General features: G+C 67.7%; 50 protein-coding genes and 1 pseudogene (2 of these 51 cut by a window edge). 24 read left to right on the top strand and 27 right to left on the bottom strand.

What is annotated here, in order from left to right; genetic code table 11:
• The 3 genes and pseudogenes from AC5RVG_RS10880 to AC5RVG_RS10870 form a co-directional block, all read right to left on the bottom strand.
• Positions 1–339, bottom strand: partial view of a DUF2867 domain-containing protein gene (locus AC5RVG_RS10880; RefSeq protein WP_494013855.1) — the 5' portion only. It extends 129 nt beyond the left edge of the window; only the first 339 of its 468 coding nucleotides appear in the window; it begins with the start codon at positions 337–339; the stop codon falls past the left edge of the window.
• A 300-nt stretch (positions 340–639) separates the two neighbouring features.
• A pseudogene (locus AC5RVG_RS10875) lies at positions 640–1,105 on the bottom strand (ASCH domain-containing protein).
• 481 nt (positions 1,106–1,586) lie between these two features.
• On the bottom strand, positions 1,587–2,819 hold the full coding sequence (locus AC5RVG_RS10870; RefSeq protein WP_494013854.1) for a saccharopine dehydrogenase family protein: 1,233 nt from the start codon (positions 2,817–2,819) through the stop codon (positions 1,587–1,589).
• A 215-nt stretch (positions 2,820–3,034) separates the two neighbouring features.
• On the opposite strand from AC5RVG_RS10870, the gene AC5RVG_RS10865 reads away from it, so the two are divergent.
• Positions 3,035–3,685: a hypothetical protein gene (locus tag AC5RVG_RS10865; protein WP_493999549.1), complete on the top strand. Its 651-nt coding sequence runs from the start codon at positions 3,035–3,037 to the stop codon at positions 3,683–3,685.
• 213 nt (positions 3,686–3,898) lie between these two features.
• Here AC5RVG_RS10865 and AC5RVG_RS10860 read toward each other — a convergent pair whose 3' ends face one another.
• Together AC5RVG_RS10860 and AC5RVG_RS10855 are read right to left on the bottom strand one after the other, a co-directional pair.
• Entirely contained in the window at positions 3,899–4,180 is a 282-nt protein-coding gene (locus AC5RVG_RS10860; RefSeq protein ID WP_494013853.1) for a hypothetical protein, read from the bottom strand.
• 157 nt (positions 4,181–4,337) lie between these two features.
• The gene (locus AC5RVG_RS10855) at positions 4,338–5,090 is read right to left on the bottom strand and encodes an MBL fold metallo-hydrolase (RefSeq protein ID WP_494013852.1); all 753 of its coding nucleotides are present in this window, start codon (positions 5,088–5,090) and stop codon (positions 4,338–4,340) included.
• Positions 5,091–5,305: 215 nt separating this feature from the next.
• Here AC5RVG_RS10855 and AC5RVG_RS10850 point away from each other — a divergent pair, with 215 nt between their 5' ends.
• Positions 5,306–5,836: a TetR/AcrR family transcriptional regulator gene (locus AC5RVG_RS10850; protein WP_494013851.1), complete on the top strand. Its 531-nt coding sequence runs from the start codon at positions 5,306–5,308 to the stop codon at positions 5,834–5,836.
• 198 nt (positions 5,837–6,034) lie between these two features.
• Positions 6,035–6,211, top strand: coding sequence for a VOC family protein (locus AC5RVG_RS10845; RefSeq protein ID WP_494013850.1), 177 nt, complete (start codon positions 6,035–6,037; stop codon positions 6,209–6,211).
• A gap of 206 nt (positions 6,212–6,417) precedes the next feature.
• Here the strand turns inward: AC5RVG_RS10845 and AC5RVG_RS10840 are convergent, their stop codons facing one another.
• Complete coding sequence (locus AC5RVG_RS10840) at positions 6,418–7,104, bottom strand: response regulator (RefSeq protein ID WP_493999544.1); 687 nt, start codon at positions 7,102–7,104, stop codon at positions 6,418–6,420.
• Between the two features lie 371 nt (positions 7,105–7,475).
• On the bottom strand, positions 7,476–9,974 hold the full coding sequence (locus AC5RVG_RS10835; RefSeq protein ID WP_494013849.1) for an ATP-binding protein: 2,499 nt from the start codon (positions 9,972–9,974) through the stop codon (positions 7,476–7,478).
• Between the two features lie 349 nt (positions 9,975–10,323).
• On the opposite strand from AC5RVG_RS10835, the gene AC5RVG_RS10830 reads away from it, so the two are divergent.
• The 6 genes from AC5RVG_RS10830 (at position 10,324) to AC5RVG_RS10805 (ending at position 16,246) form a co-directional block, all read left to right on the top strand.
• Positions 10,324–12,138: an APC family permease gene (locus AC5RVG_RS10830; protein WP_494013848.1), complete on the top strand. Its 1,815-nt coding sequence runs from the start codon at positions 10,324–10,326 to the stop codon at positions 12,136–12,138.
• Positions 12,139–12,247: 109 nt separating this feature from the next.
• Complete coding sequence (locus AC5RVG_RS10825) at positions 12,248–13,582, top strand: TrkH family potassium uptake protein (protein ID WP_494014123.1); 1,335 nt, start codon at positions 12,248–12,250, stop codon at positions 13,580–13,582.
• Positions 13,575–14,270 (top strand): potassium channel family protein, encoded by a 696-nt coding sequence (locus AC5RVG_RS10820; protein ID WP_493999541.1) that lies wholly within the window; start codon positions 13,575–13,577, stop codon positions 14,268–14,270. The genes AC5RVG_RS10825 and AC5RVG_RS10820 overlap by 8 nt, the downstream gene beginning before the upstream one ends.
• A complete protein-coding gene (locus AC5RVG_RS10815; protein WP_494014122.1) occupies positions 14,245–14,454 on the top strand; it encodes a helix-turn-helix domain-containing protein in 210 nt (69 codons plus the stop codon). Before AC5RVG_RS10820 ends, AC5RVG_RS10815 begins: the two co-directional genes overlap by 26 nt.
• A complete protein-coding gene (locus AC5RVG_RS10810) occupies positions 14,423–14,593 on the top strand; it encodes a hypothetical protein (RefSeq protein ID WP_493999540.1) in 171 nt (56 codons plus the stop codon). Before AC5RVG_RS10815 ends, AC5RVG_RS10810 begins: the two co-directional genes overlap by 32 nt.
• Positions 14,594–15,394: 801 nt before the next feature.
• Positions 15,395–16,246, top strand: coding sequence for an HAD family hydrolase (locus AC5RVG_RS10805; protein ID WP_494013847.1), 852 nt, complete (start codon positions 15,395–15,397; stop codon positions 16,244–16,246).
• Here AC5RVG_RS10805 and AC5RVG_RS10800 read toward each other — a convergent pair.
• Positions 16,243–16,524 carry a hypothetical protein gene (locus AC5RVG_RS10800; protein WP_493999538.1) on the bottom strand — a complete coding sequence of 94 codons (282 nt, stop codon included), beginning with the start codon at positions 16,522–16,524 and terminating at the stop codon, positions 16,243–16,245. The genes AC5RVG_RS10805 and AC5RVG_RS10800 overlap by 4 nt on opposite strands.
• Positions 16,525–17,011: 487 nt before the next feature.
• Entirely contained in the window at positions 17,012–17,803 is a 792-nt protein-coding gene (locus tag AC5RVG_RS10795; RefSeq protein ID WP_494013846.1) for a ZIP family metal transporter, read from the bottom strand.
• Between the two features lie 377 nt (positions 17,804–18,180).
• Between AC5RVG_RS10795 and AC5RVG_RS10790 the strand changes: the two genes are divergently transcribed.
• Positions 18,181–18,624, top strand: a complete 444-nt coding sequence (locus AC5RVG_RS10790; RefSeq protein ID WP_494013845.1) for a QcrA and Rieske domain-containing protein — start codon at positions 18,181–18,183, stop codon at positions 18,622–18,624.
• Positions 18,625–18,697: 73 nt separating this feature from the next.
• Positions 18,698–19,138, top strand: a complete 441-nt coding sequence (locus AC5RVG_RS10785) for a Rieske (2Fe-2S) protein (RefSeq protein WP_494013844.1) — start codon at positions 18,698–18,700, stop codon at positions 19,136–19,138.
• Positions 19,139–19,172: 34 nt separating this feature from the next.
• On the opposite strand, the gene AC5RVG_RS10780 is transcribed toward AC5RVG_RS10785, so the two are convergent.
• A complete protein-coding gene (locus AC5RVG_RS10780; RefSeq protein ID WP_494013843.1) occupies positions 19,173–19,856 on the bottom strand; it encodes a hypothetical protein in 684 nt (227 codons plus the stop codon).
• Between the two features lie 29 nt (positions 19,857–19,885).
• Complete coding sequence (locus AC5RVG_RS10775) at positions 19,886–20,860, bottom strand: aldo/keto reductase (RefSeq protein ID WP_493999531.1); 975 nt, start codon at positions 20,858–20,860, stop codon at positions 19,886–19,888.
• A 159-nt stretch (positions 20,861–21,019) separates the two neighbouring features.
• Between AC5RVG_RS10775 and argG the strand changes: the two genes are divergently transcribed.
• Both argG and mug read left to right on the top strand, forming a co-directional pair.
• A complete protein-coding gene (gene argG / locus AC5RVG_RS10770; protein WP_493999530.1) occupies positions 21,020–22,447 on the top strand; it encodes an argininosuccinate synthase in 1,428 nt (475 codons plus the stop codon).
• Positions 22,448–22,595: 148 nt separating this feature from the next.
• On the top strand, positions 22,596–23,174 hold the full coding sequence (gene mug / locus AC5RVG_RS10765; RefSeq protein WP_493999529.1) for a G/U mismatch-specific DNA glycosylase: 579 nt from the start codon (positions 22,596–22,598) through the stop codon (positions 23,172–23,174).
• 24 nt (positions 23,175–23,198) lie between these two features.
• On the opposite strand, the gene AC5RVG_RS10760 is transcribed toward mug, so the two are convergent.
• The 6 genes from AC5RVG_RS10760 to AC5RVG_RS10735 all read right to left on the bottom strand — a co-directional run bounded on the left by AC5RVG_RS10760 (position 23,199) and on the right by AC5RVG_RS10735 (position 32,914).
• Positions 23,199–23,756 (bottom strand): hypothetical protein, encoded by a 558-nt coding sequence (locus AC5RVG_RS10760; RefSeq protein WP_493999528.1) that lies wholly within the window; start codon positions 23,754–23,756, stop codon positions 23,199–23,201.
• Entirely contained in the window at positions 23,753–24,304 is a 552-nt protein-coding gene (locus tag AC5RVG_RS10755; RefSeq protein WP_493999527.1) for a DUF402 domain-containing protein, read from the bottom strand. Before AC5RVG_RS10755 ends, AC5RVG_RS10760 begins: the two co-directional genes overlap by 4 nt.
• Positions 24,301–26,277 (bottom strand): 1-deoxy-D-xylulose-5-phosphate synthase, encoded by a 1,977-nt coding sequence (gene dxs, locus AC5RVG_RS10750; RefSeq protein ID WP_493999526.1) that lies wholly within the window; start codon positions 26,275–26,277, stop codon positions 24,301–24,303. The genes AC5RVG_RS10755 and dxs overlap by 4 nt, the downstream gene beginning before the upstream one ends.
• Before the next feature lie 219 nt (positions 26,278–26,496).
• The gene (locus AC5RVG_RS10745) at positions 26,497–29,373 is read right to left on the bottom strand and encodes an aconitate hydratase (RefSeq protein WP_493999525.1); all 2,877 of its coding nucleotides are present in this window, start codon (positions 29,371–29,373) and stop codon (positions 26,497–26,499) included.
• Positions 29,374–29,627: 254 nt separating this feature from the next.
• On the bottom strand, positions 29,628–30,944 hold the full coding sequence (locus AC5RVG_RS10740) for a class I SAM-dependent RNA methyltransferase (protein ID WP_493999524.1): 1,317 nt from the start codon (positions 30,942–30,944) through the stop codon (positions 29,628–29,630).
• On the bottom strand, positions 30,941–32,914 hold the full coding sequence (locus AC5RVG_RS10735; protein ID WP_493999523.1) for an APC family permease: 1,974 nt from the start codon (positions 32,912–32,914) through the stop codon (positions 30,941–30,943). Before AC5RVG_RS10735 ends, AC5RVG_RS10740 begins: the two co-directional genes overlap by 4 nt.
• A gap of 217 nt (positions 32,915–33,131) precedes the next feature.
• Here AC5RVG_RS10735 and AC5RVG_RS10730 point away from each other — a divergent pair, with 217 nt between their 5' ends.
• From AC5RVG_RS10730 to AC5RVG_RS10700, 7 genes are all read left to right on the top strand, one after another.
• Complete coding sequence (locus tag AC5RVG_RS10730) at positions 33,132–34,142, top strand: NAD(P)-dependent alcohol dehydrogenase (RefSeq protein ID WP_493999522.1); 1,011 nt, start codon at positions 33,132–33,134, stop codon at positions 34,140–34,142.
• A 59-nt stretch (positions 34,143–34,201) separates the two neighbouring features.
• On the top strand, positions 34,202–35,320 hold the full coding sequence (locus AC5RVG_RS10725; RefSeq protein ID WP_493999521.1) for an ABC transporter substrate-binding protein: 1,119 nt from the start codon (positions 34,202–34,204) through the stop codon (positions 35,318–35,320).
• Positions 35,321–35,434: 114 nt separating this feature from the next.
• Positions 35,435–36,331 carry an ATP-binding cassette domain-containing protein gene (locus AC5RVG_RS10720; RefSeq protein WP_494001244.1) on the top strand — a complete coding sequence of 299 codons (897 nt, stop codon included), beginning with the start codon at positions 35,435–35,437 and terminating at the stop codon, positions 36,329–36,331.
• Positions 36,328–37,584: a sugar ABC transporter permease gene (locus AC5RVG_RS10715; RefSeq protein ID WP_493999520.1), complete on the top strand. Its 1,257-nt coding sequence runs from the start codon at positions 36,328–36,330 to the stop codon at positions 37,582–37,584. The genes AC5RVG_RS10720 and AC5RVG_RS10715 overlap by 4 nt, the downstream gene beginning before the upstream one ends.
• A gap of 20 nt (positions 37,585–37,604) precedes the next feature.
• Positions 37,605–39,089, top strand: coding sequence for an FGGY-family carbohydrate kinase (locus AC5RVG_RS10710; protein WP_493999519.1), 1,485 nt, complete (start codon positions 37,605–37,607; stop codon positions 39,087–39,089).
• 130 nt (positions 39,090–39,219) lie between these two features.
• Entirely contained in the window at positions 39,220–39,894 is a 675-nt protein-coding gene (locus AC5RVG_RS10705) for a potassium channel family protein (RefSeq protein WP_493977903.1), read from the top strand.
• Positions 39,891–40,574, top strand: coding sequence for a potassium channel family protein (locus AC5RVG_RS10700; RefSeq protein ID WP_493999518.1), 684 nt, complete (start codon positions 39,891–39,893; stop codon positions 40,572–40,574). Before AC5RVG_RS10705 ends, AC5RVG_RS10700 begins: the two co-directional genes overlap by 4 nt.
• Before the next feature lie 77 nt (positions 40,575–40,651).
• On the opposite strand, the gene AC5RVG_RS10695 is transcribed toward AC5RVG_RS10700, so the two are convergent.
• From AC5RVG_RS10695 to dut, 4 genes are all read right to left on the bottom strand, one after another.
• Positions 40,652–41,434: a DUF3159 domain-containing protein gene (locus AC5RVG_RS10695; protein WP_494013842.1), complete on the bottom strand. Its 783-nt coding sequence runs from the start codon at positions 41,432–41,434 to the stop codon at positions 40,652–40,654.
• Between the two features lie 3 nt (positions 41,435–41,437).
• Positions 41,438–41,785 (bottom strand): hypothetical protein, encoded by a 348-nt coding sequence (locus tag AC5RVG_RS10690; protein ID WP_493999516.1) that lies wholly within the window; start codon positions 41,783–41,785, stop codon positions 41,438–41,440.
• Positions 41,778–42,503 (bottom strand): DUF3710 domain-containing protein, encoded by a 726-nt coding sequence (locus tag AC5RVG_RS10685; RefSeq protein WP_493999515.1) that lies wholly within the window; start codon positions 42,501–42,503, stop codon positions 41,778–41,780. The genes AC5RVG_RS10690 and AC5RVG_RS10685 overlap by 8 nt, the downstream gene beginning before the upstream one ends.
• Positions 42,504–42,621: 118 nt before the next feature.
• Positions 42,622–43,086 carry a dUTP diphosphatase gene (dut, locus tag AC5RVG_RS10680; protein ID WP_493999514.1) on the bottom strand — a complete coding sequence of 155 codons (465 nt, stop codon included), beginning with the start codon at positions 43,084–43,086 and terminating at the stop codon, positions 42,622–42,624.
• 191 nt (positions 43,087–43,277) lie between these two features.
• On the opposite strand from dut, the gene AC5RVG_RS10675 reads away from it, so the two are divergent.
• The gene (locus AC5RVG_RS10675) at positions 43,278–43,784 is read left to right on the top strand and encodes a DUF3093 domain-containing protein (protein WP_493999513.1); all 507 of its coding nucleotides are present in this window, start codon (positions 43,278–43,280) and stop codon (positions 43,782–43,784) included.
• A 51-nt stretch (positions 43,785–43,835) separates the two neighbouring features.
• On the opposite strand, the gene AC5RVG_RS10670 is transcribed toward AC5RVG_RS10675, so the two are convergent.
• The gene (locus AC5RVG_RS10670) at positions 43,836–44,138 is read right to left on the bottom strand and encodes a DUF4193 domain-containing protein (RefSeq protein WP_493987423.1); all 303 of its coding nucleotides are present in this window, start codon (positions 44,136–44,138) and stop codon (positions 43,836–43,838) included.
• Positions 44,139–44,462: 324 nt separating this feature from the next.
• On the opposite strand from AC5RVG_RS10670, the gene sepH reads away from it, so the two are divergent.
• The gene (gene sepH, locus AC5RVG_RS10665) at positions 44,463–45,911 is read left to right on the top strand and encodes a septation protein SepH (RefSeq protein WP_493999512.1); all 1,449 of its coding nucleotides are present in this window, start codon (positions 44,463–44,465) and stop codon (positions 45,909–45,911) included.
• A 90-nt stretch (positions 45,912–46,001) separates the two neighbouring features.
• On the opposite strand, the gene AC5RVG_RS10660 is transcribed toward sepH, so the two are convergent.
• The 3 genes from AC5RVG_RS10660 to AC5RVG_RS10650 form a co-directional block, all read right to left on the bottom strand.
• Complete coding sequence (locus AC5RVG_RS10660) at positions 46,002–47,102, bottom strand: alkaline phosphatase family protein (RefSeq protein ID WP_494014121.1); 1,101 nt, start codon at positions 47,100–47,102, stop codon at positions 46,002–46,004.
• Between the two features lie 85 nt (positions 47,103–47,187).
• Positions 47,188–47,853: a DUF5998 family protein gene (locus AC5RVG_RS10655; protein ID WP_493977911.1), complete on the bottom strand. Its 666-nt coding sequence runs from the start codon at positions 47,851–47,853 to the stop codon at positions 47,188–47,190.
• A 47-nt stretch (positions 47,854–47,900) separates the two neighbouring features.
• Entirely contained in the window at positions 47,901–50,609 is a 2,709-nt protein-coding gene (locus AC5RVG_RS10650; RefSeq protein ID WP_494013841.1) for a bifunctional acetate--CoA ligase family protein/GNAT family N-acetyltransferase, read from the bottom strand.
• Positions 50,610–50,656: 47 nt separating this feature from the next.
• Between AC5RVG_RS10650 and AC5RVG_RS10645 the strand changes: the two genes are divergently transcribed.
• Both AC5RVG_RS10645 and AC5RVG_RS10640 read left to right on the top strand, forming a co-directional pair.
• On the top strand, positions 50,657–53,155 hold the full coding sequence (locus AC5RVG_RS10645) for a DNA gyrase/topoisomerase IV subunit A (RefSeq protein ID WP_494013840.1): 2,499 nt from the start codon (positions 50,657–50,659) through the stop codon (positions 53,153–53,155).
• Between the two features lie 9 nt (positions 53,156–53,164).
• Positions 53,165–53,683, top strand: coding sequence for a DinB family protein (locus AC5RVG_RS10640; RefSeq protein ID WP_493999509.1), 519 nt, complete (start codon positions 53,165–53,167; stop codon positions 53,681–53,683).
• A gap of 61 nt (positions 53,684–53,744) precedes the next feature.
• On the opposite strand, the gene AC5RVG_RS10635 is transcribed toward AC5RVG_RS10640, so the two are convergent.
• Together AC5RVG_RS10635 and cydD are read right to left on the bottom strand one after the other, a co-directional pair.
• Entirely contained in the window at positions 53,745–54,728 is a 984-nt protein-coding gene (locus AC5RVG_RS10635; protein ID WP_494013839.1) for a GNAT family N-acetyltransferase, read from the bottom strand.
• A 4-nt stretch (positions 54,729–54,732) separates the two neighbouring features.
• On the bottom strand, positions 54,733–56,783 hold the 3' portion of the coding sequence (cydD, locus tag AC5RVG_RS10630; RefSeq protein WP_494013838.1) for a thiol reductant ABC exporter subunit CydD. It continues 1,369 nt past the right edge of the window; only the last 2,051 of its 3,420 coding nucleotides appear in the window; its start codon lies beyond the right edge, outside the window — the gene reads right to left on this strand; the stop codon is at positions 54,733–54,735.

The following is a 56,783-nucleotide window of genomic DNA, read 5'->3' as shown; positions in this document are numbered from 1 at the left end:
ATGGACGACGGTAGTGATCTGAAAATTGTTCTTGGGTTCGGTTCCGGTCGGCTCGACCTCGACGATGAGGTGCGCGATTAGATGAGTGTCCTCGGCGGTGAGCACCAGGTAGGTGTCTTCCTTGCTTGCGGAAACCGTGAAGAAGGCGAGTCTGCCACCGGGGCGGAGGCTAATCTCTGCCGGGCGAGGTGCGCGATTCGTACGGCCGGATGGGTGTTCGAGCCGCATGAGGCGGGCCAGCACACCACGAGCCACGAACAGCGCCTTTAGCCAGATCGGTTGCCACGACAGGATGTTGCTGATGCCCTCACGTAAAGACAGCGATGTTTTGGCGCTCACCCTGCCTAGGTGGTCTGCTGACCTCGAGTAGCGTTGAAGTTCCGGGTGCATGAGTTCGCCTTTCTTCGGGGCCGCCGCTGCGCGTACTGCCAGGCAAAGTACCAGATCTGCCTCGGGGAAGGCGGCAGGTAGAACGCCAACCGGATGTTATGACGTCGGATACTCATGACGAAGCTTCTGGATCTCGCGTCTGGCAAAGAAGCCGAAAAAGACAGCTGAAACGCCGGCCGCGATCCCGTTCTATCAGGGCTCATTACTGTCCCATTTGGGGAATCCCCTACGAGCCAACGTGCGGCTGACTTATTGTGCCGAATCTGCATATTGAGGTGGCCAAACCACCTTGAATCGTTCGAAGACGATCTCGTCGGTTTCTGCCCATTGACGCCCTTGGGCTGCTGATACGCGAGTCCAGTAGCGGCGGTGCTCACGCTGCCAACTGTCTAGGCTCAAATCGTCCTCGCCTTCGTCGCGGGCGAAAGCAGCATCAGCACTTTTGAAAGAACGAATGCGCAGTTCAATAGTGCGAATGATGATGCTCGGAGTGCCGTTCCCATCACAGGCAATCCAGTGTGACCCCGATCCGGGGCACCTGGTCACCTCGCGCTATGAAGTCCGCAACGGGCTCCGCCGTCGCGCGTTTGTTTCCGCTGAGGACATGAGCGAGAAGTTCATCAGCTAACCGCTGCGTATCACCGAAGTGTTCAATTGTGTATTCCGGGGCCGCAGCTACCGTCTCCGGGTGAGCAGCACAGTATGCCTGCCACATCCGAATGCCTGCGTCATGGTCGGCTGGGCCAACAGGGTCGAGTTTCACCACATCATAATGTCAGAAGCAGACGCCCGAAGCCGGTCCCCCACCGCGACAAAGATGAGCGAGGGTTTATGCAATGGTCTGAATAACGCCGGTGCGTCGTGTTCGGGCTACATCCGGGTTCATTACTTTCTCTTCTGAGCTTCTGCATTGAGACGCATGTCTGGACATACTCACCGTTATCGGCCTTAAAAACGGGCAGAGGGAGTGGCTGCTCAAGGGCTCCACGACCTGGAGCAGAGTGCTGGTCTGGACTCAGCGCGTGAAGGTGCGCGCCGGGGCGGCCCAGGGTAGTTGAAAGCCGATTTGGAAGCATCGCTGGTCGCGATCTTTAGATGACCCTGGCATACTCCCTCGGCGAAATCCCATCGCGCCGCTAGTCGGACTGGTCCAGTCAATGATTGCCCCGTTATCAGGGGACCTGCAGGATCTGGGTTCAGGCGAGTTTGGTTACCTGGTAAGTGTGGCCGGCCGCACGGAGTCGCTGCATGAGCACGTTGCCGAGTGCTGTGGCCGGTGTTAGCGACCCTTTCGCAGTCGGCAGCCGGTCACCGTCGAGGGCAAGAGCGAGTGCAGTCTCCCCTGCCATCACGGCCGTGGCGGCATAGCCGGGATCGCCGGGGCCAGCGGCAATCGCCTGGTATCGGTGCCCGTTCTCGGTGCGGGCGGTTACCTGGGAGTGGAACCAGCCCGCGCGCTGCGTGCGGGTGCTCGGACCCGAACCTGGTGCCGGAAGACAGCGGTCGAGCACTCCCCGGGTCGGCGGAAACGCCATCGCGCCCGTGAATGCCCGGAGCCCGAGTGCCATTGCCCTGGCGATGACCGCCCCTGCCGGTCCGCGGGCTACCCCCATCACCTCGCCGTACTGAAGGGAGCGGCCGTAGGCCCAACCCTGCAATGCGTTGCTGCGGCGCACTATCCGAGTGTTGACCGCGGCCATGATGAAAGGCGCGGTCCAGGTGCCGTCATCGGAACGGCGAACAGGACCGGCGTCAGGAGGCTGTTGTGTCGTCGGCTCCCCTGTGCGGTCGGGGCTCAGAGCGTAGGGGTCCGCGGCTAATGACCGCAGGGCGGTGCTCGATCGCATCGTGTCGAGCTGCCCGCGCATCGACTCGAGCGTGCCTCCGCTGATGCCACCCTTGGCCGTAGCGACGAGTTGAACCTCGGCCAAACCGCCAGCGCCATCAGCTTCTGCTGCCTGATGAAGCAGCAATACAGCGAGGTCGGACGGCACGGAGTCGTAGCCGCAGGAGTGCACGATCCGGGCCCCGCTCGTCATGGCCAGAGCGTCGTAGCAATCGATCGCCTCCCGGACGAAGGACACCTCACCCGCGAGGTCGGCGTAGTGGGTACCGGCCCCTGCGCAGGCGTCGACGACAGGTAATCCGTGTTTCGTGTATGGACCGACGGTTGTGAGGAGCACGCGCGTGCCCGCGGCCAGGGCAGCGATCGAGTCCGCGTCCTCCGAGTCGGCTTCGATGAGGGCCCATCCGTGCGCCGCGACCGGCAACTGCGACCGAACCGCCTCGAGTTTGGACCTCGACCGGCCCGCGAGTCCGACTCGCATGCCGGCCGGTGCATGCTCCGCGACGTAGCCGGCGATCAGTCGGCCAACGAAACCCGTCGCTCCGTAGAGAACGAGGTCATGTTCCCGGGATGAGTTGTCCATAACTGCAGCCTTTCACAGCGGCAACTCCAAGCTGACACACGGCTCCTTGCTTTGGACCTCGGGTATCGTGAGTGGTCCTGATTGGGAGACTGGCTCGCGTTCCGCGTGTTTGCCAGTTAGGGTACACCCAACCTGACGTCAGGTGAGTGCCGGTGGCGACGTCGATTTTACGCAACGGCGTGCGGCGGGGCCGGCCGGAGCCGTACGGTAGCCGGATGGAACGCTTTACAGGGTTCATCGCGGGTCTGGGCACCAGCGCGGGACGCCGGCTGGTGGTCGGGCACTGGATGGACTCGCCGCTCGGCGCCTTCACGGACGTCATGACCGAGGACCGCGACGGGCTGCGGACGCTGCTGGCCCCCAACCGGGCGGTCGCCGACTATGTGTCCGCGACCTACCGCTTCGATGAGGTGGTGGTGGCGCCGCTGGACGCCAGCCTGAGCCCCGCCGGGGAGCGGAGCGCGGAACCGGGGAACGAACCCGGGACCGCCGTACTGGTCCTCCGCGTTTCCGGCGGCCCGCTGGAACTGCGCGCCGACCTGGGCCCCGTGACAGCGCTGGGCTGGATGCTGCAACTGGTCCCCGTCCGAATCGCCGTCCACCCGGCGTGGCTGACAGCCGTGAACCGCGCCGCGGGGATCCTGCTCCCGGGGGTGGCCACCGCCGGCTCCGCCGGAGGCGGACGTCGGGAGTACTATGGCGTGCGCTCCATCCGTAGCGTTGAGCGCGCCGTGGCGAGCTGGAACGGGGCCGGCCTCGGGCCCCTCGCGCCGGTGGATCCGCCCGTGCGCTTCGGATTCAGTCCCTTCCCCCGCACCCCGCAGGCCGTGGCCGTCACGACGACGGTCCTCCCCACCCGCCGCTGAGGCGGGGCCGTTGGCTTAACGGGGTTAGTGGCGTTCGTTCCGGAGGCAACAAGACCTTCGCTTCTCAAGGTCGGGAGTTGCCCGCCCGCCAGTCGCATCAGCCGGTCACCCATTGCAACAAAAATGAGCTAGAGCTTATGCACGCGCGTGATGAGTCAGAAGCGATTATTTAGGCTCCACTCGGAGTAACGGGGGCCTCGTGGCTGAGTTCGGCTAGCGGTCTTTCCCCAGTGACTTCGTCCGCGCCCTCAGCATCAACCAAATTGCAGCACTCATGGCAAGAAAGAAGACGGCAAGCGGAACCACAACTGCCGTCACGTAGAAACCGCCGAGCAGTGCGGAGATGACAGCTTGCAGGCTGAAAAGCGCGGCTCCTATTGCCGAAGCGATCATGATCCGTTTCCATTTTCCGGCATCGCGGTTGCTGAGCTGGGAAGCCTTGAAATCTTGGCTTGCCGCAGACTCGAATAACTGCGCTATTGACAGGCCCGGCACGCCGTCGTTTGAAGGTTTTCAGAGGCTTCCTGCATCTTGACTCCCTATGTCGCCGCCCAAAGTTGGCGGAGTCAAGATCGCAGTGCTTCATTCCAGCGACTTGGAGTTCACCGGTGGCTATAGTCTCTGTGAGGCCGGAAGGGGCTGCCTCGCGGAATCAGACCTCAAGGATCCGTGGCACCCCGGGGGTGAGCCATTCAAGGCGGTCAGTCAGGCCTGCTTCCGCAAATGAAGCCGCGATCTCATCTTCCGTTTCAGTGAAGTGTTCCCAAGAGGAGAAATGGATCGGCACTACGGCGTCGGCGGCGAGGACGGCAGTAAACTTGGCTGCGCTCGAACTGTCCATACTGACCATCTGGTCCCCAAGTATGGCGAACTTCGCCGCGCCAAGGTGCAGCACTGCTACTCCGATCGAGAATAGGTCGCCGATTTGGTCAAGGTCGCTTTCATAGGTGGTATCGCCGGAGATGTAAAGGACCTTTTCTTCCCCCGGAACCCGGAGGATGAATCCAATGACGTCACCAACGGGGCCATGATGGGCAGGCGTCGCTGTAATGATCACGGATTTCTCTCCCACGGCGACCGTGTGACTGGCCCAAGGCGCCACACCAACTGCTTGGCCACCCAGCCGTCCCGCCCCGCTCTGGGTGGTCAAGACGGGTTTCCCCTCCAACAACCTCCTGCCGGCGTCATCTAGATTGTCCGGGTGTTCGTCGTGACTGAGCAGCACGGCATCAATTGGTGGAAGTTCGCTAGCGGACATGGCCGGTTTGTTAGTGCTCCGCAGGACCAGGGGCCCGAACTTGTACTCAGTAGGGGCGGGGTTGAACACCGGATCTGTGAGGAACGTGAGGCCGCCGAATTCGACAAGCATCGTTGCGGTGCCGATATGCGTCAGGGTTGTCTGCATGGGGTCGTCCTTCGAATCTTGAGTATCAACGGGCCGACTTTTGGCAGCCCCGCGCAGGTCTACCAATGGCGGAAATCCGGGGGGCTATACGCGAGCCGGTAACAATACGAACGATCGTACACTAAGATTTTCTTGGGAGAAGAGAGGTAAATATGGATGGCAGAGCGGCCAGAGGTCTGAAATCGCGACAAACTGTTTTAGAGGAAGCTGTGAACATGGCCTCGGTTGAGGGGCTTGCGGGCCTTTCGATCGGCGGCCTGGCATCTCGTTCGACTCTGAGCAAGAGTGGAGTAGCTGCCCTCTTCGGTTCTAAAGAGCAGCTGCAAATCGCGACGGTTGAGGCAGCGAGACAAGTTTTCATCGCGGCGGTCGTAGCTCCCGCCCTCAACGCCGCACCCGGGCTCGAAAGACTTCGCGCCCTTCTTGACGCTTGGCTTTCCTACAGCCGCAATAGGGTCTTTGTCGGCGGATGTTTCTTTGCGGCCGCCAGCACGGAGTTCGATTCCAAATCTGGTCCGGTGAGGGAAGCGGTGGCGGAGGCGGTTCGTGAATGGCGCTCCTTGCTGGCCTCGGAAATCCAGGCTGCGGCCGACATCGGGGAACTCCTTGAAGTAGACGTGAATCAACTGGTGTTCGAGACGACGGCATTTCTTGAGGCGGCCAATGCGCGTTCGCTCCTCACCGGTTCGGCTGAGCCGTACACCGCGGCAAAACGTGCGCTGATCCGGATCTATGGGGAATGGTAATCACCGCCGCGACCCGTCCGCCCCAGCCCGAGGATGGCCGGCGGCGTGCCCTTGGGCACGAAGACATTGAGAACCCCGGAAGCCATTTCGGAAGTCTGGCGAACTGCACTGGGCTACAAGATGCAGGAAGACGGAACCCTGACCGATCCCTATGGCAGGGGTCCGGCCATCTGGTTTCAGGAATCCTAGAGCCCGAATGTGAATCGTTTTCACCTGGACATCACTGTCCCCTTCAGCGAAAGCGCCTCGAATCTGGATGCTCTGGTATCCGTTGGTGCAACACTCGATGATGAACATGCGCCCGTGTGGGTAGTGGCCACTGATGCCCAAGGGAACCGGCTGTGCATCAGTACCGAAGCCGGACGCGGCGACTAGCCGGGACAAAATTTCGCTCAACGCCACTCTGGTTGCGGCTCGGTCGGAGCGGCCGCACCGCTGAGTATAAAACAGGGTTGAGCGCGGGTTCCGGCGGCATCCTTCACGTTCACGGTTCGACAAATAGGGCTGCCCGATCAGGGGGCAAAGGGCCTCTGGTCATAAAACCTAAGAGGGGCGGACGGTCTCGAGACGGCACAGCCGTTTCAAGGGGGCGCCCCTGGTTCAAAGCGGTAGCCCATCCCTGCTTCGGTGAGGAGATAGCGCGGTCTGGACGCGTCAGGTTCAAGCTTGCGTCTGAGCTGAGCGATGTAGACGCGCAGATACTGGGTTTCCTTTAGATAAGCGGGCCCCCACACGTGGGTCAGGATCTGCTGCTGCGATACGAGCCGGCCGGGGTTTCTGGCCAAAATTTCCAGGATGTTCCACTCGTTCGGGGTCAGCCGGACCGCCTGTCCGTCCCGAACAACCCGCTTGTCGCTAAGGTTGATCTCAAAGTCAGCGGTGCCAATCGACGCGCCTTGGAGACTGCTGTCGTTCCGCCGGTCTGCGGCACGAAGCCGGGCTAAGAGTTCATTCAGGTCGAAGGGCTTGGTGACGTAGTCGTCAGCACCCGCATCCAGGGCCTCAACCTTGTCGTCTGAGGCATGCCGGGCGGACAGCACGATGATGGGTATATCCGTCCACCCGCGTAGGCCGCGGATCACGTCCACCCCATCCATGTCAGGCAACCCCAGATCCAGGATCACCAAGTCGATAGGCTCTTTGGCTGCTTCCGTCAGCGCTTCGCTTCCGGTAGCTGCAATGTAGGTACGGTAGCCTCTCGCCCGGAGGTTAATCTGCATCGCACGCAGGATCTGTGGCTCGTCGTCGACGATCAAGACGTTGGTCATGCCTGTCCCGTCTCCTCCTCGCACGCCACCGGAAGCCGACCGTCGCCCGTCGGTTGAGCTCTATTGTGTCTCCTGGGTCCGCGGACAGGCACCTCCTCACCACCAATTGCTGCCCTTCTTCATGCGCACCAGAGAACGGATCAGCAGCACCAGCACGGTGCCGCCGGCGGCCAGAACCGGCAGAATCTCCCACCAAAGGTCCGCGTCCATGCGTATTCCAACTTTCGGTGTAGAAGGCCCGGCTGGCCCTCCCAACGCCCAGCAAAACCCAAGACCGGACCCCGGGCGCCGTTCTTAACGGTTTCTTCACGCGGACGGCCCAAATCTTAACGCGTCTCCTACGCCGGACAGCGGCCTTCCGCGAATGTACTTCAGGCCCGCGCTGAGCGCGGCATCGTGATGACGATGGTCAGCCCTCCACCTGGGGTTTCCTCGGCGTCCAGATGCCCGTCCATAACTTCGGTAAAGCCCTTCGCGACAGCCAGTCCCAAGCCGACCCCGGTCCCCGCCGGCGTGTCGTCGAGGCGCTGGAATGGCTGGAACATATTGATCAGCTCAGTGGCCGGGATGCCGCGGCCATGGTCGATGATGCGCAGTTGGCCGGCAGGTTTCCCGTTCACCGAGGTTTTGCCCGTACCGGTGACCGCAGTGATGAAGATATCGGACCCGCCGGCGTACTTCACGGCGTTTTCAACGACATTGGCAATCACGCGTTCCAGCATGCCCGGATCAGCGTTAACCGGGGGCAGGCTGTCCGGCAAGTCCACCCGCACGGCTTCCTCGGGAATTCCGCGTAGGGCGTCTGCGACGGCGTCGGCCCAGTAGACGGGCCGGATCAAAGGCGTGACCGAGTCCGCCGTCAGTCTCGACATGTCCAATAAATTTCCTACCAGCAGGCCCAGGCGGTCGGCGTAGTCCTCGATGGTAGCCAGTAGCTCGGCCTCGTCCTCCGGGTCGAATTCCACGGCATCTTGGCGCAAGCTGCTGACGGCCAGTTTGATCCCTGCCAGCGGCGTGCGCAGGTCGTGCGAGACCGCACGCAGGATCGAGGTGCGCATCTGGTTGCCTTCGGATAGCCGCAGGATGTCGCGGCGGCTGGCCCGGAGCTGGTCCCGTTGAAGGAGGGCCATGAGGTGGGCGCCGAAGGCAGTGAGCAGGTGCCGTTCCTGCTGGCTGAGGGGGCGGCCGGAGAGCGCCAGGGCATGCGATGGGTCAAGTTGCTCGACGTTCTCATTGCCGTTCAGGTCTTCATCGACTCTGCCGGTGCTGGCCACCAGCTGCCATGCCCGGGTTTTGCCTTGGCGTTCATCCCGCGCATACAACGCGGCACCGCTGCTTTGGAAGTGTTCGCGGATCCGGTCCAAAAATTCGCCGATGGTGTAGTGGACGGCAAGGGTGCTGCGGCTCAGCTCCGCCAGAGCCGCAGCTTCGGCCCCGGCTGCGGCTGCCGCCCGGCTGCGTTTTGCCGAGAGCCCAACGACGAGCGAAACCGCGATCGCGACGGCCAGGAAGATCAGCAGGGCCAGAACATTCTCAGGATCGCTGATGCCCATGGTGCCGATGGGGTGCAGAGCGGAAAAATTCACGATCGCACTGCTGAGCACTGCCGCCGCCACGGCCGGCCAGAGCCCGCCGACCAGCGCTACGGCGATGGTCCCGGTCAGCTGCACGAGCATATCGGTGGCGAAGTGGCTGTGCGGCCAGAGACTAAGTCCCGCCTGGAGGATGAACGGCAGCAGCAACGCCATAGCGGCGCCGGCCATCATCCGGCCTCTGCCCAGCGATGACGGGCCCGTCCTGACGGAACTGGCCGCACCTTTGCGTCCGTGACCGACCAGATGAACGTCGACGTCCCCTGCAAGGCGCAGAAGGCGCTGGCCGACGCTGCGGCGCAACCGCAGCTTCCGTCCGGGGGCGCCGACGACGATCTGTGTTGCATCGGTCCTGCGCGCGAAAGCAACGAGCGCCTGGGCAGGATCATCGCCTCCGATCGAGTGGTACGTTCCCCCCAGCCCCAACACAAGAACACGCTGGGCGTCCAGTTCCCCCGGTGATTCCCGGGAGCTTACCGAGGAGCGCACATGCACGGCGTGCAACTCGGCGCCAAGCTTGCCGGCGAGCATTCGGAACGCCCGTCGCACGAGCAACTGCCCTCCCGGCCCGCCGGAAAGGCCGACGACGATCCGCTCCCGAGTGTTCCAGACCGCCTCGATCCCCTTGCGCGCCCGGTAATCACTCAGGCCCTCCTCCACGCGGTCCGCCAGCCACAGCAGGGCCAGCTCCCGCAATGCCGTCAGGTTCCCCAAGCGGAAATATCCCGCCAGGGCCGCATCCACGTTTTCCGCCGGAACCACCTTGCCTGCTGCCACCCGTTCAAGGAGCAGTCCGGGATCCACATCCACAAGTTCAATCTGTCCGGCACCACGGACAAAGGCGTCCGGCACCGTCTCGTCAGGCCGGACGCCGGTAATGGCTTCAACCACGTCACCCAACGACTCCAGTCGCGCAATCTCAAGGGTCGCCATGACATTGATGCCTGCGTCGAGCAGGCCATCGACGTCCTCCCATACCAGCCTGCGCCCACCGTTCACTCCGTGGGCCTGAGCCAGGTCATCCACAAGCACCGTTTCCGGAGCACGGGACAAAACGGCCTGCAGGTCCAGCTCCTGAACGCCCTCCGGGCCGGCATCCGAAACTGCTTCCATGTCCGCGAACAGGGCAGCCGTTTCCGGCCGGCCCCGGTGCAGGGCCGCGCCGATGACCACATCGGCGCCATCTCCGGTCAGCCGCAGCCCTTCGGTCAGCATCGCGTAAGTGGTCCCGGCGCCCGGCGCCGCGCCAAGAAAAATCCGCAGTATTCCTCTGCCCATAAAGACCATTCTCACCGCCTCTGCAAGCCGAGGCCCTCCCCGCCCCGCTCACCTGCCCCGCCCAGCTACCCGGACATTTTGATGATTTCTTAACGCCGTCGGCTGCTGTTTTTCGCTCTCTGGCCGCCTCTGCCGGAGTAGTGTGATCAATCGCGTCAGGAACCGTATAAGAGAGAAGACGACTGTGGGTGCGTCTACCCAGTACTTCATTCCGGAGAGCGTGCCCCGCCCTACCGGCCGTCAAAAGCCGTCCCATGGCGTGGCCCGTTGGCTTACCGCCCACGTTGTTCAACCCGTCGGACCGGCAAGCCCGGGAACCAATGACATTCAGCAGCCCTGGTGGAAGGTCATGTGCCTGACGGGTGTGGACTACTTCTCCACCCTGTCATACCTGCCGGCCATCGCGGCGCTGGCCGCCGGCGCCTTCTCGCCGCTCGCGACACTGCTGATCGTCATTCTGACCTTGGGCGGAATGCTGCCCATGTACCGCCGGGTGGCGCAGACCAGCCCGCATGGCCAGGGGTCGGTGGCCATGCTGGAGCATCTGCTGCCCTTCTGGCGTGGGAAAGTTTTTGTCCTCATCCTTTTGGGCTTCGTGGCAACCTCCTGGATCATCACGATCACGCTCTCCTCGGCGGACGCCACGGTACATCTGCTGGAGAACCCGCACACTCCCGCGTTCCTCCACGGCCACGCCGTACCGGTGACCATCGTGCTGCTGCTCATCCTCGGCGGAGTCTTCCTGCTCGGCTTCACCGAGGCGGTCGCAGTCGCGGTCCCGCTGGTGGCAATCTTCCTCGTCCTCAATGCAGTCGTCATCGGCACCAGTCTGCTCGACATCCTAAGCAGGCCAGGCATCGTCGCGGACTGGACAGATCTCCTCACCACCACGTCGGGGGGCTTAGGCGGGATGGTTCTTCCGGCACTGCTGGCCTTTCCGCTGCTTGTCTTAGGGCTCTCCGGTTTTGAAACCGGCGTCAGCATGATGCCTCTCGTCGCAGCGCAAGGCCGGACTCCCAAGGAGCGGCTCGCGTGCCGGATCCGCAATACCCGCAAGCTGCTCACCGCCGCGGCCGTGATCATGAGCGTGTATTTGCTGGGCAGCAGTTTCGTCACGACCTTGCTGATCCCTGCCGATGCCTTCGCCGAGGGCGGCGAGGCCAACGGTCGTGCGCTGGCCTACCTTGCGCACGAGCGCTTCGGCGAAGGATTCGGCACCGCCTACGACCTGGCCAGCATCCTCATCCTGTGGTTCGCCGGCGCCTCGGCCATGGCCGGGCTGATCAACATCGTGCCCCGCTACCTGCCCTCGTACGGTATGGCTCCGGAATGGAGCCGCGCTGTCCGCCCGGTGGTCCTGGTCTACACCGGCGTAAGTATCATGATCACCATCGCGTTCAGGGCCGATGTCAACGCCCAGGCCGGGGCCTATGCCACCGGCATCCTGGCCATGATGGTCTCTGCCTCGGTGGCCGTCGCAATTGCCACGTACCGGAATCGGCGCCGGTCCGCTGCCGCCGCGTTCACCGGGCTGACGCTGGTGCTGGTCTACGCCCTGACAGCCAACATCCTCGCAAAACCCGAAGGGTTGGCAATTTCGCTCTTGTTCATCGCCGGCATCGTGGTCATCTCCCTGGTTTCCCGGGTCTCCCGAACCACCGAGCTGCGCGCAGACCGCATAGTGTTCGACGACGAAGCCCGCCGCTTCATCCGCGAGTCCCTGGAATTCGATGGACGGCTGGACCTGATTGCGCACAAACCCCCGGCCACCGGTGTCGCGGAATACTCCAGCAAGGAAGTCCTTCAACGCGGCATAAACCCAGTCCCCGGCAGCGCCGACGTCATCTTCCTCGAAGTAGAAATCAAAGACCCCTCCGGCTTCAGCGACACCCTCCACGTCCACGGAGTTGAGATCGGCGGGTACAGGATTCTGCGCGCTCAGAGCCCCGCCGCGCCCAACGCGCTGGCCGCCGTCCTGCTGGCACTACGCGATGCGACCGGTGTCATGCCGCAGGCCTACTTTGAATGGTCCGAGGGCAATCCGCTGACCCATCTGATGCGCTACCTGCTCCTCGGCCAAGGTGACACTGCCCCCGTGGTCCGGGAAATCATCCGCCAGAACGAACCCGACCCGCAGCGCCGTCCCCGGATTCACGTTGGCTGAACCGCGACGTCCCTTGCCCGAGAAGGCATCCTCCGCCCGTCGCGTCGGCGCAGCCTTCCGCCGGACCAGCGACCTACGAAAGTTTCAGGCTCCCACGGGTGCCGTCCTCCTGCAACGAGTACGCCCGCGGCATCCGTCCCAGGTGATAGTCCTTGGCTTTATCGCAGCGATCTTGGCCGGCACGGCCATTCTGATGCTGCCGATGTCGAAGCAGGGCCCTGGCGGTGCCACCTTCCTGGAGGCGCTGTTCACGGCGACGTCCTCGGTGTGCGTGACCGGGCTGATCATCGTTGATACTTCCGTCTACTGGAGCCCATTCGGGCAAGCGGTGATCATGGTCCTCATCCAGCTCGGCGGGTTCGGCGTAATGTCCTTCGGAGCTCTGCTGGGTGTGCTGATGGCAGGACGGCTTGGACTCCGCTCCCGCATCTCCGCGGCCGCCGAAACCAAAAGCACCGGGTTTGGCGACGTGCGGCGCGTGCTGTTCGGCGTCCTGAGGATCAGCCTCATTACCGAAGCCGTGCTGGCGTTGGTCCTTGCGGCACGCTTCATGACCGGATACGGACACTCTGCCGGGGAAGCCCTCTGGCTGGGAGTCTTCCACTCCGTTTCCTCCTTCAACAACGCCGGCTTCGCCCTGTTCTCAGACAACCTGATGGGCTTCGTCGCGGACCCATGGATCTGCCTGCCGATCGCCAGCGCGGTGATCATCGGCGGGCTTGGCTTCCCGGTGCTGTTCGAGCTCGGCCGGCACTACCGGCGTCCGATCCACTGGTCCATGAACACCAAACTCGTGCTGGCCGGCACGGCCGTGCTGCTGGGGGCAGGTACCGTCTTCATCACCGCGGTGGAGTGGACCAACCGGGCGACGCTCGGCTCGCTGGACCCCGCCGCACGGGTGCTGGCCGGGTTCTTCCAGTCCGTCATCACCCGCACCGCTGGATTCAACAGTATCGAGATTGGCCAGATGAACCCGGTGTCTTGGCTAGGCATGGACATACTGATGTTCATCGGCGGCGGCCCTGCAGGCACCGCCGGTGGCCTGAAGATCACTACTTTCGCAGTGCTCTACTTCATCCTCTACACAGAAATCCGCGGCGGCGCCGCCGTAAACATCTTCGGCAAGCGACTGTCCCGTTCTGTACACCGCCAAGCCATGACCGTTGTGCTGCTGGCCATCGCCTTGGTAGTCACAGCCACCATGGCCCTGATGTTCCTCTCCGACGCGGGCATGGAAAAACTGCTCTTCGAAGCTATCTCCGCCTTCGCCACCGTCGGCCTTTCCACCGGCATCACTGCCTCGCTGCCACCTGCCGGACAGTCGATTTTGATCATCCTCATGTTCGTCGGCCGTCTGGGACCGGTCACGCTGGCCTCCGCGCTGGCGCTTCGCGCGCGACCGATCCTGTACGAGTTCCCGAAAGAAAGGCCGCTCATTGGCTAGAATCCCCTTCCCCTCACGCTCCTTCGACCGGATCGCCGAGGCGGGGTCCGTCGTTGTTATCGGCCTCGGCCGTTTTGGCGGAGCATTGGCGCTGGAGCTCGAGTCCCTGGGCACCCAGGTCCTGGGCATCGACGCCGACGAAGAGACCGTTCAGTCCTTCAACGGGCTGCTGACCCACGTAGTCCGTGCCGACTCCACCAAAGACGAGGTGCTGCGACAGCTCTCTGTACACGAGTTCGACCGCGCTGTGGTGGGCATCGGAACAGACGTGGAAGCTAGCATTCTCACCACCTCGCGGCTCCTCAAGTTCGCCAGGCCCGCGATTTGGGCCAAAGCCATCAGTGAGCCGCACGCCGAGATCCTCGAACAGTTGGGCGTGCACCACGTGATCCGGCCCGAGCACGACATGGGCCGCCGGGTGGCGCACTTGGTCCGCGGGGCAATGCTGGACTACGTCGAATTCGAAGATAACTTCGTCATGATCCGAACCATCCCGCCCGGGCTAGCCCAGGACCGTCCGCTGGGCCTGCTGCAGCTGCGCTCAAAGTTCGACATCACAGTAGTCGCTGTCAAGCGCAAGGGTGGGCAGTGGGAGCACACCACCCAACAAACTGTGCTCTACGACGACGATCAAATAATAGTCCAAGGGACAAAAGACAAGGCTGAGGCCTTCAGCACCTTGGTTTGATCAGCGCTCAGGGCAGTACAGAGCTTCATTCCAGAAGCGGGGATACGAGCGGTTCAGCATTAAAGGGGTGGCCGAGGCCGCCGGCGTTAACAAGACGACGATCTACCGGTGGTGGAAGTCCAAGGCAGAACTCCTGGGCGCCGCCTTCATTGATGCCCCCGATGCTGACGCTCGCCGTCCCTGAAACCGGGACCCTCCGAGTCGACCTGCAGGTTTTGGCCGACCGGATTGCGGCACTGCTGACCGTGCCTCCCGCCTCCAACGTCGTGGTCGCCGTCCTGTCCGCGGCCGTCGTGAACGAGGACCTGGCCGCCCGGATTTAGGGCTTCTTCACGGATCGGCTGGCTAACGAGGCACAGGTCTTCGACAAGGCAAAGGCCCGCGGAGAGCTCAATCCCGAGGCCGATCTCCATGCTGCTCATGGACATGATCGCGGGCGGCCTCTGGACCGGGGCCGTACTGCGCCAGTTTCCGCTGAATGCAGGGATACGCACCAAGTAGTCAACGCCGCACTTCAGGGCGTGCACCCGGCCAATGAACCCCGTCAGGCATGCAGGGACGGAGCGCAAGCAATTCCCGCGAAGTGATCGAAAGAGGCGCTGAGTTCAATCAGCTGGACTACATTCAGCTGTCGGGCCTCCACCCGTTGAGCCGATAACAGCGCTTACGTCTGAGGTTTATCAGGGAAAGGCATCCATGTTCAACGTCCAGCGACGTTCCAAAGGTCGTCAAAGACGGCTAGGAACAGTGCAACGACAAGCCCGGCAGCGCCGATCCAAGACTCCGGCGACCTGCAGTCGGTATGACTTGTTGCGGCGGTCCAAGGACATGAACGTCTCCTCTCGTTGGGGAAGACCAATCCAAGGCTTGCCAAGGCGAGGGGCGCCGCGGATGCTCCCGCACTTCGCCACCCCTCCACAGGGAGTCCACACCGACTGCCTGGTATAGATGCAACGGCACGCCTGAGAGTGAACAACTCGTCCACAGAAAGCGCCCCCGCGAGTCCTACCCTCCGGGAAGTCGTTCTGAAGTCGCTTTACCAATTCCCTGTCTGTAGCGTTAAGAACCATGTTTAGCTTAGGATTCCGCGGCAGCGGCGATCATGGTCAAGACAACGAGGCACGATGAGTGGTGTTGCTCGAAGCGCTGAGCCTTGGTCCTCGATCCCGAGCGGGTTTCACGACGTGCGTCTGGTGGTCTCCGATATGGATGGCACCCTGCTGGACGGGGACGGTAACGTTCCAGCCGGGTTCTGGCCGTTGCTGGAGCGGATGCGTGCCCGTGGCATCACATTTGTACCCGCCAGCGGCAGGCAATACGCCACTTTGGCCCGCATGTTCCCCAGTGCACCAGCAGGTGCCACCTTCATCGCCGAGAACGGCTCCCTTGTTGTCCGTGACGGCGCAGTACTCTCCGCCACCTACATGGACGAGCCCACTGTCACGCACGTCATTCACGCGGTTCGCCACGCAACGGAAACCGCGAACAGCCTCGGCCTGGTCGTATGCGGCCGCCGCAGTGCCTACATCGAGCGACGCGATGCTGGATTCATCCGGGAGGCGGAAACCTACTACGCCGAACTCACCACGGTCGAGGATCTCACCACTGTCACCGATGACATCCTCAAGCTCGCGATCTACGACTCCACGGACGTTGAGTCCAGCGCGAGAAGCATCGTCGCTCCACTGGCATCCAGCCACCAGATGGCCGTCTCCGGTAAGCAGTGGATCGACATCATGGCCCCGGGCACCAATAAAGGACGAGCCGTGCAGGAACTGCAACGGACCTTGGGCGTGAATGCCGCTCAAACCGTCGTGTTCGGCGACTTCCTGAACGACCTCGAAATGTTCGACCGCGCCGACCTGTCGTTCGCCATGGACAACGCCCACCCGATCCTGCGTTCCCGCGCCCGTTACACCGCGCCAACGAATGAGGAACATGGCGTCGTAACCGCCCTATCCCACTTGCTCAGCTAGGGGCCTTGCCGCGCGAAAATCAGTGGAAGCGGCGAAACCGGGTCACCACTGCCTAAGGGCGCGGACACCACCGCGTCCCCTGCGCCGACGTGCGGTTCCATGGAACCGCTCTGGATCACGCTGGTATGCCAGCCGAACAGCGCAGGCAGCAGGCCGATCAGCACCAGGCTCAGGGCGATGCCCAGATACAACCGCGAGAGCGTGGACGCGATGTACAGCAGCCAGCCGTCGCGGGAGAAGAGAGGACGCAAGGCGCTGCCGGGCAGCCGGCGGGTCACGGAACTGACGGAACCGGCTTACGGCTGCGTGGGCGATTCATCCGACTGCAGCTCCCAGACCAGGTCGACATGGACCCGGGCGCCCTGCAGGGCGTTGATCTCGACCTGCGACATGCCGGTGGTATCGAAGCGCCGGGTTCCGCGGTAGGTGCGGTTTTCGCCCGGCTCGCCAGCGGTCTGCCAGGGGGAACCGCCGGTGGTTCGCGCTGGGCGTGAACCGGGCGCAGTTGTTGAACGAGCCGCCGGTGCCCATCTCCAGATCGAACAAACCTTGCGGACTAACTCGGAACCCCAGATAACGGCGCATATGGTCTCGTGGAACAGCGACTTGTGCATCCGATGCGGGTCGCGCCGGTGCGCTCCTCCCCCGGCAGGACGGGGCCTCCTGTCGGGGTACGGATGGAATACGGCGTTCCTTCGTTCGCCGGTTCCAGGTGCCCGTCCGGGTCGATGCGGGGGCACGGAGGGTCGTTAGCGGCGCCGGTTCTCACGCGAGGGACAGCAGGAACGAGAGCACGAACCCGGCCGCGGTGCTCAGGGCGACCGCCGGTCCGCCGTGTTCGTATGCCTCCGGCATCAGGGTGTCGGCCAGTGCGGCGATCACCGCGCCGGCCGCGAAGGCCAGCGGCAGCGAGATCGTCTCTGGGTCGGTACCGGACAGCGGCCCGGCACCGACCACGACGGCGATGACCAGCAGCACTGAGCACACACCCCACAGTCCGATGATGGCGGGCCTGGACATGCCCTGGCTGCGCATCGAGGCTGCCCCGACCAGGGCCTCGGGCAGGTTGGAGACGAAGATCGCGGCCAGGAGCGCCAGCCCGCCGGTCCCCTCCCCCAGGGAGACGCCCAGCGCCAGGTTCTCCGGTATGCCGTCGAGCGTGGCGGCCGCCAGCAGGGCCAGACCGGCCGCACCCCGGGTGGATGCCGGCCCCGGCGCACGCCCGGTGGCGGCGGCGTCGGTATCGAGCTTGGGGCTGCCCCGGTACTCGTCCGCCGCAACCGGGTTCGACCCGGCCTGCGCCCAGCGGTCGAGCAGCGCGCTCAAGGTCGTGAACACCACCGCGCCGACAAACAGGCCGACCGCTGCGCGCCAGATGCCGCCGCGCTGGTAGGCGTCCTCGAAGAGTTCGAAAGTCAGGGCGGTGACCAGGGCGCCCGCTGCGAAGGACAGGATGATCGCCAGGACGCGTTTGGGCAGTTCGAAACGCACACCGATAAATCCACCCAGCATCAGGGCGCTGGAAGTCACGATGCCGAACAGCAGCGACATAGCCACACCGTCATTATGGGTGGTTGCAGGAGTGGGGGACAACCGCAGAATGAAGCCCTGAACCCCTCGCGGTCGTTCCGACGTCAAGGAATCCAGCAGAACCCTTTGCAGGCTTCAGCGACGCCCGCTGAACGCGTTCGCTTTCCTGAACCGACAAGACTCCACCATCCCTCCACACGCTCATCCGATCCTCCTGTTCCGTCCTAGGACAGACGCCGGACACAGCCAGACCGGATTGCATCCGGCCAGGCTTTGGCAACGGTGGCCAAGTACTGCAGGTTCCTGCGCGAAAACCCTTTCATGAGCTGGCTGAACCAACCCATGGGCCCGGACGTCTACCCTTTGCGAAAGGCACCCATACTGCCCACGGGGAAGGTCAGCGCATGAATCCCGATGCCGGTCCCTCGCGACGCTCGGTCATGGCCGCCTCCGCAACGGCCTGCTCGGCGTGTGTACTGGCTGCCTGTGCGCCGGCGGGGAACGGCGGCGGCGAGGCCGGCGGAAAACCTGCCCCGGCCACCTCCGGAGGCGCTGCTGTACAGGTCCTGAAGCTCGCAGACGTGCCGGTTGGCGGCAGCGCCAATGGCGAAGCGGGCGGGCAGGAAATCCTCATCCACCGCGCCGACGAGACTACCGTCCTGGCCTACAGCGCAGTCTGCACGCACCAAGGGTGCACCGTGGCGCCGGCGGGTGAGGAGTTCCGTTGCCCGTGCCACGGCTCGGTCTTCAGCGCCGCAGACGGCACGGTTCTCGACGGGCCGGCGTTGGAACCGTTGCAGCGCTTTGCGGCGGCCATTGACGGCGAATGGATCACCGTGGTGGTGTGATCGCTGACACGCTGCGCGAGCGATCACCGCTCCGTTTGGAAATTCACCGGCACCGTCCGGGAGAATAGCGGACATGAGTTCGTCCCTGCCTTCGCGCCGCGCCATCCTGACCGCCACGACCGCCGTCGGTTCGATGGGCGCGCTCACCGCATGTTCCCCGCTGCAGGACTACACAGGAGCACAAGGTGCCTCCGCTTCCCCGATTGCCAGCGACGGCACGCCGGTCCGGGTCGGGAAGCTCAGCGACGTGCCGGTTGGCGGCAGCGCCAGCGGCGAGGCAGGCGGGGAGAAGATCGTCATCCACCGCCCCGACGAAACCACCGTCTTGGCCTACAGCGCCGTTTGTACGCACCAGGGATGCGGCGTGACCCCGACGAAGGCCGAATTCGTGTGCCCTTGCCATAACTCGACCTTCGCGTTCGCCGACGGCACAGTTACCGGCGGTCCGGCACCCGCTCCGCTTCCGCGTTTCGCGGCGGCTATCGACGGCGAGTGGATCACCGTCACCGTCTGAAATGGACCGTCTGGAAGCCCTCGGGGCGGGCGTCCTAGTCGGCCCCAGCCGGCCGGGCACCGTATTCGGTGTCCAGGAAGTCAATCAGTGCCCGGTCGAGGCCGGCGATGGCAGTCCCGCGATCCGGAGCGAGGAAGGACTCGGCTCCTCGCCAGTCGCTCTTGACCACACGGCCGCCCGACGCCCAGTGAACGCCGACCAGCTCCGCCCCGGTATCCGGCCGATAGTCCGTCAGGGTGGGAAAGCCGCCGCCGGGCGCCGTCGTTCGAGCGTTTAGGACAACGTCGTAGCGGTCGCACGAGGGCCGGCTGCCGTCCGGCAGCACCACCGTCTCGGTGCCGGCCAGCGATACCCGCGCCCATGCCCCGCTGTCGGGTTCGGCCGGCGCGGCGTCGTCCAGCCGGAAGTACTCCACGGCCTGGGCGCCGGAGTCAAGCATTTCCGCCAACAGCAGGTACTCCCCGTAGCTGGGAAGGCTCGTGTCGGTCAGCCCGAAGTCTTCCCGGCGGGCCAATGCCTCGGTGCGGCCCGGCCCCTGCCGGTAAGAAGAGGACTCCCACCGCCGCGTCCCGGGCTCGAACCGGATGACGGATTCCGCGCGGTACCCGTCCGGCCCGCTCCGGAAGGCCATTCGCGTGGTGAGGACGTGATCCGCCCACCGGCGGTAGAGGCAGCCTTGCTTGGCGCCCTCAACGTAAAAGGCTTCCCAACGTTCCATCGGCTCCCGCCGCGGCCCCCTCGGAGGTCTCAGAACAGGGCCACTTTCGGCACCGCGGGGAAGATGCCTTCCAGCTCGGCCAGGTCCTCGGCAGTCGGGTGCCAGCCCGCTGACTGGGCGTTCTGCCGGATCTGTTCCGGCTTCGTGGCACCGGCGATGACCGACGCGACTGCGGGACGGGTGGCAAGCCAGGAAAAGGCCACCTCGATTTCCGTTAGTCCGCGGTCGGCGGCGAAGCGGGAGAAGGCGCCCAACTGCTCCCAGTCGGCGTCCTTGAGCAAGTTGGTGCGCGAGTGTGTCAGCCGGCTGCCTTCCGGCGCCTTGCCGTTCTTGTACTTGCCCGTGAGCAGGCCGTTGGCCAGCGGGAAGTACGGCAGCAGGCCCAGCCCGTAGGCCTCGGCAGCAGGGGCGACTTCCAGCTCCGCCCGGCGGTCCAGCAGGTTGTAGTGGTTCTGGCTGGAAATGAACGGGGTGTAGCCGCCCATCCGCGCCGTGAATTCCGCCTCGGCAATCTGCCAGCCGGCCCGGTTGGAGTGGCCGATGTAGCGGACCTTGCCGGCGCGGACCAGGTCGTCCAGCGCGGACAGGGTTTCCTCGACCGGAGTCAGCGGGTCGGGCGTGTGGAACTGGTAGAGGTCAATCCAATCGGTGCCCAGCCGCCGCAACGACGCCTCGGCCGCCCTGACAATGTACCGCCGCGAGCCGCGGGCGCCGAAGTCTTCGCCGTTGGCGCCCCGCATGTCCATGCCGAACTTCGTAGCCACCACCACGTCGTCGCGCCGCGATCCCAGCGCCCTGCCCAGGAACTCCTCGCTCAGCCCCGGAGTCTTCCCGTAGCTGTCGGCGACGTCGAAAAAGGTCACGCCGGCGTCGAGTGCGGCCTTGACCACCGCGTCCGTGCCTTCCTGCGTTTCCGTCGGGGTGTTGGACCGGCCAAGATTGTTGCAGCCGAGTCCCACCGTCGAGACGGTGAGGCCGGATTTGCCGAGACGCCGGTATTCCATCGCTACATCCTTGTCACTGGGGGTTTTGCCGTTCGCCTCGCATCCTATCCCGGCTCCGGCCCCCGTCCCGGACGCGCAAGTGAGTTCGGACACGTCACGCAGGCGGCCGCGGCGTTGCCGCTTCTGTCTTTGGGTGCCGCTGCACATATGATCGAAACCATGGCCAAAGTTCTGACTTCCCTTCCCGTCGGCGAACGCGTCGGCATCGCCTTCTCCGGTGGACTCGATACGTCCGTTGCCGTTGCATGGATGCGCGACGGCGGAGCCGTGCCCTGCACCTACACCGCCGACCTCGGCCAGTACGACGAGCCGGACATCGACGCGGTGCCCGGCCGCGCCACCGAGTACGGCGCGGATATCTCCCGCCTGGTGGACTGCAAGCCCGCGCTCGTGGAGGAAGGCCTGGCCGCGCTGGCCTGCGGCGCCTTCCATATCCGCAGCGGCGGCCGTTCCTACTACAACACAACCCCGTTGGGCCGCGCCGTGACCGGCACCTTGCTGGTGCGCGCCATGCGGGAAGACGGCGTGGACATCTGGGGCGACGGTTCCACCTACAAGGGCAACGACATCGAGCGGTTCTACCGCTACGGGCTGCTGGCCCACCCCCGGCTGCGCATCTACAAGCCGTGGCTCGACCCGCGCTTCGTCTCCGAGCTCGGCGGCCGCCAGGAGATGTCCGAATGGCTGACCGCGCACAACTTCCCCTACCGCGACTCCGCGGAGAAGGCGTACAGCACCGACGCCAACATCTGGGGCGCCACGCATGAGGCCAAGACGCTGGAGCATTTGGGCACCAGCCTGGAGGCCGTCGAGCCGATCATGGGCGTGGCCTTCTGGCGCGAGGACGTGGACATTCCCACCGAGGACGTGTCGGTGCGCTTCGAGGCGGGCCGCCCGGTGGCGATCAACGGCACGGAGTTTGCCGACGCCGTCGCTTTGGTGCAGGAGGCCAATGCCATTGGCGGCCGCCACGGGCTGGGCATGTCCGACCAGATCGAGAACCGCATCATCGAGGCCAAGTCGCGCGGGATCTACGAGGCCCCGGGCATGGCCCTGCTGCACATCGCCTACGAGCGGCTGCTCAACGCGATCCATAATGAAGACACCGTGGCCAGCTACCACGCCGAGGGCCGCCGCCTGGGCCGCCTGATGTACGAAGGCCGCTGGCTGGACCCGCAGGCGCTCATGCTGCGCGAATCGCTGCAGAAGTGGGTTGGCTCCGCTGTCACCGGCGAGGTCACCCTGCGGCTGCGCCGCGGCGAGGACTACACCATCCTGGACACCACCGGCCCGTCGCTCAGCTACCACCCGGACAAGTTGTCCATGGAGCGCGTGGGCGATGCTGCCTTCGGTCCGCTGGACCGCATCGGCCAGCTGACCATGCGCAACCTGGACATCGCCGACTCCCGCGCCCGCTTGGAGCAGTACGCGGCCCAGGGCCTGGTGGGCGGTCCCACCGCCGAGCTCGTGGGCGCGCTGGAAGCCGGCGGCGCGAGCGAAATCGCCGACACCGCCCAGCTCGACCCGGCCGACCGCGCGGCCGACGAGGCGCTGGACCGCGCGGCGTTCGACGCCGGCACCGACTGATTCGCCGGCCCGCCTTGGCGGGCCGCTGCACGGGCACGGCGCCCCTTCGGGGGCGCCGTGCCTTCTTCTGTCCGGAGCTGGGGCCGTGAGGCTGAGCATGCGGCCGGTTTCGCGGCCGGGACGGCACGCCGTGTGAAAGAGTGGTTTTGTGGCCTTTACCCGTGCTGAACTGCTCGCCTACCGGGACGCGCTGGTCCCCGATCTGCTGGGCCCGGGCCTGCGCCTCCTGTTCGTCGGCATCAATCCCGGCCTCTGGTCGGCTGCCACCGGCTCGCACTTCGCCCGGCCCGGCAACCGGTTCTATCCGGCCCTGGCGGCGGCCGGCATCACCGACCATCAGATCTACGCCGGGAACGGCATGGCGGCTGCCGACCGCAACCACCTGATCGACCGCGGCGTGGGCATCACCAACATTGTCCCGCGGGCTACCGCCAGGGCGGACGAGCTGGGTGCCGAGGAACTGCGGACCGGTGCCCGGCGCCTGGCGGCCCGGGTCGAGACCCTGGGGGCCCGGGTGGTGGCGGTCGCGGGAGTGACCGCCTACCGGGTGGGTTTTGAGCGGCCGAAGGCGCAGCTGGGCCGGCAACCGGAGACGCTCGGCGGCGCCGAGGTCTGGGTGGTGCCGAATCCCAGCGGCCTCAACGCCCACCACAGCGTTGCCACGCTGGCGGCCGCCTACCGGGAGGCGGCGCGCGCCGCGGGCCTGGACGTGCCCGAGGGCGGCTAGCGCCGTCCCCGACGGCCGCCGGGCCTACAGGCTGAACGCCGTCTTGGCCGGCAGCGGATGCTTTTGCTTGACCGCGGCGAGGTCCCCGTGCGGCGCGACGCCGATGCTCAGCTTGGTGAAGTCGAGTTTGGCTTCGCGGAGGCAGACCTTCAGGCCGGCCACCGCCCTGGCCGCATCCGGCGCCAGAACATAGATGTTGAGCTTGTGCGGGACGAATTCGGTCTTCTCCACGGTCCCGAGCCCGCGCCAGGCGAAGTACTCGGTGATGGTGCGTTTGGCTTTGTCCTCGAGGTAACGGTCCCGGTCGCTGCCGTCCGCCGTCTTCAGCGCATACTGGGCAATCACCCAGTGCTGCTCCCCCGGCGCGAGCTCCGCGTAGCCGTCTTCGGCGCACTGGGCAGCGAACGCGTCCATCAGCGACTCGGCGGCCTCGGCGTTGACGTCCCGGCTCTCCTGCGTGGTGCTCTGGTGGCCCACCGTTCCGTGGTTGACCACGAACTGGCCGTAGTCTTCGTCGAACCACGCCTCGCGGAACACCAGCCCGCCGTCGTCGTTCTTCTTGTACACCCGAAGGAAACTCATGTCCGTCCTTTGTTCAACCATGTCAGGGCCGTTCCGTCGAACGGCGCGGCCTCAGCCGCCACCTGCCCGTAGAGCGCCCGGCAGCTGGCCTGGATCCGTTCGGCCAGCGCCGGCGGATAGTCCATGGTGACCCGGTGTTCGGCGAATTCGTCCTCGTCGTCGATGTACACGCCGCCGCTGACGGAGCGGACCACGTCCAGGTCCATGTCCGTGAGCTGGACTTCCCAGCCGGCCGGAAGCAGCGGGTCCACCCGGATGCCGGTGGCCAGGTCGATGTAGATGCGAAAGTCGCCCGGGTAGGTGTCGTCGTAGAACGTCGCCACGTAGTCGCCTTCCCGTGGCAGTAACTGCACCGCGTCGGAGGCCGCGAAGAAGGCGATGCCGGGCCGGGCGACCAGCGAGCCGGCCGGCTGGAAGATCCAGTCGCCGAAACCGTCGGAGCCGAGGTAGGTGCCGGGCACCAGCCAGTGGGCAGCGCCGTCGTACTTCCAGTTGCGGAACACCACCATCTCGCCGGGCCGGGCCTCGGCGGGGATGCGGCCGGTCACTGGATCTTGGGAATCTGGCCGGTCGGCAGTTCCTGGCCGGGCAGCGGGCGCGCGAACGGGACCTTGGTGCCCAGCACCTGCGCGACGGTGTCCTGGGCCACCTGCTGCGCGGTGAGGCCCACGCGCTCCAGGACCTCGGCGCGGGTGCCGTGGACCAGGAACTCGACCGGGAGGCCGACCTCGTTCAGCGCCGTGTCCACACCGGCGGCACGCATCTCCTGGCGGATCCGGGATCCGACGCCGCCGGCGCGCACGCCGTCTTCGATCACGACGACGATCCGGTGCCGGGCCGCAAGGCCGATGATCGAGCGGGGCACCGGCAGCACCCAGCGCGGGTCGACAACGGTGGAGCTGATGCCCTGGGCGCCGAGCCGGTTCGAGACATCCAGCGCCAGTTCGCTCATGGCGCCGATGCTGACGATCAGCACGTCGTTTTCGGTGGAGCCGGACGGCCGGCGCGCCAGCACGTCGACGCCGTCCTTAAGCCGTTCCAGGGCCTCAACCTCTGGCCCCACCGAGCCCTTCGAGAAACGGACCACGGTGGGGGCATCGTCGACGGACACCGCCTCGCGCAGCTCTTCCCTCAACCGGGTGGCGTCGCGGGGGGCGGCCAGGTGCAGCCCCGGCACGATCTGCAGCAGCGACATGTCCCACATGCCGTGGTGGCTGGGCCCGTCCGGGCCGGTCACCCCCGCCCGGTCGAGTACAACGGTGACGCCGGCCTTGTGCAGCGCGACGTCCATCAGGAGCTGGTCGAACGCGCGGTTCAGGAACGTTGCGTAGAGGGCCACCACCGGGTGGAGTCCGCCGTAGGCCATGCCGGCGGCGCTGGCCAGCGCGTGCTGCTCCGCAATGCCGACGTCGAAGACACGGTCCGGATGCTTACTGGCGAATTTTTGCAGGCCCACCGGGATCAGCATGGCGCCGGTGATACCGACGATGTCCTGGCGCTCGTCGGCGATCTCGGCGATCTCGTCGGCGAACACGGAGGTCCAGGACTGCCGGCCGCCGGACTCTACGGGTTCGCCGGTCTCCGGGTCGATGACGCCCACGGCGTGGAACTGGTCCGCCTCGTGGGCGCGGGCGGGCGCGTAGCCGCGGCCCTTTTCGGTCATGGTGTGGACAATGACCGGGCCCCGGTAGTTCTTGGCCTGCGTCAGCGCGGCCTCGACGGCCTCCAGGTCGTGCCCGTCGATCGGGCCGATGTACTTCATGCCCAGGTCCTCGAACAGGCCCTGCGGCGCCCACCAGTCCTTGATGCCCTTCTTGGTCGCGTGCAGGCTCCGGTAGGCGAACTGGCCCAGCGACCCGCCCGACTGCAGCTTCCTTTTCCACCAGTCCAGGGTGCCTTCGTAGGCCTGGTGGGTGCGGACCTTGTCGATGGTGGTCCGGCGCAGCGCGGCCAGCTGGTCGGCCAGCCCGCCGATCGTCGGGGCGTAGGAGCGCCCGTTGTCGTTGACCACGATCACCACGCGCCGTGCTCGGTCCGCGGCGATGTTGTTCACGGCTTCCCATGCCATGCCGCCGGTGAGGGCGCCGTCGCCCACCACCGCGACGACGTAGCGGTCGCCTTCGCCGGTCAGCCGGCGGGCGCGGGAGATGCCGTCGGCCCAGGACAACGACGACGACGCGTGCGAGCTTTCGACGATGTCGTGCACCGATTCGGCGCGGTCCGGATAGCCGGCCAGCCCGCCCTGCTGCCGCAGCGTGCCGAAGTCCTGCCGCCCGGTGACCAGTTTGTGCACGTAGGACTGGTGGCCGGTGTCAAAGACGATGCTGTCGTGCGGGGAGTCGAACACGCGGTGGATGCCGAGGGTCAGCTCGACGACCCCAAGGTTCGGGCCGAGATGTCCGCCGGTCTGTGCGACGTTCGTGATCAGGAACTGGCGGATTTCCCGGGCCAGGTCCTGCAACTGGACCATGTCGATCCGGCGCAGGTCGCGCGGCTCGCGGATGGTCTCGAGCAATCCCACAGAGCAGGTCCTTTCCTTCACAAAGCGTCGGTTAATCCTACCGCCATCCCTCCGCCACTCTGCGTTCCCCTGGTGCGAGGGTGCACACAACGCGGCCGACGCGTGGCCGGGGACCGAGCCCTACAGCACGCTGGTGCCCTGGCCAGACGCCGCAGGGCGGACGTCCATCGGACGCCCGCCCTGCGTTGGGCCGCTGTGCGGTGTGTGCCGGACCGGGGGCTAGTTCGCCGAGATCTGGCGCAGCACGTACTGCAGGATGCCGCCGTTGCGGTAGTAGTCGGCTTCACCCGGGGTGTCGATCCGCACCACCGCGTCGAAGCTCTTGGTGCCGCCGTCCTCGCCGGTGGCGGTGACCTTCAGCGTCTTCGGGGTGGTGCCCTCGTTCAGCGCGGTCACGCCCTCGATGGAGAAGGTCTCCGTGCCGGACAGGCCCAGCGACGCAGCGGACTCGCCGGCCGGGAACTGCAGCGGCAGCACACCCATGCCGATCAGGTTCGAACGGTGGATCCGCTCGAAGCTTTCGGCGATGACGGCCTTGACACCCAGCAGCGCGGTGCCCTTGGCAGCCCAGTCGCGGGACGAGCCGGAGCCGTACTCCTTGCCGGCCAGCACCACCAGCGGGGTGCCGGCGGCCTGGTAGTTCATGGCGGCGTCGTAGATGTAGGCCTGCGGACCGCCGGGCTGGGTGAAGTCGCGGGTGAAGCCGCCCTCCACGTTGTCCAGCAGCTGGTTGCGCAGCCGGATGTTGGCGAAGGTGCCGCGGATCATCACCTCATGGTTGCCGCGGCGGGAACCGTAGGAGTTGAAGTCCTTGCGCTCCACGCCGTTTTCCAGCAGGTAACGGCCGGCGGGGCTGTCGGACTTGAACGAACCGGCCGGGGAGATGTGGTCGGTGGTGACCGAGTCGCCCAGCTTGGCGAGCACCCGCGCGCCGCTGATGTCCTGCACCGGCTCCGGCGTGGCGCTCATGCCTTCGAAGTACGGTGGCTTCCGCACGTACGTGGAGTTCGGATCCCAGGCGAAGGTATCGCCTGCCGGGGTCTCGAGCGCCTTCCAACGGTCGTCGCCCTCGAACACGCCCTCGTAGCCCTTGGCGAACATCTCCTTGTTGATCGAGGAGTCGATCACCTGCTGGACCTCGACCGGGTTCGGCCAGATGTCCTTCAGGAACACGTCGTTGCCCTCCGGGTCCTGGCCCAGCGGCTGCTTCTCGAAGTCGAAGTCCATGGTGCCGGCCAGGGCGTAGGCGACGACCAGCGGCGGGGACGCCAGGTAGTTCATCTTGACGTCCGGGTTGATGCGGCCTTCGAAGTTGCGGTTACCCGACAGCACCGACGTGATCGACAGGTCGTTGTCCTGGACCGCCTGCGAGATTTCGGGCTCCAGCGGGCCGGAGTTTCCGATGCAGGTGGCACAGCCATAACCGACCACGAAGAAGCCGAGCTTCTCCAGGTACGGGATCAGGCCGGACTCTTCGTAGTAATCGGTGACGACCTTGGAGCCCGGGGCGATGGAGGTCTTGACCCACGGCTTGGACGCCAGGCCCTTCTCCACCGCATTGCGGGCCAGCACGGCCGCGGCCAGCATGACCGACGGGTTCGACGTGTTGGTGCAGGAGGTGATCGAGGCGATGGACACCGCACCGTGGTCCAGTTCGAACTCGCGCCCGTCTTCCATGGTGACGTGGACGCGCTTGGAGGCGCGGCCGTCGCCGGGCAGGGCGACGTGGCGTCCCTGGGCGGCCGAACCGCCGGAGGGACGATCGTCGGCCTGCGCGGTGCCGGACTTCACGCCGCCGGCCTCCGCAGCGGCAGCGTGACGGACCGTGGAGGTCATGGCCGGGGCATCCGACGCCGGGAAGGACTCTTCCAGGGCCTCGTCCAGGGCGTCCTCGTTGCCGGTGCCGACGTAGCTCTGCAGGTCCTTGCGGAACTGGTTCTTGGCGGACGTCAGGGCGATGCGGTCCTGCGGCCGCTTGGGACCGGCGATGGACGGAACAACGGTGGACAGGTCCAGCTCAAGGTATTCGGAGAACTTCAGTTCGTGCGACGGATCGTGCCAGAGGCCCTGTTCCTTGGTGTACGCCTCGACCAGGGCGATGTTCTCCTCGGAGCGGCCGGTCAGGCGCAGGTAGTCCAGGGTGACGTCGTCGATCGGGAACATGGCGGCGGTCGAGCCGAACTCCGGGCTCATGTTGCCGATGGTGGCGCGGTTGGCCAGCGGCACCGCTGCCACGCCTTCGCCGTAGAACTCCACGAACTTGCCCACCACGCCGTGCTTGCGCAGCATCTCGGTGATCGTCAGCACGACGTCGGTGGCGGTGGCGCCGGCGGGGATGGAGCCGGTGAGCTTGAAGCCGACGACGCGCGGAATCAGCATCGAGACGGGCTGGCCGAGCATGGCGGCCTCGGCCTCGATGCCGCCGACGCCCCAGCCGAGCACGCCCAGGCCGTTGACCATGGTGGTGTGCGAGTCGGTGCCGACCAGGGTGTCCGGGTAGGCGCGCAGCTTGCCGTCGACCTCGCGGGTCATCACGGTGCGGGCCAGGTATTCGATGTTGACCTGGTGCACGATGCCGGTTCCCGGCGGGACCACCTTGAAGTCTTCGAAGGCGGTCTGTCCCCAGCGCAGGAACTGGTAGCGTTCGCCGTTGCGCTGGTACTCGATCTCCATGTTGCGCTCGAGCGCGCCGGCGTTGCCGAAGACATCGATCTGGACCGAGTGGTCGATCACCAGTTCGGCCGGGGCCAGCGGGTTCACGCGCTTCGGGTCGCCGCCGAGCTCCTTGACGGCCTCGCGCATGGTGGCCAGGTCGACGACACACGGAACACCGGTGAAGTCCTGCATGATGACGCGGGCGGGGGTGAACTGGATCTCGGTGTCCGGCTGCGCGTCGGGGTTCCAGCCGGCCAGGGCGCGGACGTGGTCCGCCGTGATGTTCGCACCATCTTCGGTGCGAAGCAGGTTCTCCAGCAGGACCTTGAGGCTGAACGGAAGGCTCTCGGCACCTTCAACGGCACTCAGCCGGAATATCTCATACTCGGTCCCGGCGACGTTCAAGACGCCTTTGGAACCGAAGCTGTCCACATTACTCATGACAGGACTCCTCTCGCCACACTTTATCTTTGTCCGGGCGGCAACCACCCGCTAGTTAGGCATCCCTAAGTGTGAAGGGACAGCTGTGGGCTCGGCCTCTGGCCTTTTTGACGCGCCGCAGCCCGCAGAATTTACAAGCCAGAGACAATATGCTTCGTCCGGAACCGCTGCCCCCATCCTATCGGGTAGCCGGTTGGCAGGAACCGGAGCGGCGCCCGTGGCCTGCCTCACAGCCGGGATTCGCGCACTCCCGCTCAGCGGCGCCCCGGTGTGAGCACGGCAAAGGACTCCATGTGGTGGGTATGCGGGTACAGGTCGAACACGTGCAGCGAGTCGAGGTTCCAGCCCAGCTGCAGGAAGTAGCCCAGGTCCCGGGCGAAGGACGCCGGGTCACAGGACACGTAGCCGACCGCCCGCGGGTTTCGGGCGGCCACCGCCTGCACCACGGCTTTTCCGGCGCCCGCGCGGGGCGGGTCAAGGACGACGGCGTCCATCTCTTCGGGCTGCGAGCGCAGCACCCGCTCGACCTTGCCCTGGAGGATCTCGACCTGCCCGAAACCGTGCAGGTTCTTGCGGGCGTCTTTGCTGGCGGCCGGCGAGCCCTCGACGGAGAGAACGTTGCCGGTCACCCCGACGGCATCCGCCAAGGGCGCCGTGAAAAGTCCGGCACCCGCATAGAGGTCGGCCACCCTCTCCCCCGCCCGGGGCGCAACACCGTCCAGGACGGCGGCAGTCAACGTGGCCGGCGCCAGCCGGTGAATCTGCCAGAAGCCGTCTCCCGTCACGCGGTACTGGTGCCGCCCGTTGGTTTCGGAAACCCAAATGCGTCCCCGCAACCGGGTGAGCCGCCCGGGCACGGGCTCCCACGCGGCAACCGACACGCCGGGTTCGATCCGGTCGGCGATCTTCGCCAACCGTTTGGGCGTTGTCCCCGCGCCGGGCACCAACAGCACCAGCGGCGTGCTCCCGTCGGCGGGCGCGGCCACCTCCACCCGCTCCAGCCCCGAAAGATCCAACTCCCACAACCGCAGGTCGTTGACCCCGTCCGCGGCCAGCGGCATCGCCTCGACGGGTATCAGCTCATCGGACCGGTGCGCGTGCATGGCGAGGCGCCCGTCGGACCCCACGCCGAACGCGGCGCGCGTGCGCCAGCCGAGCCCGTCGTCGTACTCCCCCGCGGGGGCTTCCACGGTGACCTGCCGTTCCAGCTTGGCCAGACGTTGCAGCTGTTCGGCGAAGATCAGGCCCTTCAGCCGGCGCTGGGCGTCCAGCCCGATGTGGCCGAACTCGGCGCCGCCCACGGCCGGCCGGCCGGCTTCGGCCGCGGCCAACGCGTCCGCCGGCGCCCAGGGATGCTCCACCCGGTCCGGAGACGCTTCCAGCACCTGGACGGTGTCCGCCCGCCAGAATCCCGCGTCCGGTCCGCCCTCGGTGACGCGTGCCAGGACCCGCTCCCCGGGCAGAGCGTGCCGGACGAACACCACCCGGCCGTCGTGCCGCGCGACGAAGTGGCCTCCGTGCGCCGGAGCGCCGACGGTCAGCTCGATCAGTTGCGGTGCGGGGTCGGTCATGAAAGCTCCTGGTAGCGGCGGACGGAATCGGAGGAGGCCAGTTGCCACGGCACGCTGGCCACCATGACGCCGGGCTCGAAGTGCAGGCGGGTCTTGATGCGCAGCGCGGTCTGGTTGTGCACCAGCTGCTCCCACCAGCGTCCCACCACGTATTCGGGGATGTAGACCACCACCAGTTCGCGGGGCGAGTCCCGGCGGATGCTCTTGATGTAGTCGATGATCGGCGTGGTGGTCTCGCGGTACGGGGAAGCGAGCACCGTGATCGGAACCGGGATGTTGAGCTTCTCCCAGTCGCGCAGGGTCTGCTCGGTCTGTTCCCGGTCCAGGTCCACCACCACGGCGTCGAGCCGGGACGGCCGCGAGGCCCGGGCGAAGGCAAGCGCCCGGAGCGTCGGTTTGCGTACGTGCGAGACCAGGATGACTGCGTGTACCCGGGACGGCAGCGCGGTGGTCGGTTGGTCCGGGTCGATCGCGAGCTCGCGGGCGACCTGGACGTAATGGCGGTTGATGCTGTGCATGACCAGCCCGAGCAGGATGATGCCGAGCACGGCCAGCCAGGCTCCGAAAACGAACTTGCTGACCAGTACCACCACCAGCACGGTCACGGTCAGGATGAAACCGACCATGTTAATGAACCGCGAGCGCAGCATCCGGCGCCGCACCGGGCGGTGCGGCGTGGCCCGTATTTCGCGGGACCAGTGCCGGATCATGCCCAGCTGGCTGCAGGTGAAGGAAACGATCACGCCGATGACGTAGAGCGGGATCAGCCGGGTGACGTCCGCGTTGAACATCAGCACCAGCACCACGGCCGCGGCCGCCAGTGCGAGCACACCGTTGCTGTAGCTGAGCCGGTCCCCGCGGGTTCGCAGCTGGCGGGGCAGGAAGCCGTCGGTGGCGAGGATCGATGCCAGCTGCGGGAAGGCGTTGAACGCCGAATGGCTGGCCAGCACCAGGATTGCTGCGGTGGCCGCGACCGTCAGGTAGAAGAGCGGGGCGCCGCCGCCGAAAACCGTCTCCGCCAGCTGGCTGAGCACCGGGGACTGGAAATAGCCCGCCGGCAGCGGCCCTCCGTCCAGCCGCAGCTGGTCGGCCGGGACCTGCACCACCCGCACCTCCGTGGCCCGGGCCAGGTACATCACCGCCATGGTGATCACGGTTGCGGAGATGCCCAGCATCAGCAGCGCAAAGCCGGCGTTCCTGGCGCGCGGCTTCTCGAAGGCCGGCACATTGCTGGCCGGTGTCTCCAAGCCGGTGAGTGCCGCGGCGCCCGTGGAGAAGGCCCGCAGTACCAGCAGTGCGCCGGCCAGCCCGGTCAGGCCCGCCTCCAGGCCGGGTTCCGGCACGACGTCGAACGCAGCGCTGGGTGCCTCGCCCAGGTTTCCGGTGAGGTCAAGGACAAATCCGGCCAGGCACATCAGCAGCACGGTGCCCACAAAGACATAGGTGGCGATCGCCACGGTCAGGCGCCCGCGTCCCAGCCCGCGCAGATGGAGCAGGGCGAGGATCGCGATGCCGGCGACGGCCGCTCCGGGCTGCCAGCCCTTGAGCGCCGGAACGGCGGACACGAGGTAGTGGGCCGCCGAAGACATGGACACCGCGACGGTGAGCACGTAGTCCAACATCAGCGCGGAGCCCACCGTGATGCCCGCCGGCTTGCCCAGGTTCCTGGTGGCGATCGCGTAGTCGCCGCCGGATGGATACGCGTGGATGCTTTGCCGGTAGGAAGCCACCAGGACCAGCAGCACCACCATGACCGCCAGTCCGACCCAGGGCGACAGGGCGATCGCCGCGACGCCCGCCAGTGCCAGCGTGAGCAGGATCTCGTCCGGGGCGTAGGCCACCGAGGAGAGCGCGTTCGCTGAGAAGACCGGAACCGCCAGGCGCCGCGGCAGCGCATCCTGCTTCAGCCGCTCGCTGCGGAACGGCTTGCCCACCAGGACCCGCTTGAGGGCATCGAGGAATGTCAGCACGTTTCCCTCGGTGGCACATGCAGCCAGTGGGTCCGGATCTTCACGGCTTAGAGTCTAGACTGCCGGCCGGAATTTACGGGGCCAGGGGGCCTCCGACCCGCACTTTCATAGCGGCGGCACGTCCGCCGGGGTTAGCATATGCGTATGAATGTGCGTTGTATCACATTCGGGGGTCCGGGGCCGTTTGACCCAGTGACTGCTCGCTAAGGAGTCTTAGATGGGCAATGCCGCCGCCGTGATGACCGGCCTGAGCAGCATCGAGATGCAGGAGCGCCCGATGCCCGAGCCGGGCCGGGGCCAGGCCGTGATCCGGGTGGAAGCCGTGGGGGTCTGCGGCTCCGACGTCGCCTATTACCGCTACGGGAAGATCGGCCCCTTCGTCGTTGACGGCCCGTTCATCCTGGGGCACGAGGTCTCCGGCGAGGTGGTCGCCGTCGGCGAAGGCGTCGGCAACGTGCGCGTCGGCGACCGGGTGGCCGTCGAGCCGGGCACGCCGGACCGCAGCTGCGAAGAGTGCCGGGCGGGGCGCTACCACCTCTGCCCGAACCTCGAATTTTTGGCCACCCCGCCCTACGACGGCGCACTGCTGCAGTACCTGGCCATGGACGCCCGCTGCTACTTCCCGATCCCGGATTCGATGAGCTACGAAGACGGCGCGCTGCTCGAGCCGCTGTCCGTGGGGTTGTGGGGCTGCCGGCGGGCGAACCTCCAGGCCGGCGACGACGTGCTGATCACCGGCGCCGGACCGGTGGGCCTGCTTGCCGCCGAGGCGGCGCGGGCCCTCGGCGCGGGTAGCGTCACGGTCACGGACATCTCCGAGTACCGGCTCGGCGTGGCCCGCGACCACGGCTTCGCGGTGGAGAAGAGCGACGCGCCCGCGGCGCAAACCTTTGACGTGCTGCTGGAATGCTCGGGCGCCGGCGGCGTCCTCGCCTCCGGGCTCGGCCGGTTGCGCGAGGCCGGGCGGGCAGCCGTCATCGGCCTGGCCAAGGCCGACGAGGTGCCGCTGCCCCTGTCCACGCTCAATTGGAAGGAGATCACCATCTCGATGGTGAACCGGTACAACAACACCTGGCCGCTGGGCATTGACCTGGTGTCCTCCGGCCGGATCAACCTGGAGGGACTGGTAACACACAGCTTTGCCCTGCCGCAGACCGCGGCCGCCCTGGAAAACACCTCCACCGAACCCGAATCGCTCAAGGCGATGATCTACCCCCAGCGGCTCTGACCGCGGACGCCGGAACGCACGAACGGCAACGCGGCACGCCCCCAGTAAGAGGAGTTCCGATGAACAAGAAGAACACACGGGGAATCATGGGCCTCACCACGGCCCTCGTTCTTGCAGCCGGCATGACTGCTTGCGGTGGTGGCGGCGGCGGTGAAGGCGGCGGTGCCGGAGGCGGCGGCGGCGGGACAGCAGGCGGTGGCGGCGGCCAGGCCGAGGGCAAGATCGCGTTCCTGATGCCGGACCGTGCTTCGACCCGCTACGAGCAGCAGGACAGCCCGCTGTTCAAGGCCAAGGTCGAAGAACTGTGCGGCGGCTGCGAGGTGCTGTACCAGAACGCCGACGGCGACGCGAACAAGCAGCAGCAGCAGGCCAACGCCATGATCACCCAGGGCGTCGAGGTCCTGGTCCTGGACCCGGTGGACAGCACCGCTGCCGCCTCGCTGGTCAACACCGCGAAGGGCCAGGGCATCAAGGTTGTCACCTACGACCGGCCGGTCCCGGACACGCCGGCGGACTTCTACGTCTCCTTCGACAACAAGAAGATCGGCAGCCTCATCGCCGAGGACCTGGTCAAGAAGCTGGACGCCGACGGCGAAGAGACCGGAGGGGTGCTGATGGTCAACGGCTCCCCCACGGACCGGGCCGCGCAGCTGATCAAGGAGGGCGCGACGGAAGCGGTCGAGGCCAGCGAGCATAAAATCCTGGCCTCGTATGACACCCCGGAGTGGCAGCCGTCGAAGGCCCAGGACTGGGTGGCCGGCCAGATCACCCAGTTCGGTGAAGACATCACCGGCATCGTGGCCGCCAACGACGGCACGGCCGGCGGCTCCATCGCCGCCCTGAAGGCCGCCGGTGTCTCGCCCTTCCCGCCGGTCACCGGCAACGACGCGGAGGTCGCCGCGATCCAGCGGATCATCAAGGGCGACCAGTACAACACGATCTCCAAGCCCATCAAGATAGTCGCCGAAAAGTCGGCAGAGGTGGCGGTCCAGCTGCTCAACGGCGAGACCCCCGAACCCGACGCGACGCTCTTTAACACCCCGTCAGCGCTGTTCGTGCCGACGGTGGTCACCAAGGAGAACGTCAAGGAAGTGATTTTCGACGGCGGCATCTACAAGCCTGAAGAAATCTGCACCGGCGAGTACAAGGCGGGCTGCGACGAACTCGGCATCAAGTAGCGCAGCCGCGAACGGCGGTGCCGCGCCCACCGCGGCACTGCCGTCGTAAGGGAAGGGGAAGCAGTGTCCACTGTGTCAGCGGAACGGCCGGAGGCTACCGCCCCGGTACTGTCCATGCGGGGCGTGAGCAAGCACTTCGGTGCCGTGGCCGCCTTGACCGACATCGACCTGGACGTCCACGCCGGCGAAGTGGTCGCCCTCGTCGGCGACAACGGCGCCGGGAAGTCGACGCTGGTCAAGATCCTCGCGGGCGTGCATCCCCAGGACGCCGGTACCGTGAACTTCGACGGCCAGGACGTGACGATCCACACGCCGGTGGATTCCATTCAGCTGGGCATCGCCACGGTATTCCAGGACCTCGCCCTCTGCGACAACCTCAGCGTGGTAGACAACCTCTTCCTCGGCCGGGAGCTGGGCGCCTGGCGGCTGAACGAAGTGGAGATGGAGGTCCAGTCGTGGAAGCTGCTGCGCCAGCTCTCGGCGAAGATCCCCTCGGTCCGCATCGCGGTTGCCTCCCTCTCCGGCGGCCAGCGCCAGACCGTCGCCATCGCCCGGTCGCTGCTCGGCAGCCCCAAGCTCATCATCCTCGACGAGCCCACCGCAGCCCTCGGCGTGGCGCAGACGGCCGAGGTGCTGAACCTGGTGGAGCGGCTGCGCGAAAACGGCCTCGCGGTGATCATGATCAGCCACAGCATGCAGGACGTCAAAGCCGTCTCCGACCGTGTCGCGGTGCTGCGGCTGGGGAAGAACAACGGCACGTTCCGGATGAAGGACGTCTCGACCGACGACCTGATCGCCGCCATCACCGGAGCCACGGACAACGTCGTGACCCAGCGCGCCGCCCAGACCGGGGCAGCGGCGGCGGGCGGCGCGGCAGGAACGAACGGCGGGGCCGAGGGGGCCGGGCTGGGCGGACCGGGCGGAGGCTCGCTCCCGCCCGGCCAGGCCGCCGGAAGCGCGGGCCGACAGGGGTCGGGGGCAGGAGCACCGGAAGAAGGGACCGTACCATGACAACGAATCCAGCCGCCCCGGTCATCCCGGTGGCCACCGACCTGCAGGACGAACGGCTGATCCGGACCGAGGGCTTCAAGGGCGCCGTCAAGGTCGGGATCAACCGGGTCCGCGGCGGCGACCTGGGCGTGCTGCCCATCGTCGTCGGGCTGCTGGTCATCTGGTCCATCTTCCAGGTGCTCAACCCGTTCTTCCTCTCCAGCGCCAACCTGGTCAACCTGCTGCTGGAAAGCGCCGCCGTCGGGGTCATCGCGCTGGGCATCGTCTGCGTCCTGCTGGTCGGCGAAATCGATTTGTCCGTCGGCTCCGTCAGCGGCCTGTCGGCCGCGATCGTGGGAGTCACCTTCATCAAGCAGGACTGGCCCATCGGGCTGGCGATCCTGACCGCGATGGCGGCCGGCGCCGTGATCGGGCTGGTCTATTCGCTGGTCTACACCAGGTTCGGGGTCCCGTCCTTCGTGATCACGCTGGCCGGCCTGCTCGGTTTCCTCGGACTGCAACTGTTCGTGCTCGGGGTCGAGGGCACCATAAACCTGCCGTTCGATTCCTTCCTCGTCTGGTTCGGCCAGCAGGCCTTCGTGCCGGGCTGGCTGTCGTACGTGCTGGCGGTCGTCGGCGTGGCCGGCTTCTTCCTCAGCCAGCTCACGCTCTCCCGCCAGCGGGTCAAGGCGGGCCTGTCCGGGCGCCCGATGCGGCTGGTCGTGATGCAGACCATCCTGCTGGCCGTGATCCTGCTGTTCGCGGTCTGGTACCTGAACCAGGCCCGCGGCGTCGGCTGGATGTTCGTCTTCTTCGCCGCCCTGGTGCTGGTGATGCACTACGCCTTCACCCGGACCCAGTGGGGCCGCTCCGTCTACGCCGTCGGCGGCAACCGGGAAGCGGCGCGGCGGGCCGGCATCGCCGTCAACCGCGTCTACGTGTCCATCTTCGTCCTGTGCTCGACGTTCGCGGCCGTCGGCGGCATGCTGGCGGCCGGCCGGTTGGCCGCCTCGGCGCAGAGCAGCGGCACCGGGGACGTGAACCTGAACGCCATCGCCGCCGCGGTGATCGGCGGGACCAGCCTGTTCGGCGGCCGCGGCTCGGCCTTCTCGGCCCTCCTGGGCATCCTGGTCATCCAGTCCATCTCCAGCGGCCTCACCCTGCTGAACCTTGAGTCCTCTTTCCGGTACATGATCACCGGCCTGGTGCTGCTGCTGGCCGTGATCCTCGACGCCGTCTCCCGCAAGTCCCGCACCTCGCACGGCCGCGCCTAGTGGCCGGCCGCCGGAGCGACATGTTCCTGGGCATCGACATCGGCACGGGCAGCAGCAAGGCCGTGCTGGCGGACGCCGGGGGCGGGGTGCTGGACAGCGCCGCGGTCGCGCACGAGGTCAGCTACCCGCGGCCCGGCTGGGCCGAGTTCGACGCCGAGGGCGGGGCGTGGGCGGAAGTGGTCCGGCTGTGCCGGGAGCTCTTGTCGCGGAACGACGCCGGGGCCGTCGCCGGCGTGTGTGTCAGCGCGATGGGTCCGTCCCTGGTGGTCACGGACGAGAACCTGGTCCCGTTGCGGCCGGCGATCCTGTACGGAATCGACGCGCGCGCCGTCGTCGAAATCCGCGAATTGACGGAGGAGTTCGGTGCCGAGGAAATCTTTCGCGAGGCGGGCAAGGTCCTGTCCTCCCAGGCCGTGGGACCGAAGCTCCGCTGGCTCCGCAACCGGGAGCCGGAGGTCTTCGCCCGCGCCCGGAACTGGCACAGCCTGAACTCCTTCATCCTGGCCAAGCTGACCGGCGAGCTGGTGTTGGACCACCACACCGCCAGCCAATGCGATCCGCTCTACGACCTTCGCGGCAACCGGTGGCATCCGGACCGGTACGGCGCCGTCGCCGGCCACCTGCCGGAGCCCCGGCTGGCGTGGCCGTCGGACGTCGGCGGCCGGGTCCACCGCCGGGCGGCCGATGCCACGGGGCTGCCGGAGGGCGTGCCGGTCTGCGCGGGCACCGTCGACGCCTGGGCCGAGGCGTTCAGCGCGGGCGTGCGGCAGCCGGGCGACCTCATGCTGATGTACGGCTCCACGATGTTCTTCGTCCAGGTCCTCGGGGAGTTCCGGTCCGAACCCAAGCTCTGGACGACGGCCGGCGTGGAGCCGGGGTCGCTGACCTTGGCCGCGGGGATGTCCACGTCCGGGAGCCTGACCACGTGGTTGCAGCGGCTGTTCGGCGACGTCCCGTTCGAGCAGCTCGTCACTGAGGCCGCCGCGGTGCCGCCGGGATCCGACGGTCTGCTGCTGCTGCCCTACTTCGCCGGCGAACGGACCCCTGTCTTCGACCCGGACGCCCGCGGGCTGATCACCGGCCTGTCGCTGCGCCACGGGCGCGGCCATCTGTTTCGTGCCGCCTATGAGGGCATCGGCTTCGGCATCCGGCAGATCCTGGAGTACCTCGAGCACGCGGGCGAACCGATCCGGCGCGTCGTGGCCGTCGGCGGCGGCACCAAGGCCAGGCTCTGGACGGAAATCGTCAGCAACATCAGCGGGCGCGAACAGCTGGTCCCGGAACAGGCCATCGGCGCCAGCTACGGGGACGCGCTGCTCGCCGCCATCGGCACCGGGGCCGTGCCCGCCGGGACGAACTGGGCGCGCACGGCGGCGACCGTGAGTCCCGATTTAGCGACGGCTCCGCTGTATGAAAAGCTCTACGCCACCTACAGCCACCTGTACCCGTCGAACCGGGAGCACATGCACGTGCTCGCCGCCCTGCAGGAGCCCGCGGCCGGGTAGGCGGTCCCGACCGGCGCGCTGGCGCCGGCGCCGTTTCGAACCCCGGGCTCATGGCATCGATGGACCGGTTCAGCGTTATGGTTGCAGTACATTTGATTCCCGCGTTGCAGCGGGTGCCGGAAGGACGTGGATGGCGCACTTTGTGATCATGGGCTGCGGGCGCGTAGGCGTGACGCTGGCCCACACCCTGGAGGACTCGGGGCACAGCGTGGCCATTATCGACCAGGACGACCGGGCATTCCGCCGGCTGCGCTCGGGGTTCACCGGCCGCAAGGTCACCGGCGTCGGATTCGACCGCGACACCCTGCGGCACGCAGACATCGAGAACGCCTACGCCTTCGCTGCCGTTTCCAGCGGCGATAACTCCAACATCCTCGCCACCCGGGTGGCCCGCGAAACCTTCCACGTGCCGCATGTGGTGGCCCGCATCTACGATCCCGGCCGCGCCGAGATCTACCAGCGGCTCGGCATCCCCACGGTGGCCGCGGTGCGCTGGAGCGCCGATCAGGTGCTGCGGCGGATCCTGCCCGAACAGGGCATCAAGGGCGACTTCCGTGAGGCCTCCGGCCGCCTGATCCTGGGTGAGGTGCAACTGGACGACGGCTGGGTGGGCCGGGAACTGGCCGAGATTGAAGCCGCCTCCGGCGCCCGGGTGGCCTACCTGACCCGTTTCGGCGAGGGAATCCTGCCCGCCCGCGGCACCCGCTACCAAAAGGGCGACATCGTCCACGCCATGATGGCGGTGGATTCGACCTTCGAAATCGACAGGATCCTGTCCAAGCCCCCCGTGGAGGAGTCCGAATGAGGGTGGTCATTGCCGGCGCCGGCAGCGTCGGATCGTCGATTGCTCGGGAGTTGCTCTCGAACAACCACGACATCCTGCTGATCGATCCGAAGCCCGAGGTGATCGGCCGCAGCGGGCTGAAGGGCGCGCGCTGGCTGATCGGCGACGCCTGCGAGATCACCACCCTGCGTGAAGCCCGGCTGGAAGAAGCCGACGTGGTGGTCTCGGCCACCGGCGACGACAAGGTCAACCTGGTGGTCTCGCTGCTGGCCAAGAGCGAGTTCGGCGTCGGCCGCACGGTGGGACGCGTGAACAACCCCAAGAACGACTGGATGTTCGACGACTCCTGGGGCGTGGATGTTGCCGTGAACACCCCGCGCCTGATGACCGCCCTGGTGGAGGAAGCCGTGGAGATCGGGGACCTGGTCCGGCTGCTGACCTTGCAGAGCGGCGTCGCGTCCATGGTCGAGTTCACGGTTCCCGCGGACTCGGCGCTGATCGGTCAGCGGCTCGGCTCCATCGCCTGGCCGCAGGATGCCACGGTGGTGGCCATCCTGCGCGACGACGCGCCGATCACGCCGAGCCCTGACGACGTGGTGGAAGGCAGCGACGAGCTCTTCTTCATCACGACCATCGCCGCCGAGGACGAACTGCGTGCGGTCCTGACCGGCCGGCCCGCCGCCGCGGCGGCGGCCGACTAGGTCACGCGGCCCGGCCGGCAGCGGCGGCGGCGGGCCAGCTCACTCGGCCCGGCCGGCCGCGGCGGCGGCGGGCCGGCTCACTCGGCCCGGGCGGCCTCGACGGACGCCGGGCGAGAGACCAGCCACGCCAGCCACAGCCCCAGCGCGTACAGCGGCACGCCCATGAGCAAGCGGGTGGTGCCCAGCGCCACCAGGCCGTCCTCGCCCATCAGGTAGAGGGGAAGCTGCACCACAAGCCGCAGCAGGAGCACCGCCATCACGATCCAGGTGGCCATGGTGTACGCCTTCAGCCGCTGCGGCTGCTGCCGCCATGCCGTTCCCTCGCTGCGGATCAGCCCGAAGATCAGGCCCAGCACCGGCCACTTGACGGCCACCGAAACCAGCATGACCAGAATGTAGGCGGCATTCGTGATGAAGCCCCAGACATAGAAGTCCTCGGCCCGGCCCGTGCTGTTGGCGACGAAGGCGCAGATGGCGACCCCCACGAGGCCGGAGAAGGCCTGCGTCACGGCGCCCCGCTGCACCAGGCGCAGCACGGTGAAGACGGCGGCGGCCGCCAGCGCTCCGATCAGCGCCGGGCCGAGCTCCCGGCCGATGGTGAACACCACCAGGAAGATCACGCCCGGCAGGATGCTCTCGGCCAGCCCGCGGACGCCGCCCACGGTCTTCAGCACGTCGATCTGTCCGTCGTCGGTGCGGTGGACCGCGGCGCTCGCCGCGTAGGCGCCGGCAAGCGCCTCGGCCGCGTCCGGGCGCCTGTTGCCCGGTTCTCCCGCGGGTTCCGGACGCGCGCCGGAGGGCTGCCCGTCCCCGGCCGGCGGCACGCTGTGCGGACCGGAGTCCGGCTGCTGATCTGTCATGGGTTAATTCTCCAACGGGCTGAGGATCTCGTAGCGCGGATTGTAGATGGTGGCGGTTCCTTCCACCCTGAACAGCATTCCCTCGAAGGCCAACCGGATGCCCGCCGCGATGCCGGGCACGCGGCGCTGCCCCAGCCAGACCAGCCGGACCCGCGGGTGCCCGCCGTCACGGGACTTGCCCGGCTCCTGCTGGCCCGCGTCGGTGACGACGGCGGCAAACCGCGGCGGCTGCCCCGGCGGCGCGATGGTGATCGCCTCAACCAACCCGGTTCCGGCGACGTGGCCGCGCTCTGGCAGCCGGGCGATGGGGCTGTCCGCAGGGCCGCGATGGACGCGGGAGCGGTCAGCCAATCTCGGTGATCTCCGGGCCCCGCTCGGGCGCGGTCAGTCCGGGGTTGCGCGGCGCCTCGGGTTGCGGCGGGCCCGGGACGCCCTTGGGCATCTTGAGCTGCAGCAGGTCCTTGGGCGGCAGCGGCTGCGAGCCCCGGACCACCACGGTGGAACGGAAGAGTTCCTCGAGGTCCGCGGCCTTGGCCCGGTCCAGCGCGGCGGGTCCCCCGATCACGCCGCGCAGGAACCAGCGCGGCCCGTCGACGCCGAGGAAGCGGGCCACCCGGAAGCCCTGCTTCCCGTCGGCGGTCTGTGCCGGCAGCTTGGCCACCACCTCGGTGCCCATCGGTCCGTCGATCTCTTGGACCGTGCCGCCCTGTGACCCCACGGAACTCGCGATCTGGGTGCGGATTTCCTTCCACAGCCCCTCGGATTTCGGCGCGGCAAATGCCTGGAGCTGCAAGTTGGAACCGGCCAGGTCCAGGGTCACCGCAACGACCCGCTTGGACTTTTCCTCGACCTCCAGCCGCAGCTGCAGGCCCTCCCGGGGACGGACCTTCAGCGCGCCCAAATCTAGGTAGCCGTTACCGGTGTCCTGCTCGGAGTCGTCGTAGGGGCCGTTCCGGCGGGGACCGCTGTCCGGCGCCGGCCGCGTGGCATCCTCGCCAGGTGCGGCCGCGGCGGCTTCCGGCCCTTCGCCGTCGTTCTGGTTCCTCTTCTTGGAACGCCCAAATGCCATAACGTGAGATTCCTCTTCCTCCGGTCCTGCACCGGGTTGCTCAATGTCTGCGCCGAGGGGATGCCGCCTGCGGCGGGCAGGCGCGCAGGTGCGTGCCCGCCGCACCGCGCGTGCGGAACTAACCGGCGCCGAACCCTCCGGTGGATCCGAATCCGCCGGCCCCCCGCGTCGAATCCGGGAGCTCGGCGACGCGTTCGAACGCGGCCGTCTCCACCTTCTGGATGACCAGCTGCGCGATCCGGTCCCCCCGCTTGAATGTGAGCGTTTCACTGGCATCGGTATTCAGCAAGGTGACCGCTATCTCGCCCCGGTAACCGGCGTCCACGGTGCCGGGGGCGTTGACGATGGTCAGTCCGTGCTTGGCGGCCAGCCCGGAGCGTGGGTGGACCAGGGCAACATACCCGTGCGGCAGCGCCAGCGCCACGCCCGTCGGCACCAGGACACGCTCCCCCGGGGCGATCCGGAAATCGATTCGGCTCCGCAGGTCGGCCCCGGCGTCCCCCGGGTGGGCGTAGGCGGGCGGTTCCAGTCCGTCGTCGAGCATTTTCAGCTGGACCGTCAGCGTTTCAGTTGTCTGCTGCACTCGTGATCGTTTGTCCTTGCGATTGCGGATGTGGCGGCGGGAAGACTGCGGCCGCCAAGGGCCGGGCCCGCTGAGATATTCCGCACATCACTCTAGCGCGTTTTCAACCGTGGCGCCCGCGGGCGGGCGGGCATCCGGGGGCCCGCCGGGAGCAAGGTGAAATGCCTGTCAAAAGGTGAAAAGCTGAGTCCATGACACAACCCGCGACCCCTGCAGGCGGCTCCGGTCCCGCCGGCGGTCCTTCCTCCGTGACCCACTTCGATGAGCGGCTGTGGCCCAATTTCTGGGTCTGGCTCATCGCCGCCGGCACCGCCGCGGCGGTCATCGTCATGCTGGCACCGATCAGCATGACCGCGGGCATCATCGGCGCCGTCGTCGCGGCCATCCTGCTGGCCGTCCTGCTGATCGCTTCCACGCCGCGGATCCTGGTCACCGACACCATGCTGCAGGTGGGCCGCGCCCAGATCGAGCGGCGCTACGTGGGGCGGGTGGAAGCGTTCACCGGCGAGGCCGCCACCGAGCAGCGCGGCCCCAAGCTGAACGGCACCGCGTACATGTGCATGCGCGGCTGGATCGATCCGGTGGTCACCATCGAAATCACCGACGAGACGGATCTGACCCCTTACTGGATCGCCTCCACGCGCCGGCCGCAGCAGCTCGCCGCGGCCCTGAACCGCCCCGCCGCGGACGCGTCCTAGCGGCCCCGGGGGGCGGGCCCCCGGCGGGGCCGGTCCCGTGGTTGCCGGCGGCTACCCCTCGCAGTCCCGGCAGTAGAGCAGCCCGTCTTTCTCCTTGGCCACCTGCGACCGGTGGCGGACCAGGAAGCAGGAAGCACAGGTGAACTCGTCCTGCTGGGCCGGGAGTACGCGGACCAGCAGTTCCTCGCCGGAGAGGTCGGCGCCGGGCAACTCGAACCCCTCGGCGGCCTCGGCCTCGTCCTCGTCGACGACGGCCGACTGCGTGTCGGTCCGCCGGTGCGACTTCAGCTCTTCAATGGACTCCTCGTGGGTCTCTTCGTCAGGCTTCCGCGGGGCGTCGTAGTCAGTGGCCATTGTTGTTTTGCTCCCACTCCGGTGGTCCGGTCCAGTTTCACGTCAGGCCCCCGGTTCCGGGACACGTGCCCGTGCCTGACGATCTGTGCACAGGCTCAACGCGTTCGCCGTCGATTTTGTGCCCGTGACGCGAAGATTCTTGCCGATTTCGGTGCGCCTGCCAAACCCGGGGGCCGCAGGGCGTTCACGGCCGCCTTCGGACGCGGCGCCCGGCCGGGGCGACCTTGGCCACAAACTCCGCGCCACACCCGCGAAAACAATAGGAAAAGCCCGGTATGGGTGGCAGAGTTTCAGGCATAAAGTGTCGTCTGGTGGAGGGTTTTCATGCAGGATCTACGGCTGGTGGGTGTCCATGAGGATGGCGAACATCTGCTGTTGAGCGCAGGTGGGGACGACTACCGTCTGGCCATAGACGAAGCCCTGCGCACAGCGGTCTTCCGACCGACAACAACGCGCGCTCCCGGTGCCGGCGAACCGTCGGACGCCGGTATGTCCCCCCGCGAAATCCAGGCGCGCATCCGAGCGGGCGCCACGGCCGAGGAGGTCGCAGCCGAATCCGGCCTCGACCTGCAGCGGATCCGGCGCTATGAAAGCCCGGTCCTCGCCGAGCGCCACTACATCGTCGAGCAGGCCCGCAAGGTGGAAGTCGCCGGCCCGCTGCCCGGCCACGACGGCTACCGGTCGGCCTTCGGCGACGAGCCCGCCACCCTGGGAGAAATGGTGGACCACCGGATCCACGCCTTCGGCATCGACCCGGAGTCGATGAACTGGGATTCCTGGCGGCGCAGCGACGGCACGTGGGAAGTTGTGGCGTCCTTCACCGCGCCGGCGGCTCCCGCCACCGACTCCATCGGGGAAGAACCGCCCGCCCGCTGGGTCTTCCATGCGGCCCGCCGCACCATCCAGAACGCCAACCGGTGGGCGCAGCAGCTGAGCGAGCTCGAAACCGTGGACGGCCCGGTCCCCGGGCGCCGGCTGAAGGCCGTCACCGACCATGTCTTCGACTTCGAAGCCGACACCGGCGCGGACCCGGACCTCGAGCCGGCAGGGCACGAGGACGGCGGGCAGGACGACGGGCAGGACGACGGGCAGTCCGCCGAGTCGGAAGAGCTGCTGGACGTGCTGCGCTCCCGGCGGGGGCAGCGGCTGGGCGTCGACGAAGATGCCGACGACGCGCTGGCCTTGATGCTCACCCACGGTCCGATTCCGGCGGCCCACCCGCGCGACTCGTTCGAGGACGCGGATGATTCCGGCGACGATCCCGGCGCGCGGCCGCGCGCCGGCTTCCCGCTGACGCTGGCCCCGGCCTACGACGACGGCGCGGTCTCTTCACTGGAATTGGGGCACGGGATCAGCACCCACACGCACGAAATCACGCTCTCCGGCGCGCCCGGTTTCCTGCGGGACGAGCCGGCCGCGGCAACCGGCAGCGGCGTGCGCGACCAGGACGGCGAGCTCACCGGGGAAGAGGCCGACGCAGAGCCGGCGACCGGCGGCGGCGCGCAGGAAACGGGCGCCCCGTCGTACGACCGGATTGAGTTTGTCAGTCCTTCCACCGCAGCGCTGAAAACCGTGGAAAACAGCAGCGGAGCGGCCGCGGAAAAGGCCCGGACGGCGCAGGCCGGCGCGGAGACCGCCGCCGATCCCGAACCCGGGGCCAAAGACACGGTGCGGGAGGATCCGGCCCCGGAACCGCCCAAGCGCTCCATCAAGCCGAAGCGCTCCAGCGTGCCCAGTTGGGACGAGATCGTCTTCGGCACCAAGCACGACTGACCTGCCGCCGGCGGCAGCCAAGACCCGGGCTGGGCGTCCGGCCTGCCAGGCTGCCTGGCCCGTCAACCTCTCGCTGCCTGCGGGCGCGGACTAGCGCCGTTTGCCCGGAGCCGCCAGGGTCAGCAGGGGCACTTCCCGCTCCGCCTTCGTCAGCGAGCCGTGCTGACCGACCACGGACATCGCGGTCTCCGGCACGCGCCGGGTGTCGTAGAACGCCACGGGTTCCCGGGCAGCCACCATCAGGTCTCCGATGCGCGGCAACACCCGCGGGTCCACCCGACCGAAGAACCCGCGGCTGACCGCCTCTTCCCGGGTGAACACCCAGGCCTGCTTCCCATACCGCTGCAGCCAGGCACGGGCCACCTGCTCGCGCTGCCCGGCCGTGGCGTCCGGTTCGAAATAGAGGTGGACCAGCCGCGGTTCGCCGCCGGTGTGCCGCACCCCGGCCACCAGGGCCGGGTCCGCCGAGTAGTCGAAACGGAACTCCTCGGCCACGTCCAGCATGCCGTGGTCCGCGGTCAGCAGCAGCAGCGTATCGGCCGGAAGCTGCCGGGCCAGGCGGCGCATGTCCGAGTCAAGTTCCTCCAGTGCATGCCCCCACTGGGCCGAGGCCGCGCCGAACCGGTGGCCCGCCTTGTCCAGTTCGTTGAAATAGAGGTACACCAACGCCCGGTCCGTGGCCGCCAAGGCTTCCGCAGTGGCCTGGGTCCGGGCATGGCCGGTGGCGCCGGGCACGAACCTGCCGCCGCGCAGCGCCGCCCGGGTCATGCCCGACTCCGCGAACCGGGGCAGGCTGACGGTGGTCACCGGCAGCTGCCCGGCTACCCGTTCGAACACCGTGGCATGCGGCTGCCACACCTGCGGGTCCACCCCGGGGTCCCAGCCTCCGAGTTGGTTGACCACCTTGTCCTGCCCCGGGTCCAGGACGTCATAGCCGACCATGCCGTGCAGGCCGGGCGCCAGCCCGGTCCCCAGGCTGGCAAGGGACGCCGCCGTCGTCGAGGGAAGGGCGCTGCCGAGGGTCCTCGAGTTGTCCATCGCCTGGCGCAGGAAGGGGGCATGTCCGCCGCGCTGCTTCAGCAGCGCCTTGCCCAGTCCGTCCACCATGACCACGCACACACGCCGCGCCGGCGGCAACTGCAGCTCATTATCGAAGCCCTCGGCGCCCAGCGCGGCCGCGGCACTGGTCATGACCTCCGCGAGCGAGTTGCGGCCGTAGCCGGGGGCAGCCGGAAGCGGTTCCTGTATCGGCGTCACGCAGCGTCGATCCCGCAGATCAGCGGCCGTGGTGGCCGCGGACCAGGCGGTTGCCGATGCGCGGGCGCTGCTGCACCGGGCCCGGCGCGGCGGCGGGCTCCGGGTGGCTGGTGCTGACCTTGCGCAGCGCGCGGGCAAAGTCCTTGGCGTTCTGGACCGCCTGCAGCCCGTCGGCCTCCGCGCTGACCCGCAGCACGATGTCTTCCTGGACGATATTGCCCGTGTAGCCGTGGTCGGCGTCGCACTGCGGATCGCCGCAACCGGCCGGGCCCATGTCCAGCCGCTGGCCGCCGGACCAGGCGATGGCCAGAGTCAGTTCGCGGGCCTGGTCGGCGGAGGTGTAGTTCTGCGGCTGGGCGTAGACGTAGCTGAGCACCACGGAGCGGATCTGGCTGACCGGGACTGACTCGGTGGAAATCTGCGCCACCATCTGCTCGCCCTCGTCGTCCAGCTGCTGGTCGTCCACGTGCGTGATGACCAGCATGTCCTCGGTGAGCACCAGCACGGTGATGTGCCGGTGCACCTCGTTGCGGTCGAAGTGTGTCTCCAGGTGCACCAGGTGGGACAGCGGCTCGCGCTCGTCCAGGGCGTCGTGGACCACGTCGGAAACCAGCAGCGGGTAAAAGCCGGCCCGGTTGAGGGCGTCGTCGAGACTGCGGCGTTCGGCCGTCGATAGGGGGCTCATGGTTCCATAATCCCCTACGCTGCCGCCGGATGGCCAACCCGGCAGGTTCAGTCCCGCATGGCGCGCCGCGCGCTGTCCGTGCGGTGCGCATGGTTTCCGAGCCGGAGTTCGGCGTTCAGCACGGCCAGGCCGCGGTCGGAGAGCTGGACCGGGTTGAGCTCCAGCAGGGCCACTTCGGGATGTTCGTCCTTGAGTTGCGCCACGCGGGCGATCAGGTCTTCGAGCGCCGGAACGTCCACGGCCGGCAGGCCCTGGTAGCCGAAGAGCTTCTCCGCGGCGCGGGGCCCGCGGACCAGGTCCGCCACATCCACGGTGCTCAGCGGGGGGATCCGGTGGGACCAGTCCCCCAGCAGGTTGACGGCGTCGCCGGCCAGCCCGAAGGAGACGACCGGGCCCAGGAGCGGATCCTCGATGGAGCGGATGGTGCAGGCCTGGCCGGCGGGCACCATAGACTGGACTTCCAACGGGATGTCGCCGAACGGGGCCAGGCTGGCCCGCATGTGGGCGATGTTGGCGCGCAGGGTCGCCTCGTCCGTGATGTTCAGCCGGACCCCGCCGAGGTCCAGCCGTTGCCGCAGCCGCGCGTCGGTGGTTTTGAGGGCCACGGGCCAGCCGAGCCGTTCGGCGGCGGCCACGGCCTCGTCGTCGTGCGTGAAGCCGGCGGACTCCTGAACCGTGATGCCGTAGCAGCCCAGCAGCCGGGCGGTCTGCGCAGGGGTCGGCGTCAACAGTTCGGTCCCGGTGACCCCGCCGAGCAGGGCGTCGATCTGCCGTTGCGCCTCGGCGGGATCCGTTCCCGCCGCCTCGGGGAACTCGCCCTGGTCGCGGGCCTTCCATTCGGCGTAGCGGACCGCGGCCGCCAGCGCGTTCACGGCGCTGGCGGGGCTGGCAAAAGCGGGCAGGCCGCGCTGCAGGCCGCCGCCGGAATCCGGGCCTCCGGCGGCCAGCAGGCCGTCGGTCCGTTCGGCCAGGTCGAGCACGCCGGTGAAGGAGGCGACCACCGGCTTGCCGGCCTCTTCGGCGCAGTCCCGCAGCACTTCCGCCAGCCGGGAGGTCGGGATACCGGTGGCGGGAAGGAGGGTGACGACGGCGGCGTGCACCTCGGGTGCGGACAGTGCCTGCCGCACCTGCCGGCGAAGCATCGGGAGCGCGGTGGACTGCCCGGTATCCAGGTCCATCGCCACCTCCCGCCGGACCACGTCCAGCTGGTGGGCCCTGGCGGCGTCGGCCACCACGTTGCCCAGCGCCAGGGAGTTGCTGAACACGGCCAGGTTGGCGCCGGCCGGAAGCGGCTGGCTGACCAGGACCTGCGCCACGTCCATCAGCTCTTCATTGGTCTCCACGCGGATCACCCCGGATTGGCGGAACATGGCGTCGAGGGCGCCCGGCGGCGCCTGGGTGGTGCGCACCGCATGGCCGGGCGGCAGCTGCAGTCCCATCACATCGGACTTGGCGACGATCACCGGCTTGCTGCGCGAGAGCCGGCGCGCGATGCGGGAAAATTTCCGGGGGTTGCCGATGGATTCCAAGTAGAGCCCCACCGCCAGGGTGGCCGGGTCGTCTTCCCAGTACTGCATGACATCGTTGCCGGAGACGTCGGCCCGGTTCCCCGCCGACACCGTGGAGGACAGGCCCAGCCCACGCCGGCTGGCGGCGGTGTAGAGCAGGACGCCGATGGCCGCAGACTGGCTGAACAGCCCGAGCGCTCCGCGCGGGGGCATGGCGGGCGCCATGGAGGCGTTCAGCGACACCGCCGGGTCGGTGTTCAGGAGCCCGAGGGAGCCCGGGCCGATCACCCGCATCCCGTGGGCGCGGGCCTGGCGCACCAGCTCGCGCTGCCGCTGCAAGCCTTCGGTCCCGGCCTGGGAGAAACCGTCGCTGGCCACCAGGATGCCCTTGACGCCGGCGGCGGCGCATTCGCGGGCCACCTTGGGCACTTCCCCGTAAGGGACGGCGACGACGGCGAGTTCCACGGGGTCCGGGACGTCGGCGATGGCGGCATGGGAGATCATGCCGTTCAGTTCGAAGGCCTGCGGGTTGATGGCGTAGACGGGACCGGTAAAGCCGGCTTCGATGATGTTCTCCAGCAGCGAGTAGCCCACGCTGCCCCAATCCCGGCTGGCGCCGATCACGGCCACGGATCCGGGGGCCAGCAGGGCGGCCACGCTCTTGGCCTCGGCCCGGTGTTCCCGGGAGGCCATGACGGCGCGGGAGCGCTCGGTCGGGTCGATGTCGAACTCGAGGGCGACCACCCCGTCGTCGAAATGGCGCCGCACCTCGTACCCCGCGTCGTTGAAGACGGTGATCATTTTCCGGTTCTCCGGCAACACCTCGGCGGAGAACTTGCTGATGCCGTTTTCCCGGGCGGCCGCCGCCAGATGCTCCAGCAGGATGGAACCCAGCCCCCGGCCCTGATGGGCATCGGCGATATTGAAGGCGACCTCGGCTTCGGCGGGATCGTCCAGCCGGTCGTAGCGGCCGATCCCGATGATTTCATCGCCGATGGTGATGACGAAGGCAACCCGGCTGACGTAGTCGACCTTGGTGAAGCGGGCCAGTTCGCGCGGGCTGAGCTTGGACTTGAAGGTGAAGAAGCGAAGGTAGATGGAGCTCTCCGATTGCCCCACGTGGAAGGCCTGCAGGGCCTCGGCATCGGCCGGGACGATGGGGCGCAGGTGCGCCGTCCCGCCGTCGCGCAGCACGACATCCGCCTCCCAATAATCCGGATAATCCGGGGAATCAGCCTCTTGCGCCATAAACTCACTGTATCCGCAACTTTTAGCTAAGGACCGAAGCTCTACCCATGCCCCGCCGCCAGACTCCCGCCCCCGAAGAGGACTACACGGAGAACATCGTCGATATCGACGTGACCTCCGAGATGGAAGGCTCCTTCCTCGAATACGCCTATTCGGTCATCTACTCGCGCGCACTGCCCGATGCCCGCGACGGGTTGAAGCCGGTGCAGCGCCGCATCCTCTACATGATGTCCCAGATGGGGCTGCGGCCGGACAAGGGGCACGTGAAGTCCGCCCGCGTGGTCGGCGAGGTGATGGGCAAGCTGCACCCGCACGGCGACGCCGCCATCTACGACGCGATGGTGCGGATGGCGCAGTCCTTCTCGCTGCGCATGCCGCTGATTGACGGCCACGGCAACTTCGGATCGCTCGACGACGGTCCCGCGGCTCCGCGCTACACCGAGGCCCGCCTCGCACCACCGGCCCTGGCGCTGACCGACCACCTGGACGAAGACGTTGTGGACTTCGTGCCCAACTACGACAACCAGCTGATGCAGCCGGCGGTACTCCCGGCCGCTTTCCCCAACCTGCTGGTCAACGGGTCTTCCGGCATCGCGGTGGGCATGGCCACGAACATGGCGCCGCACAACCTCGGCGAGGTGATCGCCGCGGCCCAGCACCTGATCGCCAACCCGGACGCCACGCTCGAGGACATCATGCGGTTCGTCCCCGGACCGGACCTGCCGTCCGGCGGCAAGATCGTGGGCCTGGACGGAATCCGCGACGCGTACGCCACCGGCCGCGGCTCCTTCAAGACCCGCGCCAAGGTGGAGGTGGAGAAGCTCACCGCCCGCCGCACCGGACTGGTGGTCACCGAGCTGCCCTACGGCGTGGGCCCGGAGAAGGTGATCGAGAAGATCAAGGACGCGGTGACGTCCAAGAAGCTGCAGGGCATCAGCGACATCGTGGACCTGACCGACCGGCAGCACGGCCTGCGCCTGGTCATCGAGCTGAAGAACGGCTTCAATCCGAACGCCGTGCTGGCGCAGCTGTACCGCTATTCGCCGATGGAGGATTCCTTCGGCATCAACAACGTGACGCTGGTCGACGGGCAGCCGCGCACGCTGGGCCTGATGGAACTGCTGCAGGTCTACATCAGCCACCGCATCGGCGTCGTCCGGCGGCGCACCGCGTTCCGGTTGGGCAAGAAGAAGGACCGGCTGCATCTGGTCGAGGGCCTGCTGATCGCCATCGTGGACATCGACGAGGTCATCCAGATCATCCGTTCCTCGGACGAGGTGGCCGCCGCCCGCGAACGGCTGATGGCCATCTACGACCTGTCCGAAATCCAGGCCAACCACATCCTCGAACTGCGGCTGCGCCAGCTGACCAAATACTCGCGGATTGAGCTCGAGAAGGAACAGGACGAGCTGCGCCGCGAGATCGCCGCACTGGAGGAAATCCTGGCCAACGAGGCCATGCTGCGCCAGCTGGTGTCCGACGAGCTGGGCGAGGTTTCCGCGCTCTACGCCACGCCGCGGCGGACCGTGCTGCTCGAATCGGAGGCCGCCGCCCCGCTCCGCGGCACCGCCCTGCCGGCTCCCGCCCCCGGCAAGAACGCCAAGGCCGCCCTGCCGCTGCAGATCGCGGACGACCCGTGCTGGGTCCTGCTCTCGGCCTCCGGCCAGCTCGCCCGCACGGTGGACCAGGAGCCCCTGTCGGACGGCCAGCGGATCCGGCACGACGTCCTGGCGTCCGTCGTCAGGACCACGGCACGGGCCGAGATCGGAGCGGTGACCTCGCTGGGCCGGATGCTGCGGCTCCCGGTCCTGGACATGCCGGTGCTCGCCGCCGCTGCCGGGTCGCCCAACCTGGCCGGGGGCGTCCCGGTCAAGGAGTTCGTGACCCTGGCGAAGGGCGAATCGCTGGTGGCCTTGGCGCCGCTGGACAAGGTCCTCGCCCTCGGCACGGCGCAGGGCATCGTCAAGCGCGTGACCCCGGACTACCCGCTCAACCGGGAGGACTGGGAGATCATCGCGCTCAAGCCCAAGGACTACATCGTGGGCCTGAGCGTCCCGGCCGACGACGATGAACTGGTCTTCATCACCCGCCAGGCGCAACTGCTTCACTACCCGGCCTCGACGGTGCGCGCCCAGGGCCGCACTGCCGGCGGCGTCACGGGCATCAAGCTGGGCGCGGAAGACACCGTGACGTTCTTTGGTGCGGTCGCCGCGGGGGATGCGGACGCCGTCGTCGTCACCGTCGCCTCCTCGCAGGAAGCCCTGCCGGGCACCTCCCCCGGCTCGGTTAAGGTCACCCCGTTCACGGAGTACCCGGCCAAGGGCCGCGCCACCGGCGGCGTGCGCGCGCACCGCTTCCTGAAGGGCGAGGACATGCTCTCGCTGGCGTGGGCCGGGCACGGGCCGGCGAAGGCCAGCTCGTCCAACGGCGCCTCCCGGGCGCTGCCCACCGAACACGGCCGCCGCGACGGTTCCGGCATACCGTTGTCCCAGCCGGTGGACGCCGTCGGCCCCGCCCTATCGCAGCAGGGGTCACAAGACTCCTAAGCTGGCTGCATGGCGATCATCCCCGATACCAAGGACTGGACGTGGGTCACCGGGCGGCCCTGCCCCGAATGCGGCTTCGACCCGGCCGGCGTCACGCCGGACCGGATCGGCCCTGAGGTGCTGGCCACGGTGCCCCGCTGGCAGGCGGCCCTGGCGGAGCCCGGCGCCCACGTCCGCCCCGACGACTCGACGTGGTCGGTGCTCGAGTACGCCGCCCACGTCCGGGATGTCTGCCGCGTGTTCGATGCCCGGTTGCAGCTGATGCTCGGCCAGGACAACCCGGAGTTTGCCGACTGGGACCAGAACGCCGCGGCCGTTGAGGGACGTTACGCCGGCCAGGACCCGCGCGCCGTCGCCGAGGAGCTGGCGGCAGCAGCCGCGGAGGTCGCCGCCGGCTTCAATGCGGTGACCCCGGCAGAGTGGGACCGGCGCGGCAGGCGCAGCAACGGTTCGGCTTTCACCGTCGTCACGCTCGGCAGCTACTTCCTGCACGACGTCACGCATCACCTGCACGACGTCGGGGCGTAGCCGCCGCCCGGCCGCGGTGCACGATGTCGTAGGTGCACGACGTCGGGGCTGCCTTGCCCGCTCAGGTCAGGGGCAGTTCATAGTCCAGGTAGCGCTTGGTGGGCACGTAGCCCATCCGGGTGTAGAGGGCCAGCGCCCCGCTGGGGTTCTCGGTGTCAACGCCCAGCCCGGCGTGTGCCATCCCGCCGGCCCGGAACCGGCGCATCGCTTCGGCCAGCAGCGACTGGGCAAGCCCGCGGCCGCGCCATTGCCTGCGGACGCCGAGGAGGTTCGTGAACCCTTCGTCATACCCTGACTGCAGCTTGTACTGAGGATCAAAGCTGGCCACCTGGTACGCCACCGTCTCGCCAGAGGCGGCCTCCACCACCGACATGCTCCACTCCGGCCTGGTCTCAGGGTGCTGCACCAGGTTCTTCCACCGGCGCTCGTCCCTCGGCTCGCTGCCCCAGTGGTCCGCGAACGCCTCGTTGTGGGCGAGCCGCACGGCGTCGCTGTCGCCCGGATCCAGGTCCACAAAGACGAAGCCCTGCGGCAGCGGCGCGTCCGGAATCTCCACCAGCGGCCGGGTCATTTCGGTGAAGTAGCGGACCACCCTGGCGCCCACCGCTTCCATCAGCGCGTTGTGCACCGGATCTTGTTCCTCGGTGCTGCTCCGCAGGACGCCGCCCCTGATGCCGGCCGCGCGGAACCGGCGCCGCTGGCGGTCGGCCTGCCACTCGTAGAGCGCCCTGCCGATGCCGCGGCGGCGCCAGTCCGGATCCACCCCGCCCCAGGTGTGGGCGACCGGTGAGCCGGCGTTCGCGTAGACCCGGCCCACGGCACGCACCGTCCCGCCGGCATCCAGCCCGAGGGCGGTGCACTCAGCGGGGTCGTTGGCAGGGTCGTCGAACGCCTCCGCCAGATCCGCCGTCGTCTCGGTCCAGACCGGTTTGTCCACCGCGGCCATCCGCTGGATCAACCGGTGCCAACCCTCGATGTCCGAGGCGGACATGGGACGCCAGCGCAGGGCTCCGCCGGGAACGACCGGCAGGTCGGAATTGGTCATTGCCTCAGCTTAGGGCAGCGGCATATGTGCCGGTAGGCAGCTGCAGCCGAAGCCCGCACCATGCGGCTTGCCGTTCGTCGTGCGTCACCATGACGACTGCCTTGCCGGCGAGCCCGCGGCGCAGGTCGGCCAGCAACGCGTCCCCGGCCTCGCGGTCCAGGTGCGCGGCAGGTTCGTCGAGCAGCACCACATCGGAGTCGGCCAGCAGCGCCCGGGCCACGGCGAGCCGCTGCCGCTGGCCGCCGGAGAGGAAGTGCCCGCCCGGGCCGATCCGGGTGCCCAGCCCCTGCGGCAGTCCGGCCAGGAATCCGCCCAACCCCACGGCGGCGAGCGCCGAGCGCATCTGCTCTTCGGCCGGCGGGTCGGTGGCAGGCCGGGCCAGCAGCAGATTGGCGCGGAGCGTCGAGTTGAACAGGTGCGCTTCCTGGGGCATCCACGCGATGGCCGACCGCGGAGCCCCGCCGGACCTCCCGTTGACCAGGTAGCGGCCGGAGGCCAGTGGCAGGAACCCCAGCAGTACGCCGAGCAGCGTGGACTTCCCGCTTCCCGACGGGCCGGTGACCGCCAGCCATTGACCGCGCTCCACCCGCAGGTCCACGCCGGTGAAGGCGTCGTGGTCCGCGCCCGGGTACCGGTAGGACGCGTTGCGCAGTTCCAGCGCCTCGACCGGAGCTTCCCGCCGTGCTTGGCGGGCCGGGGCCGCGCCGCCGCTGCCCAGCTCCGGAATGACGCGTGCCCCGGCGGCGCGCCAGGCGCCCCATTGCTGCACCGCGGTGTTCACCGCCATGAAAGGTTCGGCCAGCGCCAACTGCATCAGGACGACGACGGCCACCACCCCCGGCACCGTGCCTCCCGCCGAGCCGAGCATCACGACGGCTGAGAGGGAACAGGCCAGCACCGTCAGCGCGTGTCCCAGGCCCTGCGCCCAGGCGCTGCGCTGCACGGCGGCGGTCGCTTCCCGGTCAAGGCGGCGGGCACGCAGCAGCAGCGGCCCGGCAGCCGTGTTTGCGGCCAGGTCCGGTGCGGCCGCCAGCAGCCGCGTGAACGCGTTCAGCGACCTGCCCTTGAGCCACACGGTGGTTGCCTGGGCGTGGCGGTCCGCCCAGCGCGTCACCGCGGGGGCTCCCACTATGCAGATCCCGGAGAGCAGCAGCTGCCAGCCAAGGGCCGCGGGCATCAGCAGCGCGGTGGCCACGCAGGACGCGGCGGCCACCAGCAGGCCGACCAGCGGGGCGAAGACCGCCCGAGGGGCGATGTCCCGCAGTTCGTCCACGTCTCCGACCAGCCGCTCCAGGGCGCCGCCGCCGCGTGCCAGCCGCCGCCACGCTGCCGGCCGCTGCAGCAGCCCGTTCCACAACCTGATCCGCAGCCGGTCGGTGCTTTCGAAGACGGCGTCGTGCAGCTTCAGCCGTTCCTGGTAACGCAGGACCGAACGCCCGATCCCGAAGAACCGGACACCGACGATGGAGGTCATCAGGTACAGGATCGGCGGCTGTTCGCTGGCATAGACGATCAGCCAGCCTGACAGGCCCGCCAGCGCGACGGCGAAGAGCGCCGCGCCGAGGCCAAAGCACAGTGCGGCCAGGAACTTCCCGCTCCACGGCCGCAGCAGCGCCGCCTGCCGCCACAGGCCGGGTCCGGCGCCGGCTGCGTCCTTCCCCGCCGCTTCGGTTCCGCCGTCCTCCCCCGCCGCTTCCGTGCCGGAGCCCGCCCTTGCTCCGGGCGCCTGCGCGCGGCGTTCGGTGCCCGATGCCGGGGACCGCACACCATCCGTATCCGACGGGGCGGCAGCAACGGGTTCCCCGGACGCCGGCACCACCGGCACCACGTGGTCGGCGAGCGCGGCGGTGTCCGGGTCGTGGGCCACCAGCACGGTGGTCACCGGGCCGCGGAGACCGTCCAGCGCGGCCTCGATGGCCCGGGCACTGCGCTCATCCACGTGCGCGGTAGGTTCATCGGCCAGCAGCACGTCCACCCCGGGGACATGGTCAACCCGGGCCAAAGCCCGTGCCACGGCCACGCGGCGCAGCTCTCCCGGGCTGAGGTCGCCGGTGT

Source organism: Arthrobacter senegalensis (assembly GCF_059091765.1).
Note: the sequence above shows the minus strand (reverse complement) of the source record. Positions and strands in the feature narration are given on the sequence as shown.

Coding starts and splice junctions, on each gene's coding strand:
- AC5RVG_RS10700 (WP_493999518.1), top strand. CDS start 39,891: ATGAGGGTGGTCATTGCCGGCGCCGGCAGCGTCGGATCGTCGATTGCT.
- AC5RVG_RS10715 (WP_493999520.1), top strand. CDS start 36,328: ATGACAACGAATCCAGCCGCCCCGGTCATCCCGGTGGCCACCGACCTG.
- AC5RVG_RS10695 (WP_494013842.1), bottom strand. CDS start 41,434: ATGACAGATCAGCAGCCGGACTCCGGTCCGCACAGCGTGCCGCCGGCC.
- AC5RVG_RS10790 (WP_494013845.1), top strand. CDS start 18,181: ATGAATCCCGATGCCGGTCCCTCGCGACGCTCGGTCATGGCCGCCTCC.
- AC5RVG_RS10705 (WP_493977903.1), top strand. CDS start 39,220: ATGGCGCACTTTGTGATCATGGGCTGCGGGCGCGTAGGCGTGACGCTG.
- AC5RVG_RS10740 (WP_493999524.1), bottom strand. CDS start 30,944: ATGACCGACCCCGCACCGCAACTGATCGAGCTGACCGTCGGCGCTCCG.
- AC5RVG_RS10785 (WP_494013844.1), top strand. CDS start 18,698: ATGAGTTCGTCCCTGCCTTCGCGCCGCGCCATCCTGACCGCCACGACC.
- AC5RVG_RS10720 (WP_494001244.1), top strand. CDS start 35,435: ATGCGGGGCGTGAGCAAGCACTTCGGTGCCGTGGCCGCCTTGACCGAC.
- argG (WP_493999530.1), top strand. CDS start 21,020: ATGGCCAAAGTTCTGACTTCCCTTCCCGTCGGCGAACGCGTCGGCATC.
- AC5RVG_RS10655 (WP_493977911.1), bottom strand. CDS start 47,853: ATGAGCCCCCTATCGACGGCCGAACGCCGCAGTCTCGACGACGCCCTC.
- sepH (WP_493999512.1), top strand. CDS start 44,463: ATGCAGGATCTACGGCTGGTGGGTGTCCATGAGGATGGCGAACATCTG.
- AC5RVG_RS10805 (WP_494013847.1), top strand. CDS start 15,395: ATGAGTGGTGTTGCTCGAAGCGCTGAGCCTTGGTCCTCGATCCCGAGC.
- AC5RVG_RS10870 (WP_494013854.1), bottom strand. CDS start 2,819: ATGGACAACTCATCCCGGGAACATGACCTCGTTCTCTACGGAGCGACG.
- AC5RVG_RS10710 (WP_493999519.1), top strand. CDS start 37,605: ATGTTCCTGGGCATCGACATCGGCACGGGCAGCAGCAAGGCCGTGCTG.
- AC5RVG_RS10760 (WP_493999528.1), bottom strand. CDS start 23,756: ATGAGTTTCCTTCGGGTGTACAAGAAGAACGACGACGGCGGGCTGGTG.
- AC5RVG_RS10855 (WP_494013852.1), bottom strand. CDS start 5,090: ATGCAGACAACCCTGACGCATATCGGCACCGCAACGATGCTTGTCGAA.
- AC5RVG_RS10810 (WP_493999540.1), top strand. CDS start 14,423: ATGCCCCCGATGCTGACGCTCGCCGTCCCTGAAACCGGGACCCTCCGA.
- AC5RVG_RS10645 (WP_494013840.1), top strand. CDS start 50,657: ATGCCCCGCCGCCAGACTCCCGCCCCCGAAGAGGACTACACGGAGAAC.
- AC5RVG_RS10660 (WP_494014121.1), bottom strand. CDS start 47,102: ATGACCAGTGCCGCGGCCGCGCTGGGCGCCGAGGGCTTCGATAATGAG.
- AC5RVG_RS10835 (WP_494013849.1), bottom strand. CDS start 9,974: ATGGGCAGAGGAATACTGCGGATTTTTCTTGGCGCGGCGCCGGGCGCC.
- AC5RVG_RS10865 (WP_493999549.1), top strand. CDS start 3,035: ATGGAACGCTTTACAGGGTTCATCGCGGGTCTGGGCACCAGCGCGGGA.
- AC5RVG_RS10675 (WP_493999513.1), top strand. CDS start 43,278: ATGACACAACCCGCGACCCCTGCAGGCGGCTCCGGTCCCGCCGGCGGT.
- AC5RVG_RS10650 (WP_494013841.1), bottom strand. CDS start 50,609: ATGGCGCAAGAGGCTGATTCCCCGGATTATCCGGATTATTGGGAGGCG.
- AC5RVG_RS10830 (WP_494013848.1), top strand. CDS start 10,324: ATGTGCCTGACGGGTGTGGACTACTTCTCCACCCTGTCATACCTGCCG.
- AC5RVG_RS10640 (WP_493999509.1), top strand. CDS start 53,165: ATGGCGATCATCCCCGATACCAAGGACTGGACGTGGGTCACCGGGCGG.
- AC5RVG_RS10745 (WP_493999525.1), bottom strand. CDS start 29,373: ATGAGTAATGTGGACAGCTTCGGTTCCAAAGGCGTCTTGAACGTCGCC.
- AC5RVG_RS10780 (WP_494013843.1), bottom strand. CDS start 19,856: ATGGAACGTTGGGAAGCCTTTTACGTTGAGGGCGCCAAGCAAGGCTGC.
- AC5RVG_RS10850 (WP_494013851.1), top strand. CDS start 5,306: ATGGCCTCGGTTGAGGGGCTTGCGGGCCTTTCGATCGGCGGCCTGGCA.
- AC5RVG_RS10725 (WP_493999521.1), top strand. CDS start 34,202: ATGAACAAGAAGAACACACGGGGAATCATGGGCCTCACCACGGCCCTC.
- AC5RVG_RS10670 (WP_493987423.1), bottom strand. CDS start 44,138: ATGGCCACTGACTACGACGCCCCGCGGAAGCCTGACGAAGAGACCCAC.
- AC5RVG_RS10685 (WP_493999515.1), bottom strand. CDS start 42,503: ATGGCATTTGGGCGTTCCAAGAAGAGGAACCAGAACGACGGCGAAGGG.
- AC5RVG_RS10730 (WP_493999522.1), top strand. CDS start 33,132: ATGGGCAATGCCGCCGCCGTGATGACCGGCCTGAGCAGCATCGAGATG.
- AC5RVG_RS10840 (WP_493999544.1), bottom strand. CDS start 7,104: ATGACCAACGTCTTGATCGTCGACGACGAGCCACAGATCCTGCGTGCG.
- AC5RVG_RS10635 (WP_494013839.1), bottom strand. CDS start 54,728: ATGACCAATTCCGACCTGCCGGTCGTTCCCGGCGGAGCCCTGCGCTGG.
- AC5RVG_RS10775 (WP_493999531.1), bottom strand. CDS start 20,860: ATGGAATACCGGCGTCTCGGCAAATCCGGCCTCACCGTCTCGACGGTG.